Here is a 56,542-nt window from a genome sequence, read left to right as displayed (position 1 = left end):
CGGCTATCTGCTATGTCGGACGCTTCGCGCCGGTCGACACGGTATGCCGACCAAGCTAAGTAGGCTGGCGCCAGACCTGAAGCAACGGTCACCGCAGCTTCCGCTTCTCCCAAGTGAAAGATCAGGGCAAGGCCAATCGCAGCACCTGCGCCTATCAGGGCAAACGCCAGGTACGCCAGACCGGCGCGTGCCTGTCTCTGGCCGGAGCCCCCACCGTTCTCCATGAGGCAACATCTTGGCGTATGTCGTTCACATCTGATCCCGTAATGCGGATCTCGCCCGCAGAGGGGGTCTATCGCAGGTCTACCGCGATCAGCGCGCGGCAACGACAAAGAGCGGGACCCAGTGAGACTGGCTCCCGCTCTTCATGCTTGGCATCTGCGCTGGTCAACCACATGACTGTGCTGGTTGAGGCGAAGTGCCCCCGGCAGGATTCGAACCTGCGCACACGGCTCCGGAGGCCGTTGCTCTATCCCCTGAGCTACGGGGGCGTCCGCTGTGGAGCTGTTCGCTCCTGGCGACGGGTAGAACACTACCAGCTCCCTCGGGGTGTTCATGAACGGGTTTACGGCTGGACGGAGAGGGGGCCTCGCTCGCGTGGGTGGAAGTGGGGAAAAGCCGGACGCGGTGGCCGGTGCGGACCTACTCTCGAGTTGTGCCGGGCGCGTCGGGTCGGGTGCTTGTTGTGGACGACAACAAGGTCATCCGGCAGCTGATCAGGGTCAATCTTGAGCTGGAGGGGCTTGAGGTCGTGACCGCGGCCGATGGTGCCGAGTGTCTGGATGTGGTTCATGAGGTGCGGCCCGATGTCGTGACCCTGGACGTGGTCATGCCCCGGCTGGACGGCCTGCGGACCGCCGCCCTGCTGCGTGCCGACCCCCGGACTCGTGATCTTCCCCTCGCCATCGTCAGTGCCTGCACCCAGTACGAGGTCGAGGGCGGGCTGGACATCGGGGTCGACGCCTTTCTCGCCAAGCCGTTCGAGCCCGCCGAACTCGTGAGCGTCGTAAGGCAGTTGATCGAGCGGGGGCGTGGCGGGCCGGTCGGCGGGGACGAGGGGGAGCCTGTCCTTGGTGGCTCCTTCGATTCCGGAGAGGAACAGGTCGGGCTTTCGACGGAGCGTGCCGGTCGGGCCGGTGCCTGATCCACACAGCGCCGCGCCCGAGAGATCCTGAGAGCGCCTGCGCATAGAGGCATTGATCGACCCCAGGCCAACCCCGCGCCAACCCCGCGCCAACCCAAGATCAGCCCCCGAGCCGGCCCAAGGCCACCCCAAGCCAACCCAAAGAGCCAACCCAAAGTCCGCAAGTCCGCCCCCAAGCCCGCCCCCACCCCGTCCACATCCCGGACCCCACCCCAAACCGACTCGCATACCCACCCCCCTCCTCCCATACGCTTGTCCCGTGACCCCCGTCGAGCTCTCCCGCACCGTACTGCGCGCGGTGCGTCGTGCTGTTGATGAAGGGGAGCTGAGTGTGACCGTTCCGGAGCGGGTCGTGGTCACGCCGCCGGGGCCCGGGGGGTGTGGCGACTACGCCACCAACATCGCGCTCCAGCTCGCCCGGCCCGCCGGACAGCCGCCGTTGCGCGTCGCCGAGATTCTGCGGCCGCATCTCGTGCGGGCCGAGGGGGTCGGTGACGTCGTCGTCACCGGGCCCGGGTTCATCAACATCTGTCTGGCGGGTGAGGCCGATCCCGTTGGCTCCCTGGTTCGGGAGATCCGGGAGCGCGGGGAGGCGTACGGCCACGGCGATGCCCTTGCCGGGGAAGTCGTCGAGTTGCGTGTGCCGTACGAAGCCCGTGCCGAGGTCGTTGCCGACGTGCTCGTGCGGATCGTTGCCGCTCAGGGTGGGCGGGTGGAGATCGATCACCGTGAGCCCGTCAATCTGCGGCCCGTCCCCGCCCCGGAGGACCCCGCCCCGCTCGGCCCCGATGCCGCCCGCTGGGCCCTGCTCCACCCCGCGCCGCACGACCGGCCGCGGATCACCGCCGACCATCTCGTGCAGCGCGAGGGGAATCCTCTCTTCCGTGTCCGGTACGCCCATGCCCGCACCCGGGCGCTCAGCCGCAATGCCGCCCGGCTCGGTTTCGACGCCGAGCCTGGCGACATCGCGGATATCAGGGACGTAGAGGTACGCGATCTCGTCGGCGCCCTCGCCGACTACCCCCGTATCGTCACCGCGGCCGCCACCCACCGTGCCCCGGACCGGCTCGCCCGGCATCTCGTCACCGTCGCCGATGCCGCTCTGCCTTTTCTGCCTGCCGTGCTTCCGTACGGGGACGAGAAACCCTCGGCCGCCCACCGTGCCCGGCTCGCCCTCGCCGAAGCCGCCGGGACGGTGCTGGCCGGTGGCCTGTCCCTGCTCGGTATCGACGCACCCGATCACCTCTGAGCGCGCCCGCAGAAGAAACAGAAGCAACGCCCAGAGAGCCCACAGAGAGCCATAGACATGAGCCGTTCCGCACATCCCGCCGGGCCCCGTCACGCCGATGTCCTCACCGAGGGGCACTACTCCGCCCCGCCCGCCGACCTCAACGCCCTCGACGCCAAGGTGTGGGCCCAGACCGTCACCCGTGATCAGCAGGGTGTCGTCAGCGTCGGCGGCATCGACGTGAAGCGGATTGCCGAGGAGTTCGGTACGCCCGCCTACGTCCTCGACGAGGCCGACTTCCGGGCCCGGGCCCGGGCGTGGCGTACGGCTTTCGGGCAGGACGCCGATGTCTTCTACGCCGGGAAGGCGTTCCTCTCGCGTGCTGTCGTGCGGTGGCTGCACGAGGAGGGGCTCAACCTCGACGTGTGCTCCGGCGGTGAGCTGGCCACCGCCCTCTCCGCCGGTATGCCCGCCGACCGCATCGCCTTCCACGGCAACAACAAGTCCGTCGCCGAGATCGAGCGGGCCGTCGACGCGGGTGTGGGGCGGATCGTTCTCGATTCCTTCCAGGAGATCGCGCGCGTCGCCCATGTCGCCGAGTCGCTCGGGAAGCGGCAGCGCGTGCAGATCCGGATCACCGTCGGCGTCGAGGCTCACACGCACGAGTTCATCGCCACCGCCCATGAGGACCAGAAGTTCGGGATCCCGCTGGCCGGCGGGCAGGCGGCGGAGGCCGTGCGGCGTGCCCTTCGGCTCGACGGGCTGGAGCTGATCGGGATCCACTCGCACATCGGGTCGCAGATCTTCGACATGTCCGGGTTCGAGGTCGCCGCCCATCGCGTGGTGGGCCTGCTGAAGGACATCCGGGACGAGCACGGTGTCGAGCTGCCCGAGATCGACCTCGGGGGCGGCCTCGGGATCGCGTACACGAGTGACGACGATCCGCGTGAGCCCCATGAGATCGCCAAGGCGCTGACCGAGATCGTCAGCCGCGAGTGCGAGTCCGCCAGGCTGCGCACTCCCCGTATCTCCGTCGAGCCCGGGCGTGCCATCGTCGGGCCCACCGCCTTCACGCTCTACGAGGTCGGCACCATCAAGCCCCTCGACGGGCTGCGTACGTACGTCTCCGTCGACGGCGGCATGTCGGACAACATCCGCACCGCTCTCTACGACGCCGAGTACAGCGTCGCCCTCGCCTCCCGCACCTCCGACGCCGAGCCCATGCTCGTGCGCGTCGTCGGCAAGCACTGCGAGAGCGGGGACATCGTGGTCAAGGACGCGTTCCTGCCGGCCGACCTGGCACCGGGTGACCTCATCGCGATCCCGGCCACCGGTGCCTACTGCCGGTCCATGGCCAGCAACTACAACCATGTGCTCCGGCCGCCCGTCGTCGCGGTGAACGACGGCGAGGCCCGGGTGATCGTCCGCCGCGAGACGGAGGAGGACCTCCTGCGTCTCGACGTCGGCTGAGCAGCAAAGAAACGGGACCGGAAGATCTCCGGTCTCTCTGTCCCGGCAGAATGAAATAGATATCTCACGATCCGGACGAAGGGTAGAAACTCCCGTCCGGTGAGTGAGACTGGTGCAACCGTAGACGGTATGAGGAAACGAGGTCGGATGATGCGTACGCGTCCGCTGAAGGTGGCGCTGCTGGGCTGTGGGGTTGTCGGCTCAGAGGTGGCGCGCATCATGACGACGCACGCCGAAGACCTCGCCGCGCGGATCGGTGCCCCGGTGGAACTGGCCGGCGTCGCCGTACGGCGGCCGTCCAAGGTCCGGGAAGGCATCGACCCGGCTCTCGTCACCACCGACGCGACCGCCCTCGTCAAACGCGGCGACATCGACGTCGTGGTCGAGGTGATCGGTGGCATCGAGCCCGCGCGGGGCCTCATCACCACCGCCTTCGAGCACGGGGCCTCCGTGGTCTCGGCCAACAAGGCGCTGCTGGCCCAGGACGGGGCCGCCCTGCACGCCGCCGCCGAGGCGAACGGCAAGGACCTCTACTACGAGGCCGCCGTCGCCGGTGCCATCCCGCTGATCCGGCCGCTGCGCGAGTCCCTGGCCGGCGACAAGGTCAACCGGGTGCTCGGCATCGTCAACGGCACGACCAACTTCATCCTCGACAAGATGGACTCCACGGGGGCGGGCTACCAGGAGGCCCTCGACGAGGCGACTGCGCTCGGGTACGCGGAAGCCGACCCCACCGCCGACGTCGAGGCCTTCGACGCCGCCGCCAAGGCCGCGATCCTCGCCGGTATCGCCTTCCACACACGCGTGCGCCTCGACGACGTCTACCGCGAGGGCATGACCGAGGTCACCGCGGCCGACTTCGCCTCGGCGAAGGAGATGGGCTGCACCATCAAGCTGCTCGCCATCTGCGAGCGGGCCGCGGACGGGGGCTCGGTCACCGCGCGCGTGCACCCCGCGATGATTCCGCTGAGCCACCCGCTCGCCTCCGTGCGCGGCGCGTACAACGCCGTGTTCGTCGAGTCGGATGCCGCCGGGCAGCTCATGTTCTACGGCCCGGGCGCGGGCGGCGCTCCCACCGCCTCTGCCGTTCTCGGCGACCTCGTCGCCGTCTGCCGCAACCGGCTCAGCGGGGCAACGGGGCCCGGCGAGTCGGCGTATGCCGCGCTGCCCGTCTCGCCCATGGGCGAGGTCGTGACCCGCTACCACATCAGCCTCGACGTCGCCGACAAACCGGGTGTTCTCGCCCAGGTGGCGACCGTCTTCGCCGAGCACGGGGTGTCGATCGATACGGTTCGGCAGCAGGGCAAGGACGGCGAGGCCTCCCTCGTCGTCGTCACCCACCGCGCGTCCGACGCCTCCCTGACCGGGACCGTCGAGGCGCTGCGCAAGCTCGACACCGTGCGGGGTGTCGCCAGCATCATGCGGGTTGAAGGAGAGTAACCAGCAATGACCCACCAGTGGCGCGGAATCATCGAGGAGTACCGGGACCGGCTGCCGGTATCCGACACCACGCCGGTCGTGACGCTCCGCGAGGGCGGCACGCCCCTCGTGCCCGCGCAGGTGCTCTCCGAGCGCACGGGCTGCGAGGTCCACCTCAAGGTGGAGGGCGCGAATCCGACCGGGTCCTTCAAGGACCGCGGTATGACCATGGCCATCAGCAAGGCCAAGGAGGAGGGGGCCAAGGCGGTCATCTGCGCCTCCACGGGCAATACGTCCGCCTCCGCCGCCGCCTACGCCGTGCGTGCCGGGATGGTCTGCGCCGTACTGGTGCCGCGCGGGAAGATCGCGCTCGGCAAGATGGGCCAGGCCCTCGTGCACGGCGCGAAGATCCTCCAGGTCGACGGCAACTTCGACGACTGCCTCACGCTCGCCCGCAATCTGAGCGACAACTACCCCGTGGCGCTGGTCAATTCGGTGAACCCGGTGCGTATCGAGGGTCAGAAGACGGCCGCCTTCGAGATCGTGGACATGCTGGGCGACGCCCCGGACATCCATGTGCTGCCGGTGGGCAACGCGGGCAACATCACCGCGTACTGGAGGGGGTACCGGGAGTACGCCGCCGACGGCGTGTCGACCAGGACTCCGCGCATGTGGGGCTTCCAGGCCTCCGGCAGTGCGCCGATCGTGCGCGGCGAGGTCGTCAAGGACCCCTCGACGATCGCCACCGCCATCCGTATCGGCAACCCGGCGTCCTGGCAGTACGCACTGGCGGCGCGGGACGAGTCCGGCGGTCTCATCGACGAGGTGACGGACCGTGAAATCCTGCGCGCCTACCGGCTGTTGGCCGCGCAGGAAGGTGTTTTCGTGGAGCCCGCGTCCGCCGCTTCGGTGGCCGGTCTGCTGAAGGCCGCCGAGCAGGGCAAGGTCGACCCGGGTCAGCGGATCGTGTGCACGGTCACCGGCAACGGCCTCAAGGACCCGGACTGGGCCGTCGCCGGCGCACCGCAGCCGGTCACCGTTCCGGTCGACGCGGTGGCGGCGGCCGAGCGGCTGGGCCTCGCCTGAGGTTCGAGGTCTGAGGTCTGAGGCTTGTCGCCTGAGGCCCGACGCCCGAGGCAGGCCCGCCCGTGGCCTGCTCCGGGTGCGCTCGGGGAACGCCCCCGGGCAACCTGAGAACCGCTCGTGGCGTCCTAATCTGGGAAGTCCCTAGAAGGGGGGCACAGGGGGCTTGCGACACGCATCGTGCGCCTCCTGTGCGCCCTATGTCGCCACAGAACCTTCCTTCGATAGGCTGTAGTCAACCCGCCCGCCGCATATGCCTGCGCATCAGGCAGGGCGCCGCGCCGTTTCAGCGGCCCGAGGGTCCTCACATCCCTATCGAATGTCATTCGACAATCACGCAGCTCAAGGAGAGTCATCGAGCGATGGCCGGTCCAGCGTTCCGCGCCGCCGCCGTCCGGGTGCGCGTCCCCGCCACCAGCGCCAACCTCGGCCCGGGCTTCGACGCCCTCGGCCTCGCGCTGGGGCTCTACGACGACGTCGTCGTCCGGGTGGCCGACTCCGGGCTGCACATCGACATCGCGGGTGAGGGCAGCGAGACGCTGCCGCGAGACGAGAGTCACCTTCTCGTACGGTCCCTGCGCACCGCCTTCGATCTGCTGGGCGGGCAGCCCCGCGGCCTGGAAATCGTCTGCGCCAACCGCATTCCGCACGGCCGCGGCCTGGGCTCCTCCTCCGCCGCCATCTGCGCCGGCATCGTCGCCGCCCGCGCCGTGACCATAGGCGGAGAGGCGAAGCTCGACGACACGGCCCTGCTCGAACTCGCCACGGAGATCGAGGGCCACCCCGACAACGTCGCGGCCTGTCTGCTGGGCGGTTTCACGCTCTCCTGGATGGAGGGCGGCGCCGCGCGGGCCATCAGGATGGAGCCCAACGATTCCATCGTTCCGGTGGTTTTCGTGCCCGGAAAGCCGGTCCTGACCGAGACCGCGCGCGGCCTGCTGCCGCGCACCGTGCCGCACGTCGACGCCGCCGCCAACGCGGGCCGTGCCGCCCTGCTCGTAGAGGCCCTGACCAGGCGCCCCGAGCTGCTGCTGCCCGCCACCGAGGACCGCCTCCACCAGGAGTACCGCGCCCCGGCCATGCCGGAGAGCGCCGCGCTGGTGGAGCGGCTGCGCGCCGACGGGATCCCGGCCGTCATCTCGGGCGCCGGGCCCACCGTCATGGCACTGGCCGACGCCGGGACCGCCGACAAGGTGGAGGCCCTGGCCGGCGTGGACTGGGCCGCCAACCGGCTGAGCCTGGATGTCCAGGGAGCGAGCGTGCTGCCGCTTGCGACCTGACACACGGTTGCCGGATTTGGAGAGGGGGAATGTTTGTTGGATCCGGTAGTGTTAACCTCAAGTCTGCACCCGACCCCACCATGGCGAGGTGCTTCGTGTCCCCGTCCGGGACAGACATTCTTCCGGGAGTCTCCCAAGCCACTCCGTATTCCGTACGCCGTACCTGGGCAGTACGCCGTACGCGGGCACTGAGCGGGCCACTGGGCACACTCCGGAATCGGTGCGACCGCGCCGCGTGACACTGGGTGCCACGGCCCGTCGGGGAAGCGCCATCACCAGATATCTCTTCCGCCGCTTTGGCGGACCACCGCCCCGGCTTGGTTCACAGAGACAGAACCGATGCCGGACAGCACAACCGGTCGCCGAGCCAGACAGGCCGACGTCCGCTCCAGGGAAGGACCCTTCGTGAGCGACACCACCGATCTGATGGGCGCACGTGTCGAGGAGACCGCTGCCGCGCCCGCCACGGACGCCTCCGCGCCTGCCACCGGTGCCGGCTCCCGGCGGCGCCGCGGTACCGGCCTCGAGGGCATGGTGCTGGCCGAGCTGCAGCAGGTCGCATCCGGCCTCGGCATCAGGGGCACCGCGCGTATGCGCAAGAGCCAGCTGATCGAGGTCATCAAGGAGGCGCAGGCCGGCGGCGGAGCCGCCCCCAAGGCCGCGGCTCCCGCCGCAGACGCTGCCGAGACCAAGCCGAAGCGCCGGACCACCTCCCGGGCCCGTACGGGCGAGGAGGCGGAGAAGAAGGCGGAGGCCAAGTCCGAGGCGCCCGCCGAGAAGGCCGTGGCGCAGCAGCAGATCGAGATCCCCGGCCAGCCGGCGGGCGGCACCGCCCGCGCGGGCGAAGCCGAGCGTGGGGCAGACGACGCCCCGACCGAGCGTCGCCGTCGCCGTGCCACCGCCGAGGCGGGCAGCCCGACGGCTGCTCAGGCGGGCAGCACCGAGACGATCGCCGCCGAGGCGAAGAGCGAGGCCAAGGCCGAGTCGCCGGCCCCGCAGGCGCAGGGCGAGGCCAAGGGCGAAGCCGGTGACGGCGAGGGCCGTGGCCGCCGGGACCGCCGTGAGCGCGGCCGCGACCGTGACCGTGACCGGGACCGCCGCAGCAAGGGCGACGAGCAGCAGGGCCAGGGCGGCCAGCGCCAGCAGCAGGGCCAGCAGCAGGGCGGCGGCCGTCAGGACCGGGGCCAGCAGGACGACGACGACTTCGAGGGCGGCCGCCGTGGCCGTCGCGGCCGCTACCGCGACCGTCGTGGCCGCCGTGGCCGTGACGAGTTCGCCGGCAACGAGCCGCAGCTCGCCGAGGACGACGTCCTGATCCCCGTCGCGGGCATCCTGGACATCCTCGACAACTACGCCTTCATCCGTACGTCGGGCTACCTGCCGGGTCCCAACGACGTGTACGTCTCCCTCGCCCAGGTCCGCAAGAACGGCCTGCGCAAGGGCGACCACGTCACCGGTGCGGTCCGTCAGCCCAAGGAGGGCGAGCGCCGCGAGAAGTTCAACGCGCTGGTCCGCCTCGACTCCGTCAACGGCATGGCGCCCGAACACGGCCGTGGCCGCCCGGAGTTCAACAAGCTGACGCCGCTGTACCCGCAGGACCGGCTCCGTCTGGAGACCGACCCGGGCGTGCTGACGACCCGCATCATCGACCTTGTCGCGCCGATCGGTAAGGGCCAGCGCGGTCTGATCGTGGCCCCGCCGAAGACCGGCAAGACCATGATCATGCAGGCGATCGCCAACGCGATCACCCACAACAACCCCGAGTGCCACCTGATGGTCGTCCTCGTCGACGAGCGTCCGGAAGAAGTCACCGACATGCAGCGGTCGGTCAAGGGCGAGGTCATCTCCTCGACCTTCGACCGCCCGGCCGAGGACCACACCACGGTCGCCGAGCTCGCCATCGAGCGCGCCAAGCGTCTGGTGGAGCTGGGTCACGACGTCGTCGTACTGCTCGACTCGATCACGCGTCTGGGCCGTGCGTACAACCTCGCCGCCCCGGCCTCCGGCCGCATCCTGTCCGGTGGTGTCGACTCGACCGCCCTGTACCCGCCGAAGCGGTTCTTCGGTGCCGCGCGGAACATCGAGGACGGTGGCTCGCTCACCATCCTGGCCACCGCGCTCGTCGACACCGGGTCCCGCATGGACGAGGTGATCTTCGAGGAGTTCAAGGGCACCGGCAACGCCGAGCTCAAGCTCGACCGGAAGCTCGCCGACAAGCGCATCTTCCCGGCGGTGGACGTCGACGCGTCCGGTACCCGTAAGGAAGAGATCCTGCTCGGCTCCGACGAGCTCGCCATCGTATGGAAGCTGCGCCGGGTGCTGCACGCGCTCGACCAGCAGCAGGCGATCGAACTGCTCCTCGACAAGATGAAGCAGACCAAGTCGAACGCCGAGTTCCTGCTGCAGATCCAGAAGACGACGCCGATGCCCGGCAACGGGGACTGAGGCACACAGCCGTCCGAAAGGCCGCCCCCCGTCACAGCAGTGACGGGGGGCGGCCTTTTGACGCTGAGAGGAGTGGGCGCGCCTCGCGTCCCTTCCGTCTCATGTTCCTCTGGGGGGACTTTCTTGACCACGACTCCGTCCGGCGGCCGTCACAGACGCCGGATACGCATCGCCCTGCCCGTCGCCGCCGCCGGTGTCGCCGCGGCCGTCGCTGCCGCGCTGATGACCTCCTCCGCCGGCGCGGCCACCTCAGTGCCGACCCCCACGGTCAAGCCGGCCATCGGCTCGCCCTCGCTCTCCACCCTGGAGAAGCGCGTCGCGGGCGCCCTCGCCGGTGACGACACCGCGGGACAGACGACCAAGAAGTCGTCCCTGAGCGCGAGCACCGGCACCAGCACCGCCACGGTCGACCCGAAGATCATCGGTGGCACTCAGACCACCATCACCAGCGCGCCGTGGATGGCTCAGCTCTGGTACTACGACGACAAGGGCACCACCGACGAGAGCGACGACATCGGCTTCTTCTGCGGCGGCTCGGTCGTCTCGCCGACGAAGATCCTCACCGCCGCGCACTGCGTGAAGGGTTACAACTGGGCGGCCAACGGCGCCGTCCTCACCGGCACGTCCCAGCTGCCGACCAGCGACAGCTCCGGCAACACGGACCTGCACGGCGGCACTGCGACCGCCGTACTGCGCCAGTGGAACCACCCGTCGTACAGCTCGACGACGATCGACAACGACATCGCCGTCCTCAGCTTGGACGCCCCGGTCAAGGCCACGCCGATCCGGATGACGACGTCCGGCGACACCGCCTCCTACGCCGCGGGCACCAGCGCCAAGCTCTACGGCTGGGGCCGCACCAGCTCCACCACCCAGGACATCTCCGACACGCTGAAGACGGCCACGCTGCCGATCCAGTCGGACACCACCTGCTCCGGCTTCTACAGCACGGACTTCGTCAAGGGCCACATGGTCTGCGCGGGCAACCCCGCCACCGGCAGCGACACCGGAACCACCTCCGCCTGCAACGGCGACTCCGGTGGCCCGCTCGTGGTGAACGGCCGGATCGTCGGCGTCGTCTCCTGGGGCGTCGTGGACTGTGTGCAGAAGGGCGCCTACAGCGTCTTCACCAAGGTGAGCACGTACGTCGGTGCCGCCTACGCGCAGGTCGACGACGGCAACCTGAGCTACACCGACGGCAAGGCCGACCTGTGGGTGCGCAACGCCTCCACCAAGACCGGCTACGAGAAGGACTCCAAGGGCACGTCGTTCGGCGCCCGGATCTCCTGGGGCAACTGGAACGGCGTGAACGTCGTCCTGCAGACCGACCTCAACCGGGACGGCATCGAGGACCTCGTGGTCCGCGACAGCGGCACCGGTGACGTCTACTGGATGCACTACGTCCTGTCCAGCGGCTCCTGGTCGCAGACCAAGATCTTCACCGGCTGGAAGACCCGCCTGCGCATCATCGCCCCCGGCGATGTCACCGGCGACTACCTGCCCGACGTGCTGTCCGTCGACTCCGCCGGCACGCTGTGGATCTACCCCGGCAAGGGCAACGGCACCTTCGCCGCCCGCGTCCAGGTCGGCACGGGCTGGAACCAGTACAACATGGTGCGCGGCCACGGCGACTTCAACGGCGACGGCAAGGCCGACCTGCTCGCTCGCAAGAGCAGCACCGGCGACCTGTACCTGTACAAGGGCACCGGCAAGTCCGGCACCGGCGCGTTCTCCACCCGCGTCAAGGTGCGCAGCGCCTGGACCGGATACAACGCCTTCGACGCGGTCGGTGACATCAGCGGCGACGGCAAGGCCGACTTCCTGGCCCGTACGCCCGGCGGCACGCTCTACCTCTACAAGGGCACCGGCAAGGCGACCAGCGAGATCTTCGCCACACGGATCTCCGTCGGTACCGACTTCAAGCAGTACGACATTTTCGGCTGAAATCGCAGGTGAGCGGGTTTGATCCCGTTTGCTCGGCTACACAGGGTGCCCATCGCTTCACGCGGTGGGCACTTTGCTTTGTGCAACCCTTTCCCGAGTTTCTCCGTCTGACCCGATGGAGTGACGATGGTGCGGTATGGGTCACTACGACCCGGCCCGTCCGCGAAAGCAGGGGGTACACCGACCGGGACCAGAACCGAGGAGCACATGTCCGCCGAGAGCATGCCGCAGGCCGGCATACCCGAGCCCGGCAGCAGCGAGCCCGGCAGCACCGAGACGGGCACCACCGGGACGGGCGCCGAGCCCGGCACGAGCCGGCCGCGGGGCCGCGGCGGCCGGGGCTGCCGTCGCAAGCCCCGCAGCGGTCGCAGCAAGGCGCTGCTCGTCACCGCCTGGACGGCCGCGGGCATCCTGGTGCTGGGGGGCACCGGCGCCGGGTACCTGTACTTCAAGCTCAACGGCAACCTCAAGAGCGTCGACATCAACCAGGCCCTCGGCAGCGAGCGCCCGATGAAGGTCGACAACGGCTCCGAGAACATCCTGGTCCTCGGCTCGGACACCCGCTCCGGCTCCAACAAGGAGCTGGGCGGCGGCACCGACGACGGCAGCGCCCGCTCCGACACGGCGATGGTCGTCCACGTCTACGAGGGCCACAAGAAGGCGAGCGTGGTCTCCATCCCGCGCGACACCCTCATCGACCGCCCCGCGTGCACCGACGCCAACGGCACGGAGCACGCCGCCGCCTCGGGCGTGATGTTCAACTCCGCCTACTCCACCGGCGGTGCGGCCTGCGCGGTGAAGACGGTCGAGTCCCTCACCGGCATCCGCATGGACCACTATCTGGAGGTCGACTTCTCCGGCTTCCAGAAGCTCATCGACGACCTCGGCGGGGTCACGGTCACCACGACCAGGAACATCGAGGACGCCGAGAGCCATCTGCACCTCAAGGCCGGCACGCACACCCTGACCGGCAAGCAGGCCCTCGGCCTGGTCCGCACCCGGCACGGTGTCGGCGACGGCTCCGACCTCGGCCGCATCCAGCTCCAGCAGGCCTTCATCAAGGCCCTGGTCGACCAGGTCAAGCAGGTCGGCGTCCTGACCAGCCCCAAGAAGCTGTTCGACCTCGCCGACACCGCGACCAAGGCGGTCACCACCGACTCCGACCTGGGCTCGGTGAACTCGCTGATGGACTTCGCGAACGGTCTGAAGGGCATCGGTTCGTCGCACATGAAGATGGTCACGATGCCGGTGCAGTACGACCCCGCGAACCCCAACCGGGTCGTCGTCGCCGAGGCCAAGGCCAAGCAGGTGTGGACCGCTCTGAGCAACGACCTGCCGATCCCGCCGAGCGCGACGAAGGGCACGGCCACGGGCGGGGCCAAGGGCGTGGTGACGGCGTCGTAGGCGCCACGGATCAGTCGAACCACCGGTCGGTGGACCGGTGCGGATCCAGCCCCATCGCCGAGAACCCGTCCTCCCCGCCCCTCGCCCGCACGCCCAGCCTGCGCAGAGCCTGGGAGATCGGGCTCCCGTCCGCCGCGAACGGCTCCCCCTCCTCGACGCGCAGCGGCCCGAGCACGAGGGCACGGCTCCCACACGGCGGCCTGCTGCCCGCCCACGCCACTCGTAGCTCGTCCCCGCTCCCGGACCCCCGGGAATAGAACGCCTCACCCCCCGGTTTTGGGGGATGCGGCCAGTCCTGGCAGACTGGTACGTCGGCCCCGGTTCACGCCTCCGCAGCCCGCGGTTGCGACCCGGTGCCCTCCCGAACCTAGGAGACACCTTGAAGCGCGACATCCACCCCGCGTACGTCGAGACGCAGGTCAGCTGCACCTGTGGCGCGTCGTTCACCACCCGTAGCACCATCGAGTCCGGCACCATCCGGGCCGAGGTCTGCTCCGAGTGCCACCCGTTCTACACGGGCAAGCAGAAGATCCTCGACACCGGTGGCCGTGTGGCCCGCTTCGAGGCCCGCTTCGGCAAGGCTGCCGCCGGCTCCAAGAAGTAGCGAGCCCCATTTCGCCGGTCCACGGCTGTGTCCCGCCTTCGGGACGCGCCGGGACCGGCGTTTTTGGTCGCCCGCCTTCCCCCTTTCCGAGCAGTACAGGAGCCCCAAGATGTTCGAGGCCGTCGAGGAACTCGTCGGTGAGCACGCCGACCTGGAGACGAAGCTCGCCGACCCGTCGGTCCACGCCGACCAGGCCAACGCGCGCAAGCTGAACAAGCGCTACGCCGAGCTCACCCCGATCGTCGCCACGTACCGCTCCTGGAAGCAGACCGGCGACGACATCGAGACCGCACGCGAACTCGCCGCCGACGACCCCGACTTCGCCGCCGAGGTCAAGGAGCTGGACAAGCAGCGCGAGGAACTCACCGAGAAGCTGCGCTTCCTGCTCATCCCGCGGGACCCGAGTGACGACAAGGACGTCATTCTGGAGATCAAGGCGGGCGCCGGCGGCGACGAGTCGGCGCTGTTCGCGGGGGACCTGCTGCGCATGTACCTGCGCTACGCCGAGCGCGTCGGCTGGAAGGCCGAGATCATCGACTCCACCGAGTCCGAGCTCGGCGGCTACAAGGACGTCCAGGTCGCGGTGAAGACCCGCGGCCAGACCGAGCCCGGCCAGGGTGTGTGGGCCCGGCTGAAGTACGAGGGCGGAGTGCACCGCGTGCAGCGGGTGCCGGCCACCGAGTCCCAGGGCCGTATCCACACCTCCGCCGCCGGTGTCCTCGTCACCCCCGAGGCCGAGGAGGTCGACGTCGAGATCAATCCGAACGACCTCCGCATCGACGTCTACCGGTCCTCCGGGCCCGGCGGCCAGTCCGTCAACACCACCGACTCCGCGGTGCGCATCACGCACATTCCCACCGGAGTCGTCGCCTCCTGCCAGAACGAGAAGAGCCAGCTGCAGAACAAGGAGCAGGCTCTGCGTATCCTGCGCTCCAGGCTGCTCGCGGCGGCGCAGGAGGAGGCCGAGAGGGAGGCCGCCGACGCCCGCCGCAGCCAGGTCCGCACCGTCGACCGCTCCGAGAAGATCCGTACGTACAACTTCCCGGAGAATCGCATTTCGGACCACCGCGTCGGCTTCAAGGCGTACAACCTTGACCAGGTCCTGGACGGCGACCTCGACGCGGTGATCCAGGCCTGCGTCGACGCGGACTCGGCGGCCAAGCTCGCGGCCGCGTAAGGCGAGTCACGAAGTACCGAATACCCGGAGGACGAGCGTGCAGCAAGATTTTGGGGGGCGACCCCCAAGCCCCCGCAGCGTGCTGCTCGCGGAGGTGGCCCAGGCCGCCCAGCGGCTGGCCGACGCCGGCGTGCCCTCGCCGCGCAACGACGCGGAGGAGCTCGCCGCGTTCGTGCACGGCGTGAAGCGGGGCCAACTGCACTCCGTGAAGGACTCCGACTTCGACGCCCGCTACTGGGAGGTCATCGCCCGGCGCGAGCAGCGTGAGCCGCTCCAGCACATCACCGGGCGCGCCTACTTCCGGTACCTGGAGCTCCAGGTCGGGCCGGGCGTCTTCGTGCCGCGGCCGGAGACCGAGTCGGTGGTCGGCTGGGCCATAGACGCCGTGCGGGCCATGGACGTGGTCGAACCGCTCATCGTCGACCTGTGCACCGGCTCCGGGGCCATCGCGCTCGCCCTCGCCCAGGAGGTCCCGCGCTCGCGCGTGCACGCCGTGGAGCTGTCCGAGGAAGCCCTCCAGTGGACCCGCAAGAACATGGAGGGCTCCCGGGTCGACCTGCGGCAGGGCAACGCCCTGGACGCCTTCCACGACCTCGACGGCCAGGTCGACCTGGTCATCTCCAACCCGCCGTACATCCCGCTCACCGAGTGGGAGTACGTCGCCCCCGAGGCCCGTGACTACGACCCCGACCTGGCGTTGTTCTCGGGCGAGGACGGTCTCGACCTCATCCGGGGCCTGGAACGCACCGCGCACCGGCTGCTGCGTCCCGGTGGCGTCGTCGTGATCGAGCACGCCGACACCCAGGGGGGCCAGGTGCCATGGATCTTCACCGAGGAGCGGGGCTGGGCCGACGCGGCCGACCACCCGGACCTCAACAACCGCCCGCGCTTCGCGACCGCCCGCCGGGCGTTGCCGTGAGCACGCCCCGGACTTCAAGCCAGCAGTACGTGTACGAGGAGGCCAGCTAGACATGGCACGGCGATACGACACCAACGACGCGACCGACCGTGCGACGGGTCTGCGCGAGGCCGCGTCCGCCGTCCGCCGGGGCGAACTCGTGGTGCTGCCGACCGACACGCTGTACGGCATCGGCGCCGACGCGTTCTCCTCGGAGGCCGTGGCCGATCTGCTGGAGGCCAAGGGCCGGGGCCGCAACATGCCCACCCCTGTCCTGATCGGCTCGCCGAACACGCTTCACGGTCTCGTCACCGACTTCTCCGAGCTGGCCTGGGAACTGGTCGACGCGTTCTGGCCGGGCGGCCTCACGCTCGTCGCCAGGCACCAGCCGTCCCTGCAGTGGGACCTCGGCGACACCCGTGGCACCGTTGCCGTGCGCATGCCGCTGCACCCGGTCGCCATCGAACTGCTCACCGACGTCGGCCCGATGGCCGTGTCGTCCGCGAACATCACCGGCCACCCGGCGCCGGAGGACTGCGACGCGGCCCAGCAGATGCTCGGCGACTCCGTCTCGGTCTACCTCGACGGCGGCCCGACCCCCGGCAACGTGCCCTCGTCGATCGTCGACGTCACCGGCGACGTGCCGCTGCTGCTGCGCGCGGGCGCGATCTCGGCGGAGGAGCTGCGCAAGGTCGTACCCGACCTCGAGGTGGCGAATTGACAGCCCCTGAAGCGGGGCGTGGCATAGGCAACGGGGAACGTGCAGCGGAGATTACGACCACCTTCGTCGGGCTTCCGCGCGACAGCTTCCGCATCCTCCACGTCAGCACCGGCAACGTGTGCCGCTCGCCGATCACCGAGCGGCTGACCCGGCATTTCGTGAAACAGCGGCTCGGCGTCCTCGGCGGCGGGCTGATCGTGGAGAGCGCGGGCACCTGGGGTCATGAGGGCGCGCCCATGGAGGCCAACGCGGAGACCGTGCTGGCCGAGTTCGGCGCGGACGCCTCCGGCTTCACCGGCCGGGAGCTGCTGGACGAACACGTCATCATGGCCGACCTGGTGCTGACCGCGACCCGCGACCATCGCGCCCAGGTCATCTCCATGGGCCACTCGGCCGGCCTGCGCACCTTCACGCTGAAGGAGTTCACCCGTCTGGTCCGCGCGATAGACCCGGCGACCCTGCCGCCCCTGGAGGACGGCCTGGTCGCCCGTGCGCGCGCCCTGGTCCGCGCCGCGGCGGCGCTACGCGGGTGGCTGCTGGCCCCGACGGCGGAGGCGGACGAGGTCTACGACCCGTACGGGGCGCCGCTGACGTTCTTCCGTTCGATCGGCGACGAAATACACGAGGCACTGGACCCGGTGGTCACGGCCCTGACCGGGGTACCGGCACGCACCTAGCGGCTGCCGGTGCGCGGTCGCACCAGTGGCGGTCGGTGCCGCGTGCCTGGTGGCTTCCGGTGCTTGTCGCGCTGATGGTGGTCGGTTCCGTGCCTGTGGCTTCCGGTGCCGTCGCGCCGGTGGCCGTCGACACCGCGCATCTGGTGGCTTCCGGTGTTGTCGCACCGGTGGTGGTCGACCCCGTGCCTGGTGGCTGCCGGTGGCGTCGCATCGGCCGTCGTCGACGCCCTGTGCCCGGCAACTCCTGGTGCCGTCGCGAACTCCTGGTGCCGTCGCACCGGTGGTCGTAGACGTCGCGCAGCCCGTGCTGGGCGGGCCTACATTGGACCTACGTCACCGTCGACCGCCCGGGAGCCCGCCATGTCGGTCACCCATACCCTTGAGGCCGATGTCCTGCGGCGGCAGGACCCCGAGCTGGCCGAGATCCTGCTGGGGGAAGTCGACCGGCAGTCGACGACGCTGCAGCTGATCGCGGCCGAGAACTTCACCTCCCCGGCCGTGCTGGCCGCGCTGGGCTCACCGCTCACCAACAAGTACGCCGAGGGCTATCCCGGGGCCCGCTACCACGGCGGCTGCGAGATCGTGGACGTCGCCGAGCGCATCGCGATCGAGCGGGCCAGGGCGCTGTTCGGGGCCGACCACGCCAACGTCCAGCCGCACTCGGGCTCGTCGGCCGTCCTGGCGGCCTACGCGGCCCTGCTGCAGCCCGGTGACACCGTCCTCGCCCTCGGGCTGCCGTACGGCGGACACCTCACCCATGGCTCCCCGGCCAACTTCTCGGGCCGCTGGTTCGACTTCGTGGGGTACGGGGTCGACGCGGAGACCGGGCTCATCGACCACGACCAGGTGCGCCACCTCGCCCGCAACCACCGGCCCAAGGCCGTCGTGTGCGGCTCCATCGCCTACCCCCGCCACATCGACTACGCCTTCTTCCGTGAGGTCGCCGACGAGGTGGGGGCGTATCTGATCGCGGACGCCGCGCATCCGATCGGGCTCGTCGCCGGGGGAGCGGCGCCCAACCCGGTGCCGTACGCCGACATCGTGTGCGCGACGACACACAAGGTGCTGCGCGGGCCGCGCGGCGGGATGATCCTGTGCGGCGGCGAGCTGGCCGAGCGCGTCGACCGGGCCGTGTTCCCGTTCACCCAGGGCGGCGCGCAGATGCACACCATCGCCGCCAAGGCCGTCGCGTTCGGCGAGGCGGCGACGGCGGCGTTCTCCGTGTATGCGCATCAGGTGGTCGCCAACGCGAAGGTCCTGGCCTCCGAGCTGGCCGACGAGGGTCTCGCCGTCACCACCGGCGGCACCGACACCCATCTGATCACCGCCGACCCGTCGCCGCTGGGCGTCGACGGACGCGCCGCACGCGGCCGGCTGGCGGCCGCCGGGATGGTGCTGGACTGCTGCGCCCTGCCGCACGGCGACGCACGCGGGCTGCGCCTGGGCACGGCGGCGCTGACCACCCAGGGCATGGGAGAGCCGGAGATGGCGCGGATCGCCGTGCTGATGGCGGGGGTGCTGCGAAGTGAGATCGACCCCACCGGGGCGCGTGACGAGGTGCGGGAACTGGCCGGTAGATTTCCGCCGTATCCCGGCTGAGCGGGGGTAGACGCACGGAAGTGGACCCTCGTACACAGCCTTGCGTGCAACCATCGTCGCTACCCGGAAGTCCCCACTGATATGCGTACGTCGCTAGGGTGTGGGGCTGTGATGGCCAGCGAGACCTGTGGGGAAGCCCGTGCGTGAATACCTGCTGACGCTCTGTATCACGGCCGCGGTGACGTATCTGCTGACAGGGCCGGTACGTAAGTTCGCGATCGTGGCCGGAGCCATGCCGGAGATCCGGGCACGTGACGTGCACCGGGAGCCCACTCCGCGCCTCGGCGGTATCGCGATGTTCTTCGGCCTGTGCGCGGGTCTGCTGGTCGCCGACCATCTGACCAACCTCAACGAGGTCTTCGAGAAGTCGAACGAGCCGCGCGCGCTGCTCTCCGGGGCCGCGCTGATCTGGCTGATCGGCGTCCTGGACGACAAGTTCGAGATCGACGCCCTGATCAAGCTGGGCGGCCAGATGATCGCCGCGGGCGTCATGGTCATGCAGGGTCTGACGATCCTGTGGCTGCCCATCCCGGGCGTCGGCAACGTGGCGCTGACCCAGTGGCAGGGCACGCTGCTGACGGTGGCGCTCGTCGTCATCACGATCAACGCGGTGAACTTCGTGGACGGCCTGGACGGACTGGCCGCGGGCATGGTGTGCATCGCCGCGACCGCGTTCTTCCTGTACTCGTACCGGATCTGGTACTCGTACGGCATCGAGGCGGCCGCCCCGGCGACCCTCTTCGCGGCGATCCTCATGGGCATGTGCCTGGGCTTCCTGCCGCACAACATGCACCCCGCGCGGATCTTCATGGGCGACTCCGGCTCGATGCTGATCGGGCTGGTGCTGGCCGCGGGCGCGATCTCGATCACCGGTCAGCTCGACCCGGACGCGCTGGCCCTGTTCACCGGCTCCGAGAAGGCAGCCGTGCATCAGACGGTGCCCGTCTACATCCCGCTGCTGCTGCCGCTGACGATCATCGCGGTGCCGGCCGCCGACCTGGTGCTGGCCATCGTGCGCCGCACCTGGCGCGGACAGTCGCCGTTCGCCGCCGACCGGGGTCATCTGCACCACCGGCTCCTGGAGATCGGCCACTCGCACAGCAGGGCCGTGCTGATCATGTACTTCTGGTCGGCGCTGATCGGCTTCGGCGCGCTGGCCTACTCGGTGAACTCCGCGTCGATGTGGATCGTGCTCGGCGTCGTGTTCTTCAGCGCGATCGGTCTGCTGCTGCTCCTGCTGCCGCGGTTCACCCCGCGGGCCCCGCGCTGGGCCGAGCGCTTCGTGCCGCCGCGCTACCGCCGTGGCCGCGCGGCCGAGGCCCACGCCGAAGCCCACGCCCCCGCCCCCGCCGCGGCCTTCGAGGCGGCCCCGGCGGCCGGCGAGGAGCAGCCCGCCCCGGTGCCCGCCGGTCTGACCGGGGTCAACGGCGCGACCGCCATCGGTCCCCGTTCGCGGTTCCTGGACGGACGCAAGGCCGGATCGTCGCGCTGACGTTCTCCCGGTAAGCCCGCCAAGGTAAGAATCTGACTAGAGCATTGCCAACTCGTGGGGGAGCAAAGTTCCCCAATACCAGACATCTCACCCCGGTTTCCGCGCAGACGCGCAGGGTCACTCTCATGTGTGACAGCGAGCACACGTACCAGGTAAAGACCTCATCAAATAGTTTGTGATACGGTTCACGAGAACCCCGGATAGAGCCGAAGGACCCGAGTACGACGGTCCAATGGCCTGAGGTCTAGGACTCTCTGACCGGGACTACGCTCGTCCATGACGACACCCTGCCCCCTGTGAAAGCGGAGTTGCCGCCATGCCGTCCAATGACGTCCGGATCCTGGCCCAGGCCGCCGTACCCACGGCTGCCGTCGGCGCGCTTGCCGCCGTCGTCAGCGCCGTGGTCGCGGGCGGCAAGGGGGCGATCGGGGCCGTCGTCGCGACGCTGGTGGTGATCCTCTTCATGGGGATCGGCCTCTACGTCCTGCAGCGCACTGCCAGGTCGCTTCCGCACCTGTTCCAGGCCATGGGGCTCATGCTCTACACAGCACAGTTGCTGCTGCTGTTCGTCTTCGTCGCCGCGTTCAAGAACACCACGCTGTTCAATCCCAAGGCCTTCGCCATCACGCTCGTGGTCGGCACCCTCACCTGGATCGCCGCGCAGACGCGTGCGCACATGAAGGCCAAGATCCTCTACGTCGAACCCGAGAAGTCCGAAAAGACCGGGCACTCGTCGTGAGAGGTAGGGCCGGGATAAAGGCGCATGAGAGATCCTGCTATCGTCCGGTGCCAACTGCGGCATCGCGGGCGCGGGCATCCGAGCTGACGCCTGCTCAATCGCGAGGCGAGATGCCCCACAGCCGCCCCCACATCCGTAACACCAGTCCCGTGCCGAACCGCGGCCGCACGCCGCGCCGACACAACGAGGTTGCCGTACCTATGCGCCATGCTGAAGGAGCCCGCGGTGAGTGCTGACCCGACGCAGGTGCTCGCCTTCGAGACCGACTGCCACATCTTCGACGGCTGTGGCTTCCCGGCTCCCGGCCTGCACTCGTTCCTGTTCAAGCCCCTGTGGGGCGATGCCGACAGCAACGTGTACTTCAACAAGACGATGCTGCTGGCGCTGCTCGGCTCCGTCATCATCGTCGGCTTCTTCTGGGCGGCCTTCCGCAGGCCCAAGGTCGTCCCGGGGAAGATGCAGATGGTCGCCGAGGCCGGCTACGACTTCATCCGGCGCGGTGTCGTCTACGAGACCATCGGCAAGAAGGAGGGCGAGAAGTACGTTCCGCTGGTCGTCTCGCTGTTCTTCTTCGTGTGGATGATGAACCTCTGGTCCGTCATTCCGGTCGCCTCCTTCCCGGTGACGGCGATCATCTCGTACCCGCTCGTCCTGGCGCTGATCGTCTACATCCTGTGGATCTCGCTGACCTTCAAGCGCCACGGCTTCGTCGGCTTCTTCAAGAACGTCACCGGGTACGACAAGTCGCTGGGCGCGGTCCTGCCGCTCGCCATGACCATCGAGTTCTTCTCGAACCTGCTGGTGCGGCCCTTCACCCACGCGGTGCGACTGTTCGCGAACATGTTCGCGGGCCACACCCTGCTGCTGCTCTTCACGATCGCCAGCTGGTACCTGCTGAACGGCATCGGCATCGCCTACGCCGGCGTCAGCTTCCTGATGACCCTCGTGATGACGGCCTTCGAGCTCTTCATCCAGGCACTGCAGGCGTACGTCTTCGTTCTCCTGACGTGCACCTACATCCAGGGCGCCCTCGCCGAGCACCACTGAGCGCCCCGCCTCACCACCCCTGATCGTCCGGTGGCCAACCCCCACCGGTCCGTAAAGAAGAAGGAAGAATCGGCATGTCCGCTCTCCAGACCCTTGCTGCCGACGGCGTCCACGGCTCCCTCGGTTCCATCGGCTACGGCCTCGCCGCCATCGGCCCCGGCGTCGGCGTCGGCATCATCTTCGGTAACGGCACGCAGGCCCTGGCCCGCCAGCCCGAGGCTGCCGGCCTGATCCGCGCCAACCAGATCCTCGGCTTCGCCTTCTGTGAGGCGCTCGCCCTCATCGGTCTGGTCATGCCGTTCGTCTACGGCACCTGATCAGCCGATCAGCGACAGCCCCCTAGACGAAAGGCACTGACATGAGCCAGCTGCTCATTCTGGCGGCGGAGAAGGAAAACCCCCTCATCCCGCCGATCCCCGAGCTCGTCATCGGCCTGCTCGCCTTCGTCATCGTCTTCGGCTTCCTCGCCTGGAAGCTCCTTCCGAACATCAACAAGGTTCTGGAGCAGCGCCGCGAGGCCATCGAGGGCGGTATCGAGAAGGCCGAGGCCGCTCAGACCGAGGCCCAGAGCGTGCTTGAGCAGTACAAGGCTCAGCTCGCCGAGGCCCGGCACGAGGCCGCGCGCCTGCGCCAGGAGGCGCAGGAGCAGGGCGCCACGCTCATCGCCGAGATGCGGGCCGAAGGCCAGCGGCAGCGTGAGGAGATCGTCGCCGCCGGTCACGCCCAGATCGACGCCGACCGCAAGACCGCTTCCGTCGCGCTGCGTCAGGACGTCGGCAAGCTCGCCACCGAACTGGCCGGCAAGCTCGTCGGCGAGTCCCTCGAGGACCACGCCCGCCAGAGCCGTGTGATCGACCGCTTCCTCGACGAGCTCGAGGAGAAGGCCGAGGCGACCCGATGACGGGTATGCACGGAGCGAGCCGCGGGGCACTGGCAGCCGCGCGTGAGCGTCTCGACGCGCTGACGGACACCACGTCCGTGGACGCGACGCGGCTCGCCGACGAGCTGGCGGCCGTCACCGCGCTGCTCGACCGTGAGCCGTCGCTGCGTCGGGTCCTCACCGACCCGGCGCAGGCCGGCGAGGCCAAGGCCGAGCTGGTGCGCCGACTGATCGGCGGCCAGGTCAGCGGCGAGGCCGCCGACCTGGTGTCCGGCCTGGTCCGTTCCCGCTGGTCGCAGTCTCGCGACCTGGTGGACTCGCTGGAGGTGCTGGCGGACGTCGCCGACCTCACGGCGGCGGAGAAGGCGCACACGCTCGACGACGTCGAGGACGAGCTGTTCCGGTTCGGCCGGATCATCTCCTCGAACACCGAGCTGCGCGCCGCGCTGACCGACCGCAAGGCCGGCACCCCGGCCAAGATCGAGCTGCTGCACCGGCTGCTCGGCGGCCGTGCCAAGCCGGCCACCGAGCGTCTGGTGACACGCCTTGTGACCGCGCCGCGGGGACGTAGCCTGGAGGCGGGACTGGAGTCCCTGTCCAAGGTCGCCGCCGAGCGCCGGGACCGCCTGGTCGCCGTCGTCACCTCGGCGGTGCCCCTGAGTGACACGCAGAAGCAGCGCCTGGGCGCCGCCCTCGCGAAGCTCTACGGCCGCAAGATGCACCTCAACCTCGACGTCGACCCCGAGGTCGTCGGCGGGATCCGGGTGCAGGTCGGTGACGAGGTCATCAACGGTTCCCTCGCGGACCGTCTTGAGGACGCCGCCCGCCGCATGGCGAGCTAGCAGCAACGCGGTAATCGAAAAAAGTAATTACGGCCCTGGTTGGGCCGTGCAGAGGATTCACCTCGTTCAGGGGGGAGTCCCCATCCCCCCAAGTGAAACTTCGGGCCCAACAAGGAGAGCAGGGAACCCAGATGGCGGAGCTCACGATCCGGCCGGAGGAGATCCGGGACGCGCTGGAGAACTTCGTCCAGTCGTACAAGCCGGACGCGGCCTCGCGCGAGGAGGTCGGTACGGTCACCCTTGCCGGCGACGGCATCGCGAAGGTCGAGGGCCTGCCCTCGGCCATGGCCAACGAACTGCTGAAGTTCGAGGACGGCACCCTCGGACTCGCGCTCAACCTGGAAGAGCGCGAGATCGGCGCCATCGTCCTCGGTGAGTTCAGCGGCATCGAGGAGGGTCAGCCGGTGCAGCGCACCGGTGAGGTCCTCTCCGTCGCGGTCGGCGAGGGCTACCTCGGCCGCGTCGTCGACCCGCTCGGCAACCCGATCGACGGTCTCGGCGAGATCGAGACCAGCGGTCGTCGCGCCCTCGAACTGCAGGCCCCCACGGTCATGCAGCGCAAGTCGGTGCACGAGCCGATGGAGACCGGCTACAAGGCCGTCGACGCGATGACCCCGGTCGGCCGTGGTCAGCGTCAGCTGATCATCGGTGACCGCCAGACCGGCAAGACCGCCCTGGCCGTCGACACGATCATCAACCAGCGTGACAACTGGCGCACCGGCGACCCGAACAAGCAGGTCCGCTGCATCTACGTCGCCATCGGCCAGAAGGGCTCCACCATCGCGTCGGTCCGCCGCGCGCTGGAGGAGAACGGCGCGCTGGAGTACACGACCATCGTCGCCGCCCCGGCGTCCGACCCGGCCGGCTTCAAGTACCTGGCGCCCTACACCGGCTCGGCCATCGGCCAGCACTGGATGTACGAGGGCAAGCACGTCCTGATCATCTTCGACGACCTGTCGAAGCAGGCCGACGCCTACCGCGCCGTGTCGCTGCTGCTGCGCCGCCCGCCGGGCCGTGAGGCCTACCCGGGTGACGTCTTCTACCTGCACTCCCGGCTGCTGGAGCGCTGCGCGAAGCTCTCCGACGACATGGGCGCCGGCTCGATGACCGGTCTGCCGATCGTCGAGACCAAGGCCAACGACGTCTCGGCGTTCATCCCGACCAACGTCATCTCCATCACCGACGGCCAGTGCTTCCTGGAGTCGGACCTGTTCAACGCCGGTCAGCGCCCCGCGCTGAACGTCGGTATCTCCGTCTCCCGAGTCGGTGGTTCCGCGCAGCACAAGGCGATGAAGCAGGTTTCCGGCCGTCTCCGCGTCGACCTGGCCCAGTTCCGTGAGCTGGAGGCGTTCGCCGCCTTCGGTTCCGACCTGGACGCGGCCTCGAAGTCGCAGCTGGAGCGCGGTCAGCGCATGGTCGAGCTGCTGAAGCAGGCCCAGTACCAGCCGATGTCCACCGAGGACCAGGTCGTCTCCGTCTGGGCCGGCACCACCGGCAAGATGGACGACGTTCCGGTCGTCGACATCCGCCGCTTCGAGAAGGAGCTCCTGGAGTACCTGCACCGCAAGGAGCAGGGCCTCATGACCTCCATCAAGGAGGGCGGCAAGATGTCCGACGACACGCTGACGGCCGTGGCCGACGCGATCGCGGACTTCAAGAAGCAGTTCGAGACCTCCGACGGCAAGCTGCTCGGCGAGGACACTCCGGCCGCTGCCGCCAAGTGACGTAAGGAAGGGACCTGACTCATGGGAGCCCAGCTCCGGGTCTACAAGCGTCGCATCCGATCCGTCACCGCGACCAAGAAGATCACCAAGGCGATGGAGATGATCGCCGCCTCGCGTGTCGTCAAGGCGCAGCGCAAGGTGGCGGCCTCCACGCCGTACGCGACCGAGCTCACCCGCGCGGTCACGGCGGTCGGTACCGGTTCGAACACCAAGCACCCGCTGACCACGGAGACGGAGAACCCGAGCCGTGCCGCGGTCCTGCTCCTCACGAGCGACCGCGGTCTGGCCGGTGCCTTCAACTCCAACGCCATCAAGGCGGCGGAGCAGCTGACCGAGCGCCTGGAGCGCGAGGGCAAGCAGGTCGACACGTACATCGTCGGCCGCCGTGGTGTCGCCCACTACAACTTCCGTGAGCGCAAGATCGCGGAGTCGTGGACCGGCTTCACCGACGAGCCCTCGTACGCGGACGCCAAGAAGGTGGCGGAGCCTCTGATCGAGGCCATCGAGAAGGAGACGGCGGACGGCGGCGTGGACGAAATCCACATCGTCTTCACCGAGTTCGTCTCGATGATGACGCAGACGGCGCTCGGCGCCCGGCTGCTGCCGCTGCGCCTCGAAGAGGTCGCGCAGGAGACGCCGAAGGGCGAGATCCTGCCGCTGTTCGACTTCGAGCCCTCGGCAGAGGACGTCCTCGACGCCCTGCTGCCGCGCTACGTGGAGAGCCGTATCTACAACGCGCTGCTCCAGTCGGCCGCTTCGAAGCACGCCGCCACGCGGCGCGCGATGAAGTCGGCGACCGACAACGCCGGTGAGCTCATCGAGAGCCTCTCCCGGCTTGCCAACGCGGCCCGCCAGGCCGAAATTACCCAGGAAATCAGCGAGATCGTCGGTGGCGCGAGCGCCCTGGCCGACGCGACCGCGGGGAGTGACCGCTAATGACCACCACTGTTGAGACCGCGACGGCCACGGGCCGCGTCGCCCGGGTCATCGGCCCGGTCGTCGACGTGGAGTTCCCCGTCGACGCGATGCCGGAGATCTACAACGCCCTTCACGTCGAGGTGGCCGACCCGGCCAACGCCGGCGCGAAGAAGACGCTGACCCTGGAGGTCGCCCAGCACCTGGGTGACGGCCTGGTCCGCACCATCTCCATGCAGCCCACCGACGGTCTGGTCCGCCAGGCCACGGTGACGGACACCGGCTCCGCCATCTCCGTCCCCGTCGGTGACTTCACCAAGGGCAAGGTGTTCAACACCCTCGGTGAGGTGCTGAACGTCGACGAGACCTACGACGGCGAGCGCTGGCCGATCCACCGCAAGGCCCCGAACTTCGACGAGCTCGAGTCGAAGACCGAGATGTTCGAGACGGGCGTCAAGGTCATCGACCTGCTCACCCCGTACGTCAAGGGCGGCAAGATCGGCCTGTTCGGCGGCGCCGGCGTCGGCAAGACGGTGCTCATCCAGGAGATGATCTACCGTGTCGCCAACAACCACGACGGTGTCTCCGTGTTCGCCGGTGTCGGTGAGCGCACCCGTGAGGGCAACGACCTCATCGAGGAGATGACCGACTCGGGCGTCATCGACAAGACCGCCCTGGTCTTCGGTCAGATGGACGAGCCCCCGGGCACCCGTCTGCGCGTCGCGCTGGCCGGCCTCACCATGGCCGAGTACTTCCGTGACGTCCAGAAGCAGGACGTGCTGTTCTTCATCGACAACATCTTCCGCTTCACGCAGGCCGGTTCCGAGGTCTCCACGCTGCTCGGCCGTATGCCCTCCGCGGTGGGTTACCAGCCGAACCTGGCCGACGAGATGGGTCTCCTCCAGGAGCGCATCACCTCGACCCGTGGTCACTCGATCACCTCGATGCAGGCGATCTACGTCCCCGCGGACGACCTGACCGACCCGGCCCCGGCCACCACCTTCGCCCACCTCGACGCGACGACGGTTCTGTCCCGTCCGATCTCCGAGAAGGGCATCTACCCGGCCGTGGACCCGCTGGACTCCACGTCCCGCATCCTGGACCCGCGGTACATCGCGCAGGACCACTACAACGCGGCCATGCGCGTGAAGACGATCCTGCAGAAGTACAAGGACCTCCAGGACATCATCGCGATCCTCGGTATCGACGAGCTCGGCGAGGAGGACAAGCTCGTCGTCCACCGTGCCCGTCGTGTGGAGCGCTTCCTGTCCCAGAACACCCACGTTGCCAAGCAGTTCACCGGCGTGGACGGCTCGGACGTGCCGCTCGAAGAGTCGATCGCCGCGTTCAACGCGATCTGTGACGGTGAGTACGACCACTTCCCCGAGCAGGCGTTCTTCATGTGCGGTGGCATCGAGGACCTCAAGGCCAACGCCAAGGAGCTGGGCGTCTCCTGAGCCCCGTGCTCATCTGAGAGGGGCTGGGCATCTCCCTCCGGGGTCGCACCCGGCGGGGGTGTGTCAGCCCCTCTCTCCACGCCCTCTAGAATTGACCCACACCCGGCACTACCGCCGGGTGGTGACCCGAGGAGCCACCCTTGGCTGCTGAGCTGCACGTCGAGCTGGTCGCCGCGGACCGCCAGGTCTGGTCCGGCGAGGCCACCCTGGTCGTCGCGCGCACCACCTCCGGCGACATCGGCGTCATGCCCGGTCACCAGCCGCTGCTCGGTGTGCTGGAGTCGGGCCCGGTGACCATCCGTACGAGTGATGGTGCAACGGTCGTCGCCGCGGTGCACGGCGGTTTCATCTCGTTCGCTGACAACAAGCTGTCGCTGCTGGCCGAGATCGCCGAGCTGTCGGACGAGATCGATGTCCAGCGCGCGGAGCGGGCGCTCGAGCGCGCGAAGTCGGACGCGGACGCGTCCGCCGAGCGCCGCGCGGACGTTCGACTGCGTGCGGCGGCATCGCGCTGAACCAGCGCACTGTGTGATGACGTCACTCAGCCGCGGCTGGGACCGGAGCAATCCGGCCCCAGCCGCGGCTGAGGCAGATGTGGGTGTTTTTTCCGTTCCGTTACCTAGGAGACGAGGAGGTCGGTGCCGATGGTCCTCGCTCTGACTGTGTGCGGAGTCGTGGTCGCGCTCGTGGTGGTGGGACTCTTCCTGTTCGGCCTGCGGCGCAGACTGATCCAGCGGTCCGGCGGAACCTTCGACTGCAGCCTGCGCTGGGACGTACCGGAGAAACCCGACGCCAGCGGCAAGGGCTGGAGCTATGGCGTCGCCCGCTACAACGGCGACCGGATCGAGTGGTACCGGGTCTTCTCCTACGCCCCCCGCCCGCGCCGCGTCCTGGAACGCTCGCAGATCGAGGTGGCGGGCCGCCGGGTTCCCGAGGGCGAGGAGGAACTGGCGCTGCTCTCCGACGCCGTCATCCTCGCCTGTACCCATCGGGGCATCCGCCTCGAACTCGCCATGAGCGAAGACGCGCTGACCGGATTTCTCGCGTGGCTGGAAGCAGCCCCGCCCGGTCAGCGCGTCAATGTTGCTTAGAGAGCCATGACTCCGTTACGACAGCCCGGAGTTGATGGCGCTCACCAGTTCGCCGTTGCTGGTGTCACCGCTGAACTCCCAGAAGAAGGCGCCGCCCAGGCCCTGGGACTTGGCCCACGCCATCTTGCTGTTGATGGTGGCGGGAGTGTCGTACGACCACCAGTTGCTGCCGCAGTGCGCGTACGCCGTGCCCGCGATGGTGCCGGTGGCCGGGCAGGACGTCTTGAGCACCTTGTAGTCCTCGATGCCCTGCTCATAGGTGCCGGCCGCGGGGCCCGTGGCCGTGCCGCCCGGTGCGTCCTGGGTGACGCCGGTCCAGCCGCGGCCGTAGAAGCCGATGCCGATGAGCAGCTTGCTCGCGGGCACGCCCTTCGCCTTGTACTTGGCCATCGCGTCGGCCGTGGTGAAGCCGGCGGTCGGGATGCCGCTGTACGAGGTGAGCGGGGAGTGCGGGGCCGTCGGACCCTGCGCCGCCCAGGCGCCGAAGAAGTCGTACGTCATCACGTTGTACCAGTTGACGTACTGGGCCGCGCCCGCGTAGTCGGCCGCGTCGATCTTGCCGCCGGAGGAACCGTCGGCGGTGACCGCGGCGGTGACCAGGCTGTTCGAGCCGAACTTGGCGCGCAGCGCGGACATCACGTTCTTGAAGGCCGCCGCCCCGCTGGTGTCACAGGACAGACCGCACGCGTTCGGGTACTCCCAGTCGATGTCGATGCCGTCGAACACATCGGCCCACCGCGGGTCCTTGACCAGGTTGTAGCAGGACTGCGCGAACGCGGCCGGGTTGGCCGCCGCCTGTCCGAAGCCGCCGGACCAGGTCCAGCCGCCGAAGGACCACAGCACCTTGATGTTCGGGTACTTGGCCTTCAGCTCGCGCAGTTGGTTGAAGTTGCCGCGCAGCGGCTGGTCCCAGGTGTCGGCGACGCCGCTGACCGACTGGTCGGCGGTGAAGGCCTTGTCGTAGTCGGCGTAGGAGTCGCCGATCGCGCACTGGCCGCCCGTGACGTTGCCGAACGCGTAGTTGATGTGGGTGATCTTGGCGGCCGAGCCGGACGTCACCAGGTTCTTGACGTTGTAGTTGCGGCCGTAGATGCCCCACTCGGTGAAGTAGCCGAGCTTGACCTTGTCGCCGGTGGGCGGGGGATTGGTGCCGCCACCGGTGGTGTGGACCGCGACCGCGCCGCTGACCGGACCGGTCTGGTCGGCGGTGTCACGGGCCTGGACGGTGTAGGAGTAGTCGGTGCCGGCGCTCAGGCCGTTGTCCGTGTACGAGGTGGTCGTCACGGTGGCGACCTTCGAGCCGTCGCGCAGCACGTCGTAGTTCTTGATGCCCTTGTCGTCGGTCGCCGCCGACCAGGACAGCTTCACCGAGGTGTCGGTGATGTTCGACGCGGTCGGGGTGCCGGGCGCGGAGGGCGCCGCGTCACCGGGGACCGTGGTGCCGTCGCAGCTGTCGCCGTTCAGCTTGCAGTTGGACGGTGAGCCGGAGCCGGCGCCGTTGAAGCCGAAGGAGACGGAGGCACCCGGGGCGATGGAGCCGTTGTAGGACTTGTTCTTGGCGGTCCAGTGGGTGCCGGAGGAGGTGACGTCCGCGTCCCAGGCCGAGGTGACGGACGTACCGGAGGGGAAGTCCCACTCGATCGTCCACGAGCTGATGGCGGTGGTGCCGGTGTTCTTGACGGTCCACTTGCCCTCGAAGCCGGACCCCCAGTCCTGGGTCTTGGCGTAGGTGGCGGTGGCGGTCGTCGCGGCCTGGGCGGGGCTCGCGAGGCCTACCAGTCCGGCCAGGGGGAGCAACAGGGTCGCGAACCCTGCCGCGGCTCTGTGTCTGAAGCGCATGCTGCGCCTCCCTCTTTCTCGGGGGTGTCAGGGGCATGACTGAGCCTTCACGCCCACGGTGCCGCGAGAATAGAAAGGTCTGGACCACGGGTCAATAGGTCTGGACCACTCGCCCGGAATTCCCCTAGATCCCCAACTCCTGGGCAAGCACGGCCGCTTGGACCCTGCTGCGCAGCTCCAGCTTCGCCAGCAGACGGCTGACGTGCGTCTTCACGGTCCCCTCCGCCATGTCCAGCTGCTCGGCGACCCCCGCGTTGGACAGCCCCTCCCCGAGGCAGGACAGCACCTCGCGCTCACGGGGGGTCAGCGACTCCAGGACCGCGGGATCGGCGCTCGACTCCCGCACCGGCCGCGCGGCGAACTCGGCGATCAGCCGCCGGGTGACGGCCGGGGCGACGATCCCCTCCCCGCGCGCCACCGTACGCACCGCCTCCAGCAGATCCTTCGCTTCGGTGTTCTTCAGCAGAAACCCGGCCGCACCGGCCCGCAGCGCCCCGAAGACATACTCGTCGAGGTCGAAGGTGGTGAGCACCAGCACGTCCGCGAGCCCCTCCGCGACGACCTTCCGGGTCGCCGACACCCCGTCGAGACGCGGCATCTGAACGTCCATCAGCACCAGATCCGGCCGCAGTTCCCGGGCCAGCGCCACCGCCCGCTCCCCGTCCGCCGCCTCGCCGGCCACCTCGATGTCGGGCGCGCTGTTCAGGATGAGCACCAGTCCGGCGCGCACGGCGGACTGGTCCTCGGCGACCAGGACGCGGATCATTCGGGGTCTCCTTCGGTCACGGGAAGGGTGGCACGTACGGTCCAGAGCCCGTCCTCGGGGCCTGCGTCGAACCGGCCGCCCAGCAGGGTCGCCCGCTCCCGCATCCCGGTCAGCCCGGCGCCGGAGCCGGGGGCGCGGGGGGCGTCCCGATGACCGTAGGGGCTGGTCACACGGAGGTCGAGCATGCCGTCCCGCTGCGCCAGGCGGACGGTGACACGGCCCGGGCAGGCGTGCTTGAGCGCGTTGGTCAGGGACTCCTGGACCATGCGGTACGCGGCCAGCTCGACCGGGGCGGGCACCCGGCCGTGGTCGGCGTCCAGGGTGACGTCGAGGCCATTGGCACGGGCGCCGTCGACCAGGGTGGTGAGGCCGTCGAGGGTGGGGGTGGCGGACGGCTCGTGTTCGCCGCCGCGGTCCCGCAGGATCCCGATCAGCCGCCGCATCTCGGCGAGCCCCTCGACGCTGTTCTCCCGGATGACGACGAGGGCTTCCTTGGAGGTGCCGGGGTCGTCGATGGACAGCGCGGCCGTGGAGTGAATGGCGATCGCGGACAGATGGTTGGCGACCATGTCGTGCAACTCGCGGGCCACCCGCGCCCGCTCGGCGGTCACCGCCTGGACGCGGTCCATCTCGGCCAGCAGCGCGGTCTGTTCGGCACGCAGCCGGGCCGCCTCGGCCGCGTCACGGTGGTCGCGCACGACCGAGCCGGTGGCGGCGGGGGCGAACGCCACCACGCCGACCCCGACCCCGATCAGCAGACCCGCCGGATCACGCCAGAGCGCGGCCGGCACCACCCCGCCGATCACCGTGAGCAGCCCGGTGATCCAGGGGATACGGCGGGCGGAGGCCGGGGTGCCGTACAGGACGGCCGCGTACATGAGGTCGGTGAACAGGACGACCGTGACCACGCTGCCCTGTGTCACCGTGTCCACGGTCAGCATGGCGGTGCCCACCAGCATGGCGAACCTCGGCCGGGTACGGCGCAGCAGCTCGCAGGCGGCCGTCACGGCCAGCGGCACCAGCACGGCCCACCGCTGCGGCCACAGCACGAGGCTGTCCGTGACCTCCCGGGGGCTGAGCCCGAGCCCCCACATCAGCACACCTCCGAGGAAGCCGCCCACGGCGATGCGTATGTCCTCGCGGTGCGGGCGCGGAAGCGTCAGGGCCATGCCCCCATCCAACACGGCGCGCGCACCGCACGCGTGCTCCTGTGGAACGGTCCCGAACTGCATCTTTCGATGTACGGGGAGTTCGTCACCGCCGATGACGCGATCCGCGCGGACCGACGGGAGCCTGGAGGGGTGACCGAGAGGAGCGAGACGTGATCGTCGGGTTGATCGTGGCCTGTGAGGTGGCCTTCTGGGTGCTGCTGGCGGCCGGACTTGCCTTCCGCTATCCGCTGAGGATGCCGCGCACCGGGCTGGCCCTGCTGCTGTGCGAGCCGCTGCTGGAGCTCGTGCTGTTCGCCGTCACGGCGATCGACCTCAAGAACGGCGCGGAGCCCGACTGGCGGCACGGCCTCGCGGCCGTCTACATCGGCTTCACCGTGGGCCTCGGGCACTCCACGATCAAGTGGGCCGACGCCCGGATCGCGCACCGGTTCGCCGGCGGCCCGCCGCCGGTGAGGCCACCGAGGTACGGCACGGCCCGCGCCATCCACGAGTGGAAGGTCGCGGGCCGCTGGATCCTGGCGTCCGTGGTGGCCATCGCCCTGCTCCAGGCCGCGGTCTGGTACGTCGGCGACGACGCCGGGACCGGTTCGCTGCGGGCGTGGCAGCTGAGGATGGTGTGGGTGATCGGCATCAACGTGATCATCGCCGCGAGCTACACCCTGTTTCCCAAGCGGGAGCCCGCCAAGCTTCCCTAGGGGGTGTCGTTTGGATCATCCCGGCGTCGCGGGCCCTGGCACGCACTCCCCCAAGCTCTTCGAGCAGGGGGGCCCCCCAGCCGCGTTGTCGTCACTCGCCCCCAAGCTCTCGGCTTCGCTCGAGCAGGGGGCACCCCCATGACCCCGCTCGGGGTCGGCCAGGCCGCACCGTTCGTCACGGCCGACCTGATCCAAACGACACCCCCTGGCGCTCCCCGCCCGGCACCCACAGCACGTCCCCGACCTCATTGTTGGCCGTCCGCGCCGGGATGCTGCATGTTCCGGGGGCAACCCCCGGACCCCCGGCCGGGGGCAGGTCATCTCAGCGTTCGCCGCCTGGAACCCAGAGGACATCTCCCGCGGCTTTGTTCGCTGTCCGCGCCAGGATGAAGAGCAGGTCCGAGAGACGGTTGAGGTAGGTGGCCGTCAGGGGGTTCATGATCTCGCCGTGGACCTCCAGGGCCGCCCACGTCGAGCGCTCGGCACGGCGTACGGCCGTGCAGGCCTGGTGGAGCAGGGCCGCGCCGGGGGTGCCGCCGGGGAGGATGAAGGAGCGCAGCTTCTCCAACTGCTCGTTGAAGCGGTCGCAGTCCGCCTCCAGCTTGTCGATGTAGAACTGCTCGACCCTGAACGGCGGGAACTCGGGGTTCTCCACCACCGGCGTCGACAGGTCCGCACCCACGTCGAACAGGTCGTTCTGCACCCGGGTGAGGACCTCGACGATCTCCTCCGCCAGGCCGCCCAGCGCGATCGCCGTACCGATCACCGCATTCGCCTCGTTGGCGTCGGCGTAGGCCGAGATCCGCAGATCGGTCTTGGCGACCCGGCTCATGTCACCGAGGGCGGTGGTGCCCTTGTCGCCGGTCCTGGTGTAGATGCGCGTCAGATTGACCATGTGACCAGCGTAGTTACCCTCCGGCCGTTCGGAACACGCGTGTGCCCACCGTCACGGCCAGAGTCGCGAAGGCGACGGCGACGAGGACGCCGTAGAGCATGTGTGCCGTCGTGTAGGAGCCGACGTACGCGTCCCGCACCGCGTCCACGAGATAGCGGAACGGGACGAAGTGGGAGAGCACGTCCAGCCAGCCCGGGGCCAGGGTCATCGGGAGCATCAGGCCCGACAGGAGCATCGAGGGCATGGTCAGCGCGTTGACCAGCGGGCCGAACTCCTGCGGGGTGCTCACCTTCATCGCCATCGCGTACGACAGCGAGCCGAGCGAGACGGTGAGCAGGGCGACGAACGCGAAGCCGATCAGGATGCCGGGCAGCGGCGCGCGCAGCCCCATCGCCACCGCGGCCAGCACCAGCAGCACCGCCTGGAAGACGAAGACCGTGGCGTCGCGCAGCACCCTGCCGAGCAGCAGGGCGAGCCGGCTGACCGGAGTGACACGCATGCGCTCCACCACCCCCTGCCCCTTCTCGATGATGATCGTGAACCCCGCGAAGGCGGCCCCGAACAGGCCGAGTTGGAGCAGCAGCCCGGGGACGAGAACCTGCCAGGAGCTGCCCCGCGCGCCGAGCGGCAGGCCGGTGAGCAGCGGGCCGAAGAACAAGAGGTACAGCAGCGGCATCAGGACGCCGAAGAGCAGCGCGAAGCGGGAGCGCAGGGACTGGCGCACATAGCGGCCGTAGATGAGTGCGGTGTCGTGCAGGAGCATCGGCTCGGTCCTCGGTGTCCTATACGGCTACGGGGGCGGCGTCGGCCGGGGAGGGCCCGCGGCCGGTGATGGCGAGAAACGTGTCCTGGAGCGAGGCGTCGATCGAGCCGCCGTACTCCAGCTTCAGCGCGCTCGGTGTGCCCTCGGCCACGACCACGCCCCGGTCGACGACGACCAGTCGGTCGGAGAGGGCGTCGGCCTCGTCCAGATAGTGGGTGGTGAGGAAGACCGTCGTGCCGTGCTCGTCGCGCAGCCGTCGGATCAGGGCCCAGAGGTCCGCGCGGCTGCCGGGATCGAGACCGGTCGTGGGCTCGTCGAGGAACAGGATCTTCGGCCGGTGGGTGAGCGCCATCGCGATGTCCAGGCGTCGTCGCTGACCGCCCGACAGCGCGGACGTCCTGCGGTCCAGCAGGCCGGTGAGGTCCAGGTCGCGGGCCAGTTCGGCGGCGCGCTCGACGGCCCGAACCCTTGGCAGGCGGTACAGGCGGCCCTGGGTGACCAGCTCCTCCCGCACGCCGATCTGCCCGTCGACGCCGCCGGACTGGGCGACGTAGCCGCATGCGCGGCGCACTCCGGCCGGGTCGGTGGCCAGGTCGTGGCCGGCCACCGACGCCGCGCCGCCGGTCGGCTTCAGCAGGGTGGTGAGCATTCGCAGGGTGGTCGTCTTGCCGGCGCCGTTCGGGCCGAGGAAGCCGAGGATCTCGCCCTCGCGGACGGTGAGGTCGATGCCGCGCACGGCCTCCACAGGGCCGCGTTTCGTCTGGAAGGTGCGGGCCAGTCCGGCCGCGCTGATGACTGCTGTCATGCCGCCAGAAAAACAGAGTCCATGAAATTTTGCAATGACTTCAAGTTTTCACTCTGCCCAGTGAAGTGGTCCGGCGAGGCTAGGATTCGGCCATGGCAGAAGGGCTCCGGGAGCGGAAGAAGCGGCAGACCAGGCAGTACATCTCGGATGTCGCCACGGGCCTGTTCATCGAGCGCGGATTCGACGCGGTGACGATGGCGGAGATCGCCGACGCGGCCAATGTCTCCGTCAACACGGTCTACAACTACTTCCCGGCCAAGGAGGACCTCTTCTTCGACCGGTCCTCCGGCATGATCGACCGGCTGGCCCGCTGGGTGCGCGGCCGCGCCGACGGGGAGTCGGCCGCCGTGGCGGTGCTGCGCGAACTGCGCGAGGAGGTCGAGGCGGTCTCGCCCCGGGTCGGGCTGATCCCCGGCTACGCCCGCTTCATGCGGGTGATCGAGGAGGCGCCCGCGCTGCGCTCCCGGCTGTGGGCGATCCAGCAGGAGATCCAGGCCAATCTTGAGGCCGTGCTGCGCGAGGAGACCGGTGCGGCGCAGGGCGATCCGCTCCCCGCCCTGATGGCGGGTCAGATCAACTGGGCCCACCATGCCGTCATGTCCGCCATCGCCTGCGAGATGATCAAAGGTCGCGATCCGCGTGAAGTGTCCCGAGAGATGCTGGTCCTCCTTGACGACATAGAGGACCTGTTCAGTGAAAAGGTGCTCAACTACGCCGTCCGAGGCTTGGAATGACCTCTCCCGGTGTGATGTCCGTCAGCTGAGACGTGACGCGCATTACTTACCGGTCACACGGCCCCTCACGAGCGCTATCGTCCGCGAAAGAGCCATACGTAAACAGCGTGTAAGGGGAGTCGGAGTGGCACGGAAGCTTGCCGTCATCGGGGCCGGTCTCATGGGTTCCGGCATTGCCCAGGTCTCCGCGCAGGCGGGCTGGGACGTCGTCCTGCGTGACGTCACCGACGAGGCACTCAAGCGTGGCACCGACGGCATCAAGGCCTCGTACGACAAGTTCGTGAGCAAGGGCAAGATGGAGGCGCACGACGCCGACGCCGCCCTTGGCCGCATCACCGCGACCACCGACCTGGACGCGGCCGCGGACGCCGATGTCGTCGTCGAGGCCGTCTTCGAGAAGCTCGAGGTCAAGCACGAGATCTTCCGCGCGCTCGACAAGATCGTGCGCCCGGAGGCGGTGCTCGCCTCCAACACCTCCGCGATCCCGATCACCAAGATCGCGGCGGCCACCGAGCGCCCCGAGCGGGTCGTCGGTGTGCACTTCTTCTCGCCGGTTCCGATGATGCAGCTCGTCGAACTCGTCCGCGGCTACAAGACCAGCGACGAAACCCTCGCCACCGCGCGGGAGTTCGCCGAGTCCGTCGGCAAGACCTGCATCGTCGTCAACCGGGACGTGGCCGGCTTCGTCACCACCCGGCTCATCTCGGCCCTCGTCGTCGAGGCGACCAAGCTGTACGAGTCGGGCGTCGCGACGGCCGAGGACATCGACCTCGCCTGCAAGCTGGGCTTCGGCCACGCCATGGGCCCGCTCGCCACGGCGGACCTCACCGGTGTCGACATCCTGCTGCACGCCACCAGCAACATCTACACGGAGTCGCAGGACGAGAAGTTCGCGCCGCCGGAGCTGATGCGCCGGATGGTTGACGCCGGTGACATCGGACGCAAGAGCGGGCAGGGCTTCTACACGTACTGAAACTCGTGTACGTACCGCCGCTGAAACCGCACAGTCCCCGCGGGTATCACCCGCGGGGGTGAATTCGGTATCGGTTCGCTTACAGACGGCAACCTGGCCGCCGCTGAAGCAGTCAGACGGTGCAACGCACCGTCTTGGAGTACCTGGAGCACGACGCCGCACTCACGGGGAGCGCATATGCACATCAGGGGCGACCACGCCGGGCTGGTCGTCGGGGGCCGCCTCGACGTCCGCAGCGCGGCGGACGCCCGTACGGTCCTGCATGCGGCCGTCGACGGCGGAGTCGGCGACCTCGTGCTCGACCTGTCAGAACTGGACTCCTGGGACGCCACCGGACTCGGGGTGATCATGGGCGCCCACCGGCGGGCCGGCCGCTGCGGCCGCCGCCTGGTGCTGCGCGGTGTACCGCCGCAGATGCAGCGCCTGCTGGTGGCCACCCGGCTGCACCGGATCCTGGCCATCGAGGGGGGCATCGGGGTGGAGTCGCTGCCCCGGGTGTAACTCCTCGATCGGGTGTGCTCCAGGGTGCGGACGAGACCCGGTCGGACATCGGCGAACCGCACGTCGCGCGCAATCCTCACGAGACTGTGACGTCTCGGACGGCCCGGTACCCCGACCTGTCGGAGATACTGTGCCAAGGTTTAAGGTTCGGTCGCCCGCAGCCATGCAACCCTCGAGCGGGCCCGGACCAGAAGCGACAGCGCGGTGTGCAGCAGGCCGGGAGGGGCCGGATACGGGCACACAACGCTTTTGGGGGGCTAGGAACCTATGGACCCGATCAACCGGGGACCCGAGGGGCACGGCCAGAACGGTGACGGCAGCACGCCGCGCCAGCGCCCGCCCCGGGAATCCCTCACTTCAGACTTCGTCCAGAGCGCACCCGCACTCGCCCGCACGGTGCAGCTCGTCTCGGGCGACCTCCTGCTCACCGTCAATCCCGTCGACGGCAGCGAGATAGAGCTCTGCCCGCCCGCGGAGCGGCCCGGCCGACCCGCGAAGCTCACCGCGGCCGAGCGAGCCGAGACCGAGCGCGCCGCCCGGCCGCCCGTGCCCCCGGGACCCGCGCAGCCCGCGCTGCCGCTCCTGGAGCGCCAGGAAGAGCGCGAGCGCCTCGTGCGGCTGCTCGCCCGCGGCCGCTCCGTACGGCTCACCGGCCCGGCCGGCGCGGGCCGCAGCGCCCTCCTCGACCTCGTCGCCGACGACTGCTCGGACCTCGCCCCCGACGGCGTGGTCCGCCTCACCGGGTTCCACCGCACCACGAGCGACCTGCTCCACGACCTGTTCCACGCGGTCTACGACGCGCCCCTGCACCGGCCGGCCCAGGACGAACTGCTGGAACTGGTCCGGGAGATCGGCGCGGTCGTCGTCGTCGACGACATCGAGTTCGGCGGCACCGGGCTCGACGAGCTCATCGACGCCACCCCCGAGTGCGCCTTCCTGATCGGCGCCACCCCGGACGTGCCCGCCCCCTCCGCCGACTCCGCGATCGAGGAGGTCTTCCTCAGCGGCCTGGACCGCGCCGCGGGCGTGGACCTGATGGAGCGCGCCGTCGGCCGCGTCCTCACCGAGGACGAGTCCAACTGGGCCGGCGACCTCTGGTTCGAGTCCGAGGGCCTGCCCCTGCGCTTCGTCCAGGCCGGGGCCCTGCTGCGACAGCGCGACCAACTGCGGGCCAGCGCGGGCGCGGTCGACGAGGTCGGCGTCTTCGAGGACGTACGGCTCCCGTCCCCCAAGCTCTCGGCTGCGCTCGAGCAGGGAGGTACCCCCACCGCCCCGGTCGAGGCGGAGCCGGTCGACGCCGCGGAGGTGCCCCTGCCGTCCCTCGGCGAGGCCGCCGCGCCCGCGCCGCTGCTCGCCTCCCGGCTGAGCGCCTCCGCCCGCGCCGCCCTGCGCTTCGCCGTCGCCCTGGGCGGCGAGGTGCCGCACCAGGCCCATCTGCCCGCCCTGGTCGGCGACACCCACGCGGACGCCGCCCTCGCCGAGCTGGCCGCCTGCGGACTGGTCTCCCCGGTCGGCTCCCGCTACCGCCTCGCGGCCGGTGTGCAGGCCCAGCTGGAGGCCGCCGGATACGCCGACGACGCCGACGACACCGCCCTCACCGCGGCCCGGCACTACGCCTGGTGGGCCGGACATCCCTCCGTCACCCCCGAGCGGGTGTGCGCCGAGGCCGACGCCCTGCTCGCCGCGCTGGCCGTCGTGGTGCCCGCGACGACGCCCCCGGCCGAGGGCGAGGAGAGCACCGCCGTGGAGCTGGCCCGCACGGCCGCCCCGGCCTTCGCCGCGGGCCTCCGCTGGAACGCCTGGGACCGGGCGCTGCGCTCCGGCTCCGAGGCCGCCCGGCAGGCCGGTGAGGTCTCCGAACAGGCCTACTTCCACCATGAGTTGGGCATACTCGCGCTCTGCGGCGGACAGCTCGACCGGGCCCGCGCCGAGCTGGAGGCCTCCAACGGGCTGCGCGGCGCCCTCGCCGACAAGCGCGGCACGGTCGCCGGCCGGCGCGCCCTGGCCCTGGTCGCCGACCGCGCGGGCGACATGCCCGGCGTGGGGGCCACGGCGGGCGAGGAGGTGTCCGACGCGCGCCACGACGAGTCGGCGTCGCCGCCCGGCGGAGTCCGCGCGGCCTATCTGCCGGCGCTGCCGCCCGCGGGCGACACGCTGGTCACCCACCGGTCCTCGGACCCGGCGCCGAAGACCCAGGGCGGCGGCCTGCGGCGCCTGGCCCGGCGCAACCTCGTCGCCGCCGGTTCCGGCGCGCTGCTCGCCGCGGTGCTCGGCACGGTGGTCACCCTCGGCATGACGTCGCACGACAGCGCCGACGACCCGTCGAACAACGTGAGCGTCAACCCCTCGGCCAGCCAGGGCACCGACGACGGCAGCCTCGGCGCGGACCCGACGCAGGACGACGGGAGCAAGGGCGACACGGGCACGGCCACCAGCCGCCCGACGGACCCGGGTTCCCCGTCCGACACCCCCGAGCCCTCGGACCGGCCGAGCGGCACGAAGGGGTCGGGCGGCGGCAGCGGCGGCACCTCGCCGAAGCCGTCCAAGTCCAGCACGCGCCCGACGTCCCCGCGGCCGTCGACCTCGCACTCCCCGTCGTCGACCCCGTCGTCCACCCCGACCCGGTCGAGCACGCCCACGCCCACGCCCACGCCGACCCCGTCGTCGACCCCGACGACCTCCAACTCGGCCAGCGGCCCCGCCTCCAGCGCCCCCGCCGCGTCGAGCGGCTCGGCCGGTGCGCCGGAGAGCCGTGTCCCGGGTGCGGTGATCTGAGGCCGCGCACAGGTCTCCCACGGCACATGAGGGCCGGGTCCCCGTCCGGGACCCGGCCCTCACCGCCGTACGTACCGAAGCGGCTCCCGGCGCCTCAGAACAGCCGCAGCTTGTCGTCCTCGATGCCCCTGAGCGCGTCGTAGTCGAGGACCTGGCAGCCGATGCCCCGGTCGGTCGCGAGGACCCGGGCCTGGGGCTTGATCTCCTGGGCGGCGAAGATGCCGCGCACGGGGGCGAGATGGGGGTCGCGGTTGAGCAGCTCGAGATAGCGGGTGAGTTGCTCCACGCCGTCGATCTCGCCGCGCCGCTTGATCTCGATCGCGACGGTCTGCCCGTCGGCGTCCCGGCACAGGATGTCGACCGGGCCGATGGCGGTCATGTACTCGCGGCGGATCAGGGTGTAGCCCTCGCCGAGGGTCTCGATGCGGTCGGCGAGCAGCTCCTGGAGGTGTGCTTCCACGCCGTCCTTGATCAGGCCGGGGTCCACGCCGAGTTCGTGCGAGGAGTCGTGGAGGACTTCCTCCATGGTGATGATCAGCTTCTCGCCCGTCTTGTTGACGACGGTCCAGACGCCTTCCTCCTCGCCGGCCCCCTCCTTCAGCGTGCAGGGCGGCGACATCCAGTTGAGGGGCTTGTAGGCCCGGTCATCTGCATGGATCGAGACGCTGCCGTCCGCCTTGACCAGGATCAGGCGGGGGGCCGAGGGGAGGTGGGCGGTGAGCCGGCCGGCGTAGTCGACGGAGCACCGGGCAATGACGAGACGCATGGTCGGCAACGCTACTCGACACCCCGCCGCCCACGCGATTCGCCCACCTGTCTCCCGCCTCCCGCCTCACCGGAGACCCTCTGGGCTGCCCCTTTTGCTTTGGAAACTCTTGTTCATCCTTGGCCGATTGTGCCCCCAACGGGACCGGGCCATGTACGCAATCTGCTGGTGCGGTCACCGTCGGTTGCCTACGGTAGTAAACGGGAGGTCGCGATGTGTGTACGCAGCGTGTTCGGTATCGCGAACTCTCTTACCTGTCCGGCAACCCCTGTTCGTCGGGGGTGCGAGAGGAGAACCCATGTCGCTCGACGTCTCACCGGCCCTACTCGAACAGGCCGAGCGAGGCGAGGTCGACGAAGCTGCCTTCGTCGACTGCGTCCGGACCTCCCTGCCCTATGCATGGGAGATGATCAGCTCCCTGGTGGCCCAGCTGAAGGTGGACGGCGGACAGTTCGCCGACAACCAGACGCCCCCGCCGGACGAGCAGGCACGGGGCCAGCTGCTCCGCGCGCTCGCGAGTGACGCCATACGCGGGGCGCTGCAGCGGCACTTCGGTGTGCGGCTGGCCTTCCAGAACTGCCACCGGGTGGCGGTGTTCCCGCTGGACGCCTCGGTCGACGAGACGCTGGCCCGCTTCACCTCGGTGCGCAGTCAGCTGCTGAACCAGTCCCCGGAGCTCCGGGACTGCTGACGCGGAGCTCCGGGACCGCTCACGCAGTGAGCCGCTTGCTTGCCGCTCCACACGCGGGAGGTGCAATCGGTACAGGGGCGGCAAGCTCTCTGCGTGGCAAGGGTGTTGACCTGCGCGACGGACGGTTCGTTCAGCGGAGGCCGGGGAGTACCTCCGCACCGAGCCGCCGAACGTTCTCCTCCGTCGCCGCCAGGTCGCCCGAACCCTCGACCATCAGGGCGAACCGGGTGATGCCGGTTCGCTCCGAGGTCGCCGCGAGCCGGTCGGCGCACAGCCGCGGGGTGCCCACCGGGTGCAGTCCGCAGAGCAGTTCGGTGTACGCCAGCGGATCGCGCATCGCGCGCTGCCGGCCGTCCACCGTCACATGGGCCTCCAGGCCCTGCTTCAGCCAGCCCGGCATGGCCTTCAGCAGCGTCTCCGCCGCGTCGGTGCGCCGGTCCGCGATCTGGCAGACGCCCGCCGAGACATGGGCCGCGCCGAGGATCTCGTCCGTGGGCCGTCCCGCCGCGCGCGCGTGCTGCCGCCACAGGGCGACCATCTCGGCCTTCTCCTCGTCCCCGATGTGCATGCCGAGCAGCATCGGCAGCCCGCGCTCGGCCGCCAGCCGTACGCTCGCCGGCGAGGTGCAGGCGACGACGACCTCGGGACCCGGGGTGTCCGTCAGCGCCTCCGACGGGCGGGGTACGACGGGGACCTCACGGAAGGAGAACCGTTCCCCCGCGGCCGCGACCGCCGGTTCGCGCAGCCAGCGCACCAGCAGATCGAGTGATTCCGGGAACCCGTGCTCGTACGCACCGAGGCCGGAGCCGAACACCTCCAGGTCCACCCACGGCCCGCCGCGCCCCAGGCCGAGGGTGAAGCGCCCGCCGCTCGTCACATGCAGCAGCGCGGCCTGCTCGCCGAGGGCGACCGGGTGGACGGTGGGCAGTACGCTGACGGCCGTGCCGACCCGGATGCGCTGGGTGCGCCCCAGCAGCAGGGCGGCCAGGGTGACCGCCGATGGACAGGTGCCGTACGGCACGAAGTGGTGTTCGCCGAGCCAGACGGTGTCCAGCCCCGCCTCCTCGGCGACCTCCGCCGAGCGGACCGCCCGGTGCAGGGCCTCCCCCTGGCCTTGGCCCGGGAACTGGGCCGCCAGCACAAAACTTCCGACGCGCATCGTTCTTTTCCTGCTTCCTTGGCTCCGACGCGGAGCTCCCCCACCCGGCATAACCGTCCGACACGTGCCGAGGACACGGCCTCGCGAAGAGATTTCCGGATTGTCTGCAGAACGGGTCGCCCTGGAGAGGGACTTGTGCGGGTTGGTTCCCTACGCGTACCCCTGTCCGCGCCGCGTAGGCTGGACACAGCCCGTGCTTCCTGTATAGCCCCGAGAGGTGTCCCGTGTCCCCGCGTCGCAACCGAGCCAAGGGAGCTGGCTCGTCCGGTCGGAGCGCCGAGGAGGAGGGCGGCGGCCGCTACGGCGGCTGGCAGTCCACGGAGTGCTGGCAGGGGGAGGAGTGGTACGTGCGCCATGTGGCCGGGGCGAGCGCGGAGGGCAAGACATACCGCTGCCCCGGCTGCGACCAGGTGATCCCCTCCGGCGTCCCGCACGTCGTGGCCTGGCCGGAACACGCCGGCGTCGACGACCGCCGGCACTGGCACAAGGCCTGCTGGAACGCGAAGGACCGCCGCACCACGCGGGTGCAGCGGTCCCGTAACGCGCCGAGATTCTGAGCTTCGTACAGCTCCGTACGACCTACACGTCCCGCTTCTGCAGCAGCGCAAGGGCTCCGCCGAACGCGACGGCCGTCACGCCCACGATGATCCACAGCGGGTCCCAGCCGGACGGGCCCTTGTCGCTGAGGGAGTTGGAGTAGAAGACGCTCAGCTGGTTGGGGATCGAGTACTCGAACAGGGCCTCGCGCACCTTCTCCAGCGACGAGGAGAACATGAACAGCGCGATCACCAGCGGGGCCAGGACGGCACCGATCATGATGGTGATGGCGCCCGCCGAGTGCCGGATGATCGAGCCGACGACCAGCGAGAGCAGGCCGAGCAGGGCGATGTAGAGGCTGATGCCGACGGTGCCCTTGAGCCATTCCCCGCCGGACGGGGTGCGCGCGCCGTTTCCTTCCAGCATGGACGCCTGGACCATGGCGACGAACGACGCGGCCGCGAGCGTGACCACGAAGGCGACGAGGAAGAACACGATCGCCTTGGCCGCGAGCACCCGCCCGCGGCTGGGGCAGGCGGTCATCGTCGTACGGATCATCCCCGTCCCGTACTCCGAGGCCGTGGTCAGCACGCCGAGCGTGATGATGCACATGCTGCCCAGGAGCAGTCCGAAGAAGCCCAGGCTCAGCGGGTTCTCGCCCGACAGGTCCGAGGAGGAGTTGCTGACCACCGCACCGGCGAGCAGGCCGATGCCGACGACGAGGACCACGAACACACCGAGCGTCCACATCGTCGAACGCACCGACTTGATCTTCGTCCACTCGGAGGCCAGCGCATGGCCGAGGTGGGTGCGCACCACCGGGATCGGCGAGGTGTAACCGGGGTACTGCCCGCCGGGCGCCGCCTGCCAGTTCGGCGCGGCTGCGGCTGCCTGCGGCATCGGGGGCTGGTGCGTGCTCATCGGGCGTCCTCGGGCTTGGTCAGGTCGGCGGTGGCGGGAGCGGCGGCCGGCTGCGGTGACGATTCGGCAGCGGCAGCGGCAGACGGGGCCGGGGCCGCGGGCGGCTGGGGCGCCGCCGCGGCGGGCTGCGCGTACGGGTTGGGCTGTCCGGCACCGGGGGCCCCGGCGGGAGCGCCGTAGGGCCCCGCGGGCGCCGCGCCCGGCGCCGCCTGGCCCTGCGGCGGGGCGAACGGCCCGCCGCCCTGCTGGGGCGGCGGCGGGGCGTACCAGCCCGGCTGGCCCTGGCCCGGTACCGGCATCGGCGGCTGGGCGCCGGGCGGCAGCGGCTGCTGGAGGCCGGCCTTCTGGTCGACGGTCGAGCGGTAGTCGACGGCGCCCTGCGTCATCCGCATGTACGCCTCCTCCAGCGATGCCTGGTGCGGCGACAGCTCCCACAGCCGTACGTCGGCCTCGTGCGCCAGGTCACTGATGCGGGGGAGCGCGAGTCCCGTGACACGCAGCGCCCCGTCCTGCTCCGGCATCACATGCCCGCCCGCCTCGGTGAGCGCGGAGGTCAGCTTCTCGCGCAACTGGGGCTCGGTGTCGGGCGTCCGAACGCGCGCGAAGTCGGCCGAGTTCGCCGAGATGAAGTCCTTGATGCTCATGTCGGCGAGCAACTGTCCGCGCCCGATGACGATGAGGTGGTCGGCGGTCAGCGCCATCTCGCTCATCAGGTGGCTGGAGACGAACACGGTCCGTCCCTCCGCCGCCAGCGCCTTCATCAGATTGCGCACCCAGAGGATGCCCTCGGGGTCGAGGCCGTTGACCGGCTCGTCGAACAGCAGCACCTGCGGGTCGCCGAGCAACGCGGCCGCGATGCCGAGCCGCTGCCCCATGCCGAGCGAGAAGCCCTTGGACCGCTTCTTCGCCACGTCCTGGAGGCCGACGACCCCGAGCACCTCGTCCACCCGCCGGGCCGGGATGCCCGACAGCTGGGCCAGGCACAGCAGGTGGTTGCGGGCGTGCCGGCCGCCGTGCACGGCCTTGGCGTCCAGCAGCGCGCCGACCTGGCGGGGGGCGTTGGGCAGCCTGCGGTACGGGTAACCGCCGATCGTCACCGTGCCCGCGGTCGGGTTGTCCAGTCCCAGGATCATCCGCATGGTCGTCGACTTGCCCGAGCCGTTCGGCCCGAGGAAGCCGGTGACGGCTCCGGGCCGCACCTGGAAGGAAAGGTTGTACACGGCGGTCTTGTCGCCGTAGCGCTTGGTCAGGCCGACAGCCTCGATCATGCTCCGCACCCATCGAAAGGTTCAGGACAGCGGGGCACACGCCCCCGTAAGGGTTAGGAGGATAACCGGGCGCTGACGGTTCCGCCCAAGGAGAAGTAAAGCGTCAGGCGTCGCGCTTCTTCAGCAGCACGTATCCGCCCGCGATCGCGGCGATCACCCACAGCACCATGATCCCGAGCCCGCCCCAGGGGCCGTAGGGGGTGTCGTCGTCGACCCGGGGGACCACCTGCATGATCCGGCTGCCCGCCTGGTCCGGCAGGAACCGGCCGATCTTCTTGGTCGCGTCGACGTTGCCGAGGATGTTGGAGATCAGGAAGAAGAACGGCATCAGGATGCCGAGCGACAGCATCGGCGAGCGCAGCATCGAGGCGACGCCCATCGAGAACATCGCGATGAGGGTCATGTAGAACCCGCCGCCGAGGACCGCCCGCAGCACCCCGGTGTCGCCGATCCCCGTCCGGTGGGAGCCGAGCATCGCCTGCCCCAGGAAGAAGGCGGCGAAGCTGGTGACCATGCCGACGGCCAGGGCGAGCCCGGTGGCCACCGCGATCTTGCTGAACAGGAAGGTGCCGCGCTGCGGTACGGCGGCCAGCGAGGTGCGGATCATTCCGGTGCTGTACTCGTTCGACACGACGAGCACCCCGAACACGATCATCGCCAGCTGCCCGAGCGTCATGCCCGCGAAGCTGATGAAGGTGGGGTCGAAGGAGAGCCGTTCCCGGACGGGCATCTTGTCGAACTGGCTCCTCGACAGCGCCGAGATCAGCATGCCGAGGGCGACGGTGACGACCACGGCGAGGGACAGCGTCCACACGGTGGACGCGACGGACCGGATCTTCGTCCACTCGGACCGGACGACCTGTGCGACCACCACGGCTCAGGCCCCCTTCCAGTCGGCGCCCCAGTCCTGCTGGACGGGGGCGGTGTCTGCGTGTGCGTGGTACTCCACCGACTCCGCCGTCAGCCGCATGAACGCCTCCTCCAGGGAGGCCTGCTGCGGGCTCAGCTCGTGCAGCACGATCCCGCCTCGCGCGGCCAGCTCGCCGATCTGCTCGGCCTTGCCGCCGTCCACCTCCAGCGCCCCGCTGCCGGACTCGACGGCGGTGATCCCGCCCTCGTGCAGCGCATCGAGCAGCCGCTCGCGCTGCGGGGTGCGGATCCGGACGTACGACCGCGAGTTCTGCCGGATGAAGTCGGCCATGGAGGTGTCCGCGAGCAGCCGCCCCTGACCGATGACCACGAGGTGGTCGGCGGTCAGCGCCATCTCGCTCATCAGGTGGCTGGAGACGAACACGGTCCGGCCCTGCGCGGCCAGCGACTTCATCAGGTTGCGGATCCAGTGGATGCCCTCGGGGTCGAGCCCGTTGACCGGCTCGTCGAACATCAGGATCCGGGGATCACCGAGCAGCGCGGCCGCGATGCCGAGCCGCTGTCCCATCCCCAGCGAGAACCCCTTGGCCTTCTTCCGTGCCACCGCCGTGAGCCCCACGGTGTCCAGCACCTCGTGCACCCGGCTCCTGGGGATCCCGTTGCTCTGCGCGAGGCACAGCAGATGGTTGAACGCGCTCCGCCCGCCGTGCACCCCCTTCGCCTCGAGCAGCGCCCCGATGTACGTCAGCGGGTCCTTCAGCTGGTCGTAGTGCTTGCCGTCGATATGGACGTCGCCCGCGGTGGGGTGGTCGAGTCCGAGGATCATCCGCATGGTCGTGGACTTCCCGGCGCCGTTGGGCCCGAGAAACCCCGTGACGATGCCCGGCCGCACGGCGAAGGTCAGATTGTTGACCGCGACCTTCTCGCCGTACCGCTTGGTCAGCCCCGCCAGCTCGATCATGCGGACACGCTAAGACGGGACGAAGCCCCCTGCCACCGGAGCGGCAGAGGGCTTCGCTGTGTTCTGTCGGCGTACGCCGGGTGTTACCGGGACTGCTGGGCCGGAACACCCCGGGAGATCGGCTCGTCCTCGGCCGGGGAGCCGGCGGCGGCCACCGCGGCGCCCGTGAGCGTGGCGAGCATCTCGCGGACGTTCGTCAGCTGGGCGTTGATGGAGTCGCGGCGGTTGGTGAGAGCGGCCAGCTCGCGCTCGGATTCCGAGCGGATGCGGTCGGCCTTGGCGTTGGCGTCGGCGACGATGTCCTCGGCCTGGCGCTGGGCCGTCTCGACCGTCTGGCGGGCACGGCGCTCGGCGTCGGTGCGCAGCTTCTCCGCCTCCAGACGCAGCTGCTCGGCGCGGTGCTCGATCTCGGCGAGACGCTTCTCGGCCTTGGCCTGACGCGAGGCCAGGTCGCGCTCGGACTGCTCGCGGCGCTTGGCGAGGTTCGTCTCGAAGTCGGCCGCGGCCTGGGCGGCCTTGGCGCGGGTCTCCTCGAAGAGGGCGTCGGCCTCCTCGCGCTTCGACTGCGCGTCCTTCTGGGCGTCGGAGCGCAGCTGAGAGGCGTCGCTCTTGGCCTTCTCGACGATCCGGACGCCCTCGTCCTCGGCCTTGGCCTTGCGCTCCGCGGCGAACGACTCCGCGTCGTTGCGGACCTGCTGGGCCGCCGACTCGGCGAGCTCGCGGTGCTGCTCGGCCGCGCGCCGGGCCTCGTCGCGCAGATCCTTGGCCTCCTCCTCGGCGAGGCGGAGGATCTTCTCGACACGCGCACCGAGACCGGCGTACGACGGCTCGGCGTCGGTCACCTGGGCCTGGGCGTTCTGTGTCTCGAGGTGGAGCTCCTCGATGCGCTTTTCCAGAGCGGTGATGCGGGCGAGAGCGCTGTCACGGTCGGAGACGAGCTTGGAGATCCGTTCGTCCACCTGAGCGCGGTCGTACCCACGCCGCACTAGCTCGAAGCCGTAGGGGGAAGTGTCGCTCATGGGGTTCCTGTCGAATGAGACCGGTGAGGTGATAGGTGGAATCCTAGGGGCCGAAGCGGTGTGTCATCGAGCGGATACGTGTTTGATCTGGAGAATGACACCTCTTTTGAGTGGTCAACCCGCGCAGCGCTTGCCAACGACTCGGACAAAGGCCCCAGAAGGCAACGGAATCGACGGGGTCGGCTAGTCATCCGAAGACTTGCCACCCGAACGAGGCGTCCCGATCGTTGCCCCCGCCTTGACGCCGCCGTCCTTGCCCGTGCTCGGCGCCTCGAATGAGGTCAACGCCTCCAGCACGGTCTGGACACGGGAGATCTCCGCGTTGATGTCCTCGCGGCGGCGCACCAGGATCTCCAGCTCGCGCTTGCCCTCCTCGACCGTCTTCTTGGCCTCGCGGATCGCCTCGGCCTTGAGCTCCTCGGCCTCCCGGACGAGCGTGGCCTTCTTCTGCTCGGCCTCCTTGAGCAGCGTCTCGGCCTTCTTCACGGCGGCGATCCGGACCTTGCCCGCCTCGGAGTTGGCCTCCGACACGATCTCCTTGGCCTTCGCCTGCGCCTTGGCGTGCTGCTCCTCGGCGGACTTGATGAGCGCGTCACAGCGGTCGCCGGTGGACTTCATGGTCTCGGCGGCCTCGCGGCGGGCCCGCTCGTGCAGCCCCTCGATCTCGCTGGTGATGCGGTCGCGCAGCTCCTCCGCGCGCTCCCTTATGGCGGTGGCGTCCCGGCGGGCGCCGACGAGCAGCTCGTCCGCGTCCGTACGGGCCTTCTCCACCATCCCGTTGCCCTCGACCGTCGCCTCGGAGACGAGGCGCTTCGCCTCGCTGCGGGCGGCGCCGACCATGGTGTCCGCCTGCGACTCGGCGTCCGCGGTGGTCTGCAGCGCCTGCTGCTGCGCCTCGGTGAGCAGCTTGTCGGCCTCGGCCGTGGTCTCCGTGATGAGTGTGTCGACCTGCTCGGCCGCCTCGGAGCGCCGCTTGTTGGCGTCCTTGCGGGCCTCGTCCAGCGTCCGCTCGGCCTCCTTGCGCGCGGACGAGACCAGCCGCTCGGCCGCCGCCTCCGCGTCCGCCCTGAGCCGCTCGGACTCGGCTCGGACCCGCTCGGCGTGCTGCTGGGCGGAGCCGACCGTCTCGGCGGCCTCGGCGCGCAGCCGCTCCGCGTCCCCGGTGGCGTCCGTGATCAGCTTCTCGGCCTTGGCGATGGCCTCCGCCCGAACCCGGTCGGCCTCCGCGATCGTCTCCGTCTGGAGCCGCTCCGCCTCGGAACGCGCCTCGGTGATGAGGGTGTCCGCCTGCGTCGCCGCGTCCGAGCGGATGCGATTGGCGTCGTCGCGGGCGTCCGCCCGGGTGCGCGTCGCGTCCTGGTCCGCCTGGGCGATGGTGTCGGACGCCTCCGTCCGCACCCGCTGGGCGTGCGCCGCCGCTTCCGAACGCAGCCGCTCGGACTCGGCGATCGCCTCCGCCATCGTGCGCTCGGCGAGGCTCTTGGCCGCCTCCGACTCCTCCTTCGCCTCGCGCCGTACGCGGGTCGCGTCCTCGCCGGCCCGCTCCCGCTCGGCGTAGGCGTCGGCGCGGACGCGGTCCGCCTCCTCCTCGGCCTCCCGGCGCGTACGGTCCGCCGCGTGCTCGGCGGCGGAGCGCAGGCCGGTGATCTCCTCCTGCGCCTGCTCGTGCAGGCCGACGACGGAGTCCCGGACCTGCTGCGCGTGCTGCTCGGCCGCCGACACCATCTCGGTGGCGCGCCGGTCGGCCTCCTCGACCAGCCGGACGGCCTCGGCCTGCGCCTCCTCCACCCGGTTGCGTGCGGAGGCCAGCAGCTCCTCGCTCTGCTCGCGGGCCCGTTCGCGCTCCTGGTCGGCCTCCCGCCGGGCGGAGCTGAGCAGTTCCTCGGCCTCGCGGCGGCGCCGGACGGCCTCCTCCTGCGCGGCGGCCAGCGTCTCGGACGCCTCGGTGCCGAGGCGCTCGGCGGCGGCCTGCGCCTCCGCCCGTACCCGGTCGGCGGTGTCCTGGGCCTCCGACTTCAGCCGCTCGGCCTCGGCCGCGGCCTCCGAGCGCAGGCGTACGGCGACGTTCTCGCCCTCCGCGCGGGACGCGGACGCGTCCGCCGCCGCTTCGGTGCGCAGCCGCTCGGCCTCGGCCTCCGCCTGCTGCTGGAGCGTACGGATGCGCTCGGCGGCCTCGGTGCGCAGCCGCTCGGTCTCCTCGGCGGCCTCCCGGCGGATGCGGGCGGCCTCGTCGCGGGCGTCGGACAGCGACTGCTCGGCGGAGGTGAGCCGGTCCTCGGCCTCGGTGTGCAGCCGGGTCAGCTCGTCGGCCGCCTCCAGCCGCCGGGCCTCCATCGCGCGCTCGGTCTCGTCCCGCAGCTCGCGCGCCGCCCGCTCGGCGTCCTCCCTGAGCGCCTCGGCCTGCTCGTCGGCCTCCGCGCGGTGCCGCTCGGCCTCCTTGCGGGTGCGCTCCAGGGTCTCCTCGGCCTGCCGGCGCAGCGTGGTGGCGCGCTCGATGGCCTCCGTACGGACCTTCTCGCTGTCCGTCGTGGCGCTCTGCCGCAGCTCGTCCGCGTCGGCCTTCGCCTTGGACAGCAGCTCCTCGGCGGACTTGGCCGCCTCCTCGATCTGCTGCACGGCCTCGCGCCGGGCCTCGGCACGCAGGCTCTCGCCCTCGGCGATCGCGTCGGCACGCAGCTGCTCGGCCTCGCCGCGCAGCCGGCGCGCCTCCTCCTGCAGCTCGACCGTCTTGGCGCGGTACTCCTTGGTGTCGTCCTTCGCCGCGCCCTTGAGCTGCTCGGCGAGGTCGTGCGCCTCGGCGCGCAGCCGGTCGGCCTCGGCCTCCGCCTCACGGCGGATCCGCTCGGCCTCCTCGCCGGCCGCCTTGGTGGTCTTCCGGGCCTCCTCCGAGGCCTTGTCGAGGACGTCCTCGGCGGTCTTCGCGGCCTTGCCCAGCTGGGAGGCGGTCTCCTCGGCGGTGACGCTGCGGGCCTTCTCGCCGGCTTCGGCGAGGATCTTCTCGGCCTCGGCGCGGGCGTCCGCGACGATCTGCTCGGCGTCCGCCTTGGTGGACTCGGCCTCCTTCGTGGCCTCGCTGACCAGCCGGGCGACCTGCTCCTTCGCCGTGCGGGTGCGCTGCTCGTTGGCCGACTCCGCGGTGGCCAGCGCCTTGGCGGCGGCCTCCTTGGCCTCGTTGACCAGCTTCTCGGCCTCGGACTGCGCCTTGCGCACCGCCTCGTCGGCCTGCGCGATGCGCTGCTCGGCCGCCCGGCTCAGCTCGCTCGCCTGGCGGCGGGCGGTGTCCGACTCCGTCGCGGTGGAGCTGCGCAGCTGCTCCGCGTGGTCGGTGGCCTCCTGGGCCTGGGTGGACGCGGCGTTCAGCAGGCGCTCGGCGTCGGTCCGGGCCCGGCGCAGCAGCTGCTCGGCCTCCGCGCGCGCCGACTCGGCGTCGCTCGTCAGCCGCTGCCGGGCCTCGTCGGTCAGCCGCTCGGCCTCGGCACGCGCGGCCGCCATGGCCTGCTCGGCCTCCGCACGGGACTCGTCGAGCAGCCGGCGGGCCTGGGACTCCGTACGGGCCCGCAGCTGCTCCGCCCAGGCCACGTTCTCGTTGACGTGCGACTCGACGGTCTGCCTGCGCTCGGCCAGCTCCTGGTCCAGCTGCTGGCGGCGGGCCACGGCCTCGGCGTGCAGCTCGGCCTGCAGGCGGGCGGCCTGCTCGGCGTGCTCCTGGAGGATGCGCTGGGTCTGCGCGCGGGCCTGGCTCAGCTCGCGCTCGGCGTCCATGCGCAGCTGGTCGGCCTGCATCTGCGCGTTCCGCAGCAGCTGCTCGGCCTGATAGCCGATGTCACCGCCGTCGAAAGCGGGCCGGGACATGATGGTGCGCCGCGCCTCGTGCAGCTTGGCGCGCAGCACCTCGACCTGGTAGCCGAGGTCCTCGGCGTGCTGGATCGCCTTTTCCCGCTCGGTCTTCAGCCGCTTCATCTCGGCCTCGAACCGAGAGAGGTGGTCGACGTCAGCCGCCGGCTCTCGCTCCTGGCTCTCGTAGCCCCGCACTGCGCGGTCCCATCCGTCCCCTGGTAGCAGGCCTGTCCAAACGAGCACCGTCCATCCGCCGAACGGGGCCCCCGGAGAATGGTGTCAGATCAACGGCGGTGCACGGGCTCTGCTGCCCGACGCTCGCCCCCCGAAACCCGGACCCCGGCATGCGGCCGCCCGCGTGGTGGCGACGACCGCCCCCAACCCTACCGGCCCCTATGTACGAGGGTCAGTGCTCAGGTGACTCAACAGGCGCCGAAGTGACCAGTTCTGTCAGGACACCGTGGCAATCCTTGGGATGCAGGAAAGTGATCCGCGACCCCATGGAACCGCGCCGTGGCTCCTCGTACAGAACGCGTACGCCCTTGTCACGGATGTCCGCGGCGTCGGCGTCGACATCCGCCGTACCGAAGGCGATGTGGTGGACGCCCTCGCCGTTCTTCGCCAGCCACTTCGCGACCGTGGAGTCCTCCCGGGTCGGTTCGAGCAGCTGGAGGTACGAAGCCCCGCCGTCGGACGTATCGTTGATCTTGAGCATGGCCTCGCGTACGCCCTGCTCCTCATTGACCTCGGAGTGGAAAACCTCGAAGCCGTACGTGGCCCGGTAGAACTCGACGGTCGCGTCGAGGTCATGACAGGCGATCCCGATGTGGTCGATTCGCGTCAGCATGGATTCAGTGCAGCGCTCCGAAGGTGGTTACGCAACGTGCGCGCGATCACACCGACGGCCCGATGACGGGGTGCAGTACCGCTCAGTACATTCGAAGTAAACCCTCGTTCACTCCTCAGCTTTGTGCAGCTGGAAGGGGATCGCACCTCATGTCAGGAACGAACAGCACGACCTCCGTCATCGTCGCGGGTGCCCGCACTCCGATGGGGCGGTTGCTCGGCTCGCTCAAGTCATTCAGCGGGGCCGACCTCGGCGGTTTCGCGATCAAGGCAGCCCTCGACCGTGCGGGGATCGGCGGCGACCAGGTGCAGTACGTGATCATGGGTCAGGTGCTGCAGGCCGGGGCGGGGCAGATCCCGGCGCGCCAGGCCGCGGTCAAGGCCGGCATCCCGATGAACGTCCCGGCGCTCACCGTCAACAAGGTGTGTCTGTCCGGCCTCGACGCGATCGCGCTGGCCGACCAGCTGATCCGCGCCGGTGAGTTCGACATCGTGGTCGCCGGCGGCCAGGAGTCCATGACCAACGCGCCCCACCTGCTGCCGAAGTCCCGCGAGGGCTTCAAGTACGGGGCGATCGAGATGCTCGACTGCATGGCGCACGACGGTCTGACCGACTCCTTCGAGGGAATCGCCATGGGCGAGTCCACGGAGAAGCACAACACGCGTCTGGGCATCCAGCGTCCCGAGCAGGACGAGATCGCCGCCCTGTCGCACCAGCGCGCCGCCGCCGCGCAGAAGAACGGCATCTTCGAGGCCGAGATCACCCCGATCGAGATCCCGCAGCGCAAGGGCGAGCCGGTCGTCTTCAGCAAGGACGAGGGCATCCGCGGCGACACGACCGTGGAGTCCCTGGGCAAGCTGCGCCCGGCGTTCACCCGGGACGGCACGATCACCGCCGGCACCGCCTCGCAGATCTCGGACGGTGCGGCGGCCGTGGTCGTGATGAGCAAGGCCAAGGCCCAGGAGCTCGGCCTGGAGTGGATCGCGGAGATCGGCGCCCACGGCAACGTGGCCGGCCCGGACAACTCGCTCCAGTCCCAGCCCTCCAACGCCATCCTGCACGCCCTCAAGAAGGACGGCCTGGAGGTCTCCGACCTGGACCTCGTCGAGATCAACGAGGCGTTCGCCGCGGTCGCGGTCCAGTCAATGAAGGACCTTGGCGTCTCCACCGAAAAGGTGAATGTCAATGGCGGCGCCATCGCCCTGGGGCACCCGATCGGTATGTCCGGTGCCCGTCTCGTGCTGCACCTGGCGCTGGAGCTGAAGCGGCGCGGCGGCGGGGTCGGCGCGGCCGCGCTGTGCGGTGGCGGCGGTCAGGGTGACGCGCTGATCGTCCGGGTACCCAAGGCCTGAGTCCCCGTACGACAAGCAAGCGGTACGTCTCGTAAGCGAACGGAGCTGTGATGCAGGACGTCTCCTCTCTGGTGGCCCAGGCCAGGGAAGGCCGGCCGCGGGCCGTGGCCCGGCTGATCTCCTTGGTGGAGGGGGCGTCCCCGCAGCTCAGGGAGGTCATGGCGACGCTCGCGCCACTGACCGGCAACGCTTACGTCGTCGGTCTCACCGGCTCCCCGGGCGTCGGCAAGTCGACGTCCACCTCGGCGCTGGTGACCGCGTACCGCAAACAGGGCAAACGGGTCGGCGTCCTGGCCGTCGACCCGTCGTCGCCCTTCTCGGGCGGAGCCCTGCTCGGTGACCGCGTCCGGATGTCGGAGCACGCCTCCGACCCCGGCGTCTACATCCGGTCCATGGCCACCCGCGGCCATCTGGGCGGCCTGGCCTGGTCGGCGCCGCAGGCGATCCGCGTCCTGGACGCGGCGGGCTGCGACGTGATCCTGGTCGAGACGGTCGGCGTGGGCCAGTCGGAGGTGGAGATCGCCTCCCAGGCCGACACCTGCGTCGTCCTCCTCGCGCCCGGGATGGGCGACGGCATCCAGGCGGCCAAGGCCGGAATCCTGGAGATCGGCGATGTGTACGTGGTCAACAAGGCCGACCGCGACGGCGCCGACGCCACGGCCCGCGAACTGAACCACATGCTCGGTCTGGGCGAGTCCCGCGGCCCCGGCGACTGGCGCCCGCCGATCGTCAAGACGGTCGCCGCGCGCGCCGAGGGCATCGACGAGGTCGTGGAAGCCTTGGAGAAGCATCGGGCGTGGATGGAGGAGCGGGGGGTCCTGGCCGAGCGTCGGCTGGCCCGTGCCTCCCGTGAGGTCGAGACGATTGCGGTCACGGCCCTGCGCGAGCGCATCGGTGACCTGCACGGCGACCGCCACCTCGGTGCGCTGGCGGAGCGCATCGTGGCGGGGGAGCTGGACCCGTACCGTGCGGCGGACGAACTGGTGGAAAGCCTGACGGAGCGCTGACGGTCGCGGCCTGCGCCGAGGGCATCGACGAGGTCGTGGAAGCCTTGGAGAAGCATCGGGCGTGGATGGAGGAGCGGGGGGTCCTGGCCGAGCGTCGGCTGGCCCGTGC

Annotated in this window: 52 protein-coding genes and 1 tRNA gene (1 of these 53 only partly in view); 35 read left to right on the top strand and 18 right to left on the bottom strand. The window is 70.1% G+C overall.

What is annotated here, in order from left to right; translation table 11 throughout:
* Window positions 1-224 carry the beginning of a hypothetical protein gene (locus ACFY1J_RS13490; protein WP_390708903.1) on the bottom strand. It extends 733 nt beyond the left edge of the window, so the window shows 224 of its 957 coding nt (coding positions 1-224); its start codon is at window positions 222-224; the stop codon falls past the left edge of the window.
* A gap of 195 nt (window positions 225-419) precedes the next feature.
* Window positions 420-491: transfer RNA gene (locus ACFY1J_RS13485), tRNA-Arg, on the bottom strand.
* A gap of 164 nt (window positions 492-655) precedes the next feature.
* Between ACFY1J_RS13485 and ACFY1J_RS13480 the strand changes: the two genes are divergently transcribed.
* The 9 genes from ACFY1J_RS13480 (at window position 656) to ACFY1J_RS13440 (ending at window position 13,417) form a co-directional block, all read left to right on the top strand.
* Complete coding sequence (locus tag ACFY1J_RS13480) at window positions 656-1,144, top strand: response regulator (protein WP_390731245.1); 489 nt, start codon at window positions 656-658, stop codon at window positions 1,142-1,144.
* Between the two features lie 259 nt (window positions 1,145-1,403).
* Window positions 1,404-2,393, top strand: coding sequence for an ArgS-related anticodon-binding protein NrtL (gene nrtL / locus ACFY1J_RS13475; RefSeq protein WP_390731244.1), 990 nt, complete (start codon window positions 1,404-1,406; stop codon window positions 2,391-2,393).
* A 57-nt stretch (window positions 2,394-2,450) separates the two neighbouring features.
* Window positions 2,451-3,842, top strand: a complete 1,392-nt coding sequence (gene lysA / locus ACFY1J_RS13470) for a diaminopimelate decarboxylase (protein WP_390708906.1) — start codon at window positions 2,451-2,453, stop codon at window positions 3,840-3,842.
* Between the two features lie 150 nt (window positions 3,843-3,992).
* Window positions 3,993-5,282 carry a homoserine dehydrogenase gene (locus ACFY1J_RS13465; RefSeq protein ID WP_390708990.1) on the top strand — a complete coding sequence of 430 codons (1,290 nt, stop codon included), beginning with the start codon at window positions 3,993-3,995 and terminating at the stop codon, window positions 5,280-5,282.
* A 6-nt stretch (window positions 5,283-5,288) separates the two neighbouring features.
* On the top strand, window positions 5,289-6,347 hold the full coding sequence (thrC, locus tag ACFY1J_RS13460; RefSeq protein WP_390708907.1) for a threonine synthase: 1,059 nt from the start codon (window positions 5,289-5,291) through the stop codon (window positions 6,345-6,347).
* Between the two features lie 359 nt (window positions 6,348-6,706).
* Complete coding sequence (thrB, locus tag ACFY1J_RS13455; protein ID WP_263212677.1) at window positions 6,707-7,624, top strand: homoserine kinase; 918 nt, start codon at window positions 6,707-6,709, stop codon at window positions 7,622-7,624.
* 405 nt (window positions 7,625-8,029) lie between these two features.
* Window positions 8,030-10,069: a transcription termination factor Rho gene (gene rho / locus ACFY1J_RS13450; protein WP_390708908.1), complete on the top strand. Its 2,040-nt coding sequence runs from the start codon at window positions 8,030-8,032 to the stop codon at window positions 10,067-10,069.
* A 222-nt stretch (window positions 10,070-10,291) separates the two neighbouring features.
* Entirely contained in the window at window positions 10,292-12,013 is a 1,722-nt protein-coding gene (locus ACFY1J_RS13445) for a trypsin-like serine protease (RefSeq protein WP_390708991.1), read from the top strand.
* 207 nt (window positions 12,014-12,220) lie between these two features.
* Complete coding sequence (locus ACFY1J_RS13440) at window positions 12,221-13,417, top strand: LCP family protein (protein ID WP_390708909.1); 1,197 nt, start codon at window positions 12,221-12,223, stop codon at window positions 13,415-13,417.
* 10 nt (window positions 13,418-13,427) lie between these two features.
* Here the strand turns inward: ACFY1J_RS13440 and ACFY1J_RS13435 are convergent, their stop codons facing one another.
* Window positions 13,428-13,592, bottom strand: coding sequence for a hypothetical protein (locus ACFY1J_RS13435; protein ID WP_390708910.1), 165 nt, complete (start codon window positions 13,590-13,592; stop codon window positions 13,428-13,430).
* Window positions 13,593-13,796: 204 nt separating this feature from the next.
* Here ACFY1J_RS13435 and rpmE point away from each other — a divergent pair, with 204 nt between their 5' ends.
* From rpmE to ACFY1J_RS13350, 17 genes are all read left to right on the top strand, one after another.
* The gene (gene rpmE / locus ACFY1J_RS13430) at window positions 13,797-14,021 is read left to right on the top strand and encodes a 50S ribosomal protein L31 (RefSeq protein ID WP_014675000.1); all 225 of its coding nucleotides are present in this window, start codon (window positions 13,797-13,799) and stop codon (window positions 14,019-14,021) included.
* 109 nt (window positions 14,022-14,130) lie between these two features.
* Window positions 14,131-15,198 carry a peptide chain release factor 1 gene (gene prfA / locus ACFY1J_RS13425; RefSeq protein WP_390708911.1) on the top strand — a complete coding sequence of 356 codons (1,068 nt, stop codon included), beginning with the start codon at window positions 14,131-14,133 and terminating at the stop codon, window positions 15,196-15,198.
* A gap of 79 nt (window positions 15,199-15,277) precedes the next feature.
* Complete coding sequence (prmC, locus tag ACFY1J_RS13420) at window positions 15,278-16,117, top strand: peptide chain release factor N(5)-glutamine methyltransferase (RefSeq protein ID WP_363294269.1); 840 nt, start codon at window positions 15,278-15,280, stop codon at window positions 16,115-16,117.
* A 52-nt stretch (window positions 16,118-16,169) separates the two neighbouring features.
* Window positions 16,170-16,817, top strand: a complete 648-nt coding sequence (locus tag ACFY1J_RS13415; protein WP_390708912.1) for an L-threonylcarbamoyladenylate synthase — start codon at window positions 16,170-16,172, stop codon at window positions 16,815-16,817.
* On the top strand, window positions 16,814-17,494 hold the full coding sequence (locus ACFY1J_RS13410) for a protein-tyrosine-phosphatase (protein ID WP_390708913.1): 681 nt from the start codon (window positions 16,814-16,816) through the stop codon (window positions 17,492-17,494). The genes ACFY1J_RS13415 and ACFY1J_RS13410 overlap by 4 nt, the downstream gene beginning before the upstream one ends.
* A 360-nt stretch (window positions 17,495-17,854) precedes the next feature.
* On the top strand, window positions 17,855-19,093 hold the full coding sequence (glyA, locus tag ACFY1J_RS13405; RefSeq protein ID WP_390708914.1) for a serine hydroxymethyltransferase: 1,239 nt from the start codon (window positions 17,855-17,857) through the stop codon (window positions 19,091-19,093).
* A gap of 139 nt (window positions 19,094-19,232) precedes the next feature.
* A complete protein-coding gene (locus ACFY1J_RS13400) occupies window positions 19,233-20,585 on the top strand; it encodes an MraY family glycosyltransferase (protein ID WP_390708915.1) in 1,353 nt (450 codons plus the stop codon).
* Between the two features lie 316 nt (window positions 20,586-20,901).
* On the top strand, window positions 20,902-21,324 hold the full coding sequence (locus ACFY1J_RS13395; protein ID WP_390708916.1) for a hypothetical protein: 423 nt from the start codon (window positions 20,902-20,904) through the stop codon (window positions 21,322-21,324).
* Window positions 21,325-21,549: 225 nt separating this feature from the next.
* Window positions 21,550-22,371, top strand: coding sequence for a F0F1 ATP synthase subunit A (gene atpB, locus ACFY1J_RS13390; protein ID WP_390708917.1), 822 nt, complete (start codon window positions 21,550-21,552; stop codon window positions 22,369-22,371).
* A 74-nt stretch (window positions 22,372-22,445) separates the two neighbouring features.
* Window positions 22,446-22,688, top strand: a complete 243-nt coding sequence (locus ACFY1J_RS13385) for a F0F1 ATP synthase subunit C (protein WP_093474678.1) — start codon at window positions 22,446-22,448, stop codon at window positions 22,686-22,688.
* 41 nt (window positions 22,689-22,729) lie between these two features.
* Window positions 22,730-23,272 (top strand): F0F1 ATP synthase subunit B, encoded by a 543-nt coding sequence (locus ACFY1J_RS13380; protein ID WP_390708918.1) that lies wholly within the window; start codon window positions 22,730-22,732, stop codon window positions 23,270-23,272.
* Between the two features lie 5 nt (window positions 23,273-23,277).
* Complete coding sequence (locus ACFY1J_RS13375; RefSeq protein WP_390708992.1) at window positions 23,278-24,093, top strand: F0F1 ATP synthase subunit delta; 816 nt, start codon at window positions 23,278-23,280, stop codon at window positions 24,091-24,093.
* A 131-nt stretch (window positions 24,094-24,224) separates the two neighbouring features.
* On the top strand, window positions 24,225-25,817 hold the full coding sequence (gene atpA / locus ACFY1J_RS13370; RefSeq protein ID WP_390708919.1) for a F0F1 ATP synthase subunit alpha: 1,593 nt from the start codon (window positions 24,225-24,227) through the stop codon (window positions 25,815-25,817).
* A gap of 21 nt (window positions 25,818-25,838) precedes the next feature.
* Window positions 25,839-26,753, top strand: a complete 915-nt coding sequence (locus ACFY1J_RS13365) for a F0F1 ATP synthase subunit gamma (protein ID WP_390708920.1) — start codon at window positions 25,839-25,841, stop codon at window positions 26,751-26,753.
* Window positions 26,753-28,189 carry a F0F1 ATP synthase subunit beta gene (gene atpD, locus ACFY1J_RS13360; protein ID WP_390708921.1) on the top strand — a complete coding sequence of 479 codons (1,437 nt, stop codon included), beginning with the start codon at window positions 26,753-26,755 and terminating at the stop codon, window positions 28,187-28,189. Before ACFY1J_RS13365 ends, atpD begins: the two co-directional genes overlap by 1 nt.
* A 140-nt stretch (window positions 28,190-28,329) precedes the next feature.
* Window positions 28,330-28,704 carry a F0F1 ATP synthase subunit epsilon gene (locus ACFY1J_RS13355; RefSeq protein WP_390708922.1) on the top strand — a complete coding sequence of 125 codons (375 nt, stop codon included), beginning with the start codon at window positions 28,330-28,332 and terminating at the stop codon, window positions 28,702-28,704.
* A 129-nt stretch (window positions 28,705-28,833) separates the two neighbouring features.
* Entirely contained in the window at window positions 28,834-29,280 is a 447-nt protein-coding gene (locus tag ACFY1J_RS13350) for a DUF2550 domain-containing protein (protein ID WP_390708923.1), read from the top strand.
* A 15-nt stretch (window positions 29,281-29,295) separates the two neighbouring features.
* Here ACFY1J_RS13350 and ACFY1J_RS13345 read toward each other — a convergent pair whose 3' ends face one another.
* The 3 genes from ACFY1J_RS13345 to ACFY1J_RS13335 all read right to left on the bottom strand — a co-directional run bounded on the left by ACFY1J_RS13345 (window position 29,296) and on the right by ACFY1J_RS13335 (window position 33,054).
* Window positions 29,296-31,119 (bottom strand): glycosyl hydrolase family 18 protein, encoded by a 1,824-nt coding sequence (locus tag ACFY1J_RS13345; RefSeq protein WP_390708924.1) that lies wholly within the window; start codon window positions 31,117-31,119, stop codon window positions 29,296-29,298.
* Window positions 31,120-31,243: 124 nt separating this feature from the next.
* Complete coding sequence (locus tag ACFY1J_RS13340; protein ID WP_390708925.1) at window positions 31,244-31,885, bottom strand: response regulator; 642 nt, start codon at window positions 31,883-31,885, stop codon at window positions 31,244-31,246.
* Window positions 31,882-33,054 (bottom strand): sensor histidine kinase, encoded by a 1,173-nt coding sequence (locus ACFY1J_RS13335; RefSeq protein ID WP_390708926.1) that lies wholly within the window; start codon window positions 33,052-33,054, stop codon window positions 31,882-31,884. The genes ACFY1J_RS13340 and ACFY1J_RS13335 overlap by 4 nt, the downstream gene beginning before the upstream one ends.
* A 152-nt stretch (window positions 33,055-33,206) precedes the next feature.
* Between ACFY1J_RS13335 and ACFY1J_RS13330 the strand changes: the two genes are divergently transcribed.
* The gene (locus tag ACFY1J_RS13330; protein WP_390708927.1) at window positions 33,207-33,752 is read left to right on the top strand and encodes a hypothetical protein; all 546 of its coding nucleotides are present in this window, start codon (window positions 33,207-33,209) and stop codon (window positions 33,750-33,752) included.
* Between the two features lie 322 nt (window positions 33,753-34,074).
* Here ACFY1J_RS13330 and ACFY1J_RS13325 read toward each other — a convergent pair whose 3' ends face one another.
* Genes ACFY1J_RS13325 through ACFY1J_RS13315 form a run of 3 tightly spaced genes read right to left on the bottom strand, consistent with a single transcriptional unit; the run spans window position 34,075 to window position 36,215 of the window.
* Window positions 34,075-34,647 carry a cob(I)yrinic acid a,c-diamide adenosyltransferase gene (locus ACFY1J_RS13325; protein ID WP_390731243.1) on the bottom strand — a complete coding sequence of 191 codons (573 nt, stop codon included), beginning with the start codon at window positions 34,645-34,647 and terminating at the stop codon, window positions 34,075-34,077.
* 13 nt (window positions 34,648-34,660) lie between these two features.
* Window positions 34,661-35,410, bottom strand: coding sequence for an ABC transporter permease (locus ACFY1J_RS13320; protein WP_390708929.1), 750 nt, complete (start codon window positions 35,408-35,410; stop codon window positions 34,661-34,663).
* 19 nt (window positions 35,411-35,429) lie between these two features.
* A complete protein-coding gene (locus ACFY1J_RS13315) occupies window positions 35,430-36,215 on the bottom strand; it encodes an ATP-binding cassette domain-containing protein (RefSeq protein ID WP_390708930.1) in 786 nt (261 codons plus the stop codon).
* 92 nt (window positions 36,216-36,307) lie between these two features.
* On the opposite strand from ACFY1J_RS13315, the gene ACFY1J_RS13310 reads away from it, so the two are divergent.
* From ACFY1J_RS13310 to ACFY1J_RS13295, 4 genes are all read left to right on the top strand, one after another.
* Entirely contained in the window at window positions 36,308-36,949 is a 642-nt protein-coding gene (locus tag ACFY1J_RS13310) for a TetR/AcrR family transcriptional regulator (RefSeq protein ID WP_390731242.1), read from the top strand.
* A gap of 124 nt (window positions 36,950-37,073) precedes the next feature.
* A complete protein-coding gene (locus ACFY1J_RS13305; protein ID WP_390708932.1) occupies window positions 37,074-37,922 on the top strand; it encodes a 3-hydroxyacyl-CoA dehydrogenase family protein in 849 nt (282 codons plus the stop codon).
* A 177-nt stretch (window positions 37,923-38,099) separates the two neighbouring features.
* Window positions 38,100-38,423, top strand: coding sequence for an STAS domain-containing protein (locus ACFY1J_RS13300; protein WP_263212752.1), 324 nt, complete (start codon window positions 38,100-38,102; stop codon window positions 38,421-38,423).
* Window positions 38,424-38,690: 267 nt separating this feature from the next.
* Entirely contained in the window at window positions 38,691-41,198 is a 2,508-nt protein-coding gene (locus tag ACFY1J_RS13295) for an ATP-binding protein (protein ID WP_390731241.1), read from the top strand.
* A gap of 94 nt (window positions 41,199-41,292) precedes the next feature.
* On the opposite strand, the gene nucS is transcribed toward ACFY1J_RS13295, so the two are convergent.
* Entirely contained in the window at window positions 41,293-41,964 is a 672-nt protein-coding gene (nucS, locus tag ACFY1J_RS13290) for an endonuclease NucS (protein WP_363294292.1), read from the bottom strand.
* A gap of 298 nt (window positions 41,965-42,262) precedes the next feature.
* On the opposite strand from nucS, the gene ACFY1J_RS13285 reads away from it, so the two are divergent.
* Window positions 42,263-42,655 (top strand): SCO5389 family protein, encoded by a 393-nt coding sequence (locus tag ACFY1J_RS13285; protein WP_351350219.1) that lies wholly within the window; start codon window positions 42,263-42,265, stop codon window positions 42,653-42,655.
* A 130-nt stretch (window positions 42,656-42,785) separates the two neighbouring features.
* Here ACFY1J_RS13285 and ACFY1J_RS13280 read toward each other — a convergent pair whose 3' ends face one another.
* Window positions 42,786-43,814, bottom strand: a complete 1,029-nt coding sequence (locus tag ACFY1J_RS13280; protein WP_390708934.1) for an LLM class flavin-dependent oxidoreductase — start codon at window positions 43,812-43,814, stop codon at window positions 42,786-42,788.
* 224 nt (window positions 43,815-44,038) lie between these two features.
* Between ACFY1J_RS13280 and ACFY1J_RS13275 the strand changes: the two genes are divergently transcribed.
* Window positions 44,039-44,371 carry an ATP/GTP-binding protein gene (locus ACFY1J_RS13275; RefSeq protein ID WP_390708935.1) on the top strand — a complete coding sequence of 111 codons (333 nt, stop codon included), beginning with the start codon at window positions 44,039-44,041 and terminating at the stop codon, window positions 44,369-44,371.
* A gap of 22 nt (window positions 44,372-44,393) precedes the next feature.
* Here ACFY1J_RS13275 and ACFY1J_RS13270 read toward each other — a convergent pair whose 3' ends face one another.
* The 7 genes from ACFY1J_RS13270 to mce form a co-directional block, all read right to left on the bottom strand.
* Window positions 44,394-45,272: an ABC transporter permease gene (locus ACFY1J_RS13270; protein WP_390708936.1), complete on the bottom strand. Its 879-nt coding sequence runs from the start codon at window positions 45,270-45,272 to the stop codon at window positions 44,394-44,396.
* Complete coding sequence (locus ACFY1J_RS13265; RefSeq protein WP_390731240.1) at window positions 45,269-46,540, bottom strand: ABC transporter ATP-binding protein; 1,272 nt, start codon at window positions 46,538-46,540, stop codon at window positions 45,269-45,271. Before ACFY1J_RS13265 ends, ACFY1J_RS13270 begins: the two co-directional genes overlap by 4 nt.
* Window positions 46,541-46,643: 103 nt before the next feature.
* Window positions 46,644-47,414, bottom strand: coding sequence for an ABC transporter permease (locus ACFY1J_RS13260; RefSeq protein ID WP_390708938.1), 771 nt, complete (start codon window positions 47,412-47,414; stop codon window positions 46,644-46,646).
* 3 nt (window positions 47,415-47,417) lie between these two features.
* A complete protein-coding gene (locus tag ACFY1J_RS13255; RefSeq protein WP_390708939.1) occupies window positions 47,418-48,371 on the bottom strand; it encodes an ABC transporter ATP-binding protein in 954 nt (317 codons plus the stop codon).
* A gap of 83 nt (window positions 48,372-48,454) precedes the next feature.
* Window positions 48,455-49,390, bottom strand: coding sequence for a cellulose-binding protein (locus tag ACFY1J_RS13250; protein ID WP_363294300.1), 936 nt, complete (start codon window positions 49,388-49,390; stop codon window positions 48,455-48,457).
* 183 nt (window positions 49,391-49,573) lie between these two features.
* The gene (scy, locus tag ACFY1J_RS13245; RefSeq protein WP_390708940.1) at window positions 49,574-53,422 is read right to left on the bottom strand and encodes a polarized growth protein Scy; all 3,849 of its coding nucleotides are present in this window, start codon (window positions 53,420-53,422) and stop codon (window positions 49,574-49,576) included.
* A gap of 211 nt (window positions 53,423-53,633) precedes the next feature.
* A complete protein-coding gene (mce, locus tag ACFY1J_RS13240; RefSeq protein ID WP_363294302.1) occupies window positions 53,634-54,074 on the bottom strand; it encodes a methylmalonyl-CoA epimerase in 441 nt (146 codons plus the stop codon).
* Between the two features lie 149 nt (window positions 54,075-54,223).
* Between mce and ACFY1J_RS13235 the strand changes: the two genes are divergently transcribed.
* Together ACFY1J_RS13235 and meaB are read left to right on the top strand one after the other, a co-directional pair.
* Complete coding sequence (locus ACFY1J_RS13235; RefSeq protein ID WP_390708941.1) at window positions 54,224-55,426, top strand: acetyl-CoA C-acetyltransferase; 1,203 nt, start codon at window positions 54,224-54,226, stop codon at window positions 55,424-55,426.
* A 50-nt stretch (window positions 55,427-55,476) separates the two neighbouring features.
* A complete protein-coding gene (gene meaB / locus ACFY1J_RS13230) occupies window positions 55,477-56,433 on the top strand; it encodes a methylmalonyl Co-A mutase-associated GTPase MeaB (RefSeq protein ID WP_390708942.1) in 957 nt (318 codons plus the stop codon).
* Window positions 56,434-56,542 lie beyond the last annotated feature (109 nt).

It is taken from the genome of Streptomyces sp. NPDC001406, assembly GCF_042895285.1.
Taxonomy (GTDB): domain Bacteria; phylum Actinomycetota; class Actinomycetes; order Streptomycetales; family Streptomycetaceae; genus Streptomyces.
Note: the sequence above shows the minus strand (reverse complement) of the source record. Positions and strands in the feature narration are given on the sequence as shown.

Excerpts from the sequence above, each read along its gene's own strand:
- ACFY1J_RS13380 (WP_390708918.1), top strand. The coding sequence starts at position 22,730 with ATGAGCCAGCTGCTCATTCTGGCGGCGGAGAAGGAAAACCCCCTCATC.
- atpA (WP_390708919.1), top strand. The coding sequence starts at position 24,225 with ATGGCGGAGCTCACGATCCGGCCGGAGGAGATCCGGGACGCGCTGGAG.
- ACFY1J_RS13440 (WP_390708909.1), top strand. The coding sequence starts at position 12,221 with ATGTCCGCCGAGAGCATGCCGCAGGCCGGCATACCCGAGCCCGGCAGC.
- atpD (WP_390708921.1), top strand. The coding sequence starts at position 26,753 with ATGACCACCACTGTTGAGACCGCGACGGCCACGGGCCGCGTCGCCCGG.
- ACFY1J_RS13445 (WP_390708991.1), top strand. The coding sequence starts at position 10,292 with ATGACCTCCTCCGCCGGCGCGGCCACCTCAGTGCCGACCCCCACGGTC.
- thrC (WP_390708907.1), top strand. The coding sequence starts at position 5,289 with ATGACCCACCAGTGGCGCGGAATCATCGAGGAGTACCGGGACCGGCTG.
- ACFY1J_RS13415 (WP_390708912.1), top strand. The coding sequence starts at position 16,170 with ATGGCACGGCGATACGACACCAACGACGCGACCGACCGTGCGACGGGT.
- ACFY1J_RS13350 (WP_390708923.1), top strand. The coding sequence starts at position 28,834 with ATGGTCCTCGCTCTGACTGTGTGCGGAGTCGTGGTCGCGCTCGTGGTG.
- ACFY1J_RS13280 (WP_390708934.1), bottom strand. The coding sequence starts at position 43,814 with ATGCGCGTCGGAAGTTTTGTGCTGGCGGCCCAGTTCCCGGGCCAAGGC.
- ACFY1J_RS13385 (WP_093474678.1), top strand. The coding sequence starts at position 22,446 with ATGTCCGCTCTCCAGACCCTTGCTGCCGACGGCGTCCACGGCTCCCTC.
- ACFY1J_RS13315 (WP_390708930.1), bottom strand. The coding sequence starts at position 36,215 with ATGACAGCAGTCATCAGCGCGGCCGGACTGGCCCGCACCTTCCAGACG.
- glyA (WP_390708914.1), top strand. The coding sequence starts at position 17,855 with ATGTCGGTCACCCATACCCTTGAGGCCGATGTCCTGCGGCGGCAGGAC.
- ACFY1J_RS13270 (WP_390708936.1), bottom strand. The coding sequence starts at position 45,272 with ATGAGCACGCACCAGCCCCCGATGCCGCAGGCAGCCGCAGCCGCGCCG.
- ACFY1J_RS13375 (WP_390708992.1), top strand. The coding sequence starts at position 23,278 with ATGCACGGAGCGAGCCGCGGGGCACTGGCAGCCGCGCGTGAGCGTCTC.
- ACFY1J_RS13345 (WP_390708924.1), bottom strand. The coding sequence starts at position 31,119 with ATGCGCTTCAGACACAGAGCCGCGGCAGGGTTCGCGACCCTGTTGCTC.
- ACFY1J_RS13465 (WP_390708990.1), top strand. The coding sequence starts at position 3,993 with ATGCGTACGCGTCCGCTGAAGGTGGCGCTGCTGGGCTGTGGGGTTGTC.
- ACFY1J_RS13310 (WP_390731242.1), top strand. The coding sequence starts at position 36,308 with ATGGCAGAAGGGCTCCGGGAGCGGAAGAAGCGGCAGACCAGGCAGTAC.
- ACFY1J_RS13255 (WP_390708939.1), bottom strand. The coding sequence starts at position 48,371 with ATGATCGAGCTGGCGGGGCTGACCAAGCGGTACGGCGAGAAGGTCGCG.
- prfA (WP_390708911.1), top strand. The coding sequence starts at position 14,131 with ATGTTCGAGGCCGTCGAGGAACTCGTCGGTGAGCACGCCGACCTGGAG.
- ACFY1J_RS13250 (WP_363294300.1), bottom strand. The coding sequence starts at position 49,390 with ATGAGCGACACTTCCCCCTACGGCTTCGAGCTAGTGCGGCGTGGGTAC.
- ACFY1J_RS13320 (WP_390708929.1), bottom strand. The coding sequence starts at position 35,410 with ATGCTCCTGCACGACACCGCACTCATCTACGGCCGCTATGTGCGCCAG.
- ACFY1J_RS13340 (WP_390708925.1), bottom strand. The coding sequence starts at position 31,885 with ATGATCCGCGTCCTGGTCGCCGAGGACCAGTCCGCCGTGCGCGCCGGA.
- ACFY1J_RS13300 (WP_263212752.1), top strand. The coding sequence starts at position 38,100 with ATGCACATCAGGGGCGACCACGCCGGGCTGGTCGTCGGGGGCCGCCTC.
- ACFY1J_RS13285 (WP_351350219.1), top strand. The coding sequence starts at position 42,263 with ATGTCGCTCGACGTCTCACCGGCCCTACTCGAACAGGCCGAGCGAGGC.
- ACFY1J_RS13295 (WP_390731241.1), top strand. The coding sequence starts at position 38,691 with ATGGACCCGATCAACCGGGGACCCGAGGGGCACGGCCAGAACGGTGAC.
- thrB (WP_263212677.1), top strand. The coding sequence starts at position 6,707 with ATGGCCGGTCCAGCGTTCCGCGCCGCCGCCGTCCGGGTGCGCGTCCCC.
- ACFY1J_RS13335 (WP_390708926.1), bottom strand. The coding sequence starts at position 33,054 with ATGGCCCTGACGCTTCCGCGCCCGCACCGCGAGGACATACGCATCGCC.
- mce (WP_363294302.1), bottom strand. The coding sequence starts at position 54,074 with ATGCTGACGCGAATCGACCACATCGGGATCGCCTGTCATGACCTCGAC.
- lysA (WP_390708906.1), top strand. The coding sequence starts at position 2,451 with ATGAGCCGTTCCGCACATCCCGCCGGGCCCCGTCACGCCGATGTCCTC.
- ACFY1J_RS13265 (WP_390731240.1), bottom strand. The coding sequence starts at position 46,540 with ATGATCGAGGCTGTCGGCCTGACCAAGCGCTACGGCGACAAGACCGCC.
- ACFY1J_RS13235 (WP_390708941.1), top strand. The coding sequence starts at position 54,224 with ATGTCAGGAACGAACAGCACGACCTCCGTCATCGTCGCGGGTGCCCGC.
- ACFY1J_RS13395 (WP_390708916.1), top strand. The coding sequence starts at position 20,902 with ATGCCGTCCAATGACGTCCGGATCCTGGCCCAGGCCGCCGTACCCACG.
- nucS (WP_363294292.1), bottom strand. The coding sequence starts at position 41,964 with ATGCGTCTCGTCATTGCCCGGTGCTCCGTCGACTACGCCGGCCGGCTC.
- ACFY1J_RS13325 (WP_390731243.1), bottom strand. The coding sequence starts at position 34,647 with ATGGTCAATCTGACGCGCATCTACACCAGGACCGGCGACAAGGGCACC.
- meaB (WP_390708942.1), top strand. The coding sequence starts at position 55,477 with ATGCAGGACGTCTCCTCTCTGGTGGCCCAGGCCAGGGAAGGCCGGCCG.
- ACFY1J_RS13365 (WP_390708920.1), top strand. The coding sequence starts at position 25,839 with ATGGGAGCCCAGCTCCGGGTCTACAAGCGTCGCATCCGATCCGTCACC.